At 59.5% G+C, this 57,671-nt stretch carries 46 protein-coding genes and 1 pseudogene (2 of these 47 cut by a window edge); 22 read left to right on the top strand and 25 right to left on the bottom strand.

From position 1 onward, the window contains the following. The 5 genes from CAF73_RS13940 to CAF73_RS13960 form a co-directional block, all read right to left on the bottom strand. Nucleotides 1–613: the 5' end (the start) of a serralysin family metalloprotease gene (locus CAF73_RS13940; protein ID WP_085703003.1), read on the bottom strand. 854 nt of this gene lie to the left of the window's left edge; the window shows 613 of its 1,467 coding nt (coding positions 1–613); its start codon is at nucleotides 611–613; its stop codon lies off the left edge, out of view. A 380-nt stretch (nucleotides 614–993) separates the two neighbouring features. Further along, nucleotides 994–2,079, bottom strand: coding sequence for a polyamine ABC transporter substrate-binding protein (locus CAF73_RS13945; protein ID WP_085703004.1), 1,086 nt, complete (start codon nucleotides 2,077–2,079; stop codon nucleotides 994–996). A 56-nt stretch (nucleotides 2,080–2,135) separates the two neighbouring features. After that, nucleotides 2,136–2,480: a cupin domain-containing protein gene (locus CAF73_RS13950; RefSeq protein ID WP_011334089.1), complete on the bottom strand. Its 345-nt coding sequence runs from the start codon at nucleotides 2,478–2,480 to the stop codon at nucleotides 2,136–2,138. Between the two features lie 29 nt (nucleotides 2,481–2,509). Continuing rightward, complete coding sequence (locus CAF73_RS13955; protein ID WP_085703005.1) at nucleotides 2,510–3,916, bottom strand: FAD-binding oxidoreductase; 1,407 nt, start codon at nucleotides 3,914–3,916, stop codon at nucleotides 2,510–2,512. Nucleotides 3,917–3,967: 51 nt separating this feature from the next. After that, the gene (locus CAF73_RS13960; protein WP_085696208.1) at nucleotides 3,968–4,783 is read right to left on the bottom strand and encodes an AraC family transcriptional regulator; all 816 of its coding nucleotides are present in this window, start codon (nucleotides 4,781–4,783) and stop codon (nucleotides 3,968–3,970) included. A 264-nt stretch (nucleotides 4,784–5,047) separates the two neighbouring features. On the opposite strand from CAF73_RS13960, the gene CAF73_RS13965 reads away from it, so the two are divergent. Further along, complete coding sequence (locus CAF73_RS13965; protein WP_011334086.1) at nucleotides 5,048–5,320, top strand: DUF1652 domain-containing protein; 273 nt, start codon at nucleotides 5,048–5,050, stop codon at nucleotides 5,318–5,320. A gap of 57 nt (nucleotides 5,321–5,377) precedes the next feature. Here CAF73_RS13965 and CAF73_RS13970 read toward each other — a convergent pair whose 3' ends face one another. Beyond that, the gene (locus tag CAF73_RS13970; protein WP_085703006.1) at nucleotides 5,378–7,852 is read right to left on the bottom strand and encodes a UvrD-helicase domain-containing protein; all 2,475 of its coding nucleotides are present in this window, start codon (nucleotides 7,850–7,852) and stop codon (nucleotides 5,378–5,380) included. Between the two features lie 278 nt (nucleotides 7,853–8,130). On the opposite strand from CAF73_RS13970, the gene CAF73_RS13975 reads away from it, so the two are divergent. Then, on the top strand, nucleotides 8,131–8,826 hold the full coding sequence (locus CAF73_RS13975; protein ID WP_085696210.1) for a pirin family protein: 696 nt from the start codon (nucleotides 8,131–8,133) through the stop codon (nucleotides 8,824–8,826). 61 nt (nucleotides 8,827–8,887) lie between these two features. Here CAF73_RS13975 and pgm read toward each other — a convergent pair whose 3' ends face one another. The 4 genes from pgm to CAF73_RS13995 all read right to left on the bottom strand — a co-directional run bounded on the left by pgm (nucleotide 8,888) and on the right by CAF73_RS13995 (nucleotide 15,114). After that, nucleotides 8,888–10,534: a phosphoglucomutase (alpha-D-glucose-1,6-bisphosphate-dependent) gene (gene pgm, locus CAF73_RS13980; protein ID WP_085696211.1), complete on the bottom strand. Its 1,647-nt coding sequence runs from the start codon at nucleotides 10,532–10,534 to the stop codon at nucleotides 8,888–8,890. A 76-nt stretch (nucleotides 10,535–10,610) separates the two neighbouring features. Further along, nucleotides 10,611–12,041, bottom strand: coding sequence for a PLP-dependent aminotransferase family protein (locus CAF73_RS13985; RefSeq protein WP_085703007.1), 1,431 nt, complete (start codon nucleotides 12,039–12,041; stop codon nucleotides 10,611–10,613). A gap of 49 nt (nucleotides 12,042–12,090) precedes the next feature. After that, complete coding sequence (locus CAF73_RS13990; RefSeq protein ID WP_085703008.1) at nucleotides 12,091–13,545, bottom strand: hypothetical protein; 1,455 nt, start codon at nucleotides 13,543–13,545, stop codon at nucleotides 12,091–12,093. Nucleotides 13,546–14,091: 546 nt separating this feature from the next. Beyond that, nucleotides 14,092–15,114, bottom strand: a complete 1,023-nt coding sequence (locus CAF73_RS13995; protein WP_011334080.1) for a zinc-dependent alcohol dehydrogenase family protein — start codon at nucleotides 15,112–15,114, stop codon at nucleotides 14,092–14,094. 270 nt (nucleotides 15,115–15,384) lie between these two features. Between CAF73_RS13995 and CAF73_RS14000 the strand changes: the two genes are divergently transcribed. Beyond that, nucleotides 15,385–16,299, top strand: coding sequence for a LysR family transcriptional regulator (locus tag CAF73_RS14000; protein ID WP_074690647.1), 915 nt, complete (start codon nucleotides 15,385–15,387; stop codon nucleotides 16,297–16,299). Between the two features lie 64 nt (nucleotides 16,300–16,363). Here CAF73_RS14000 and CAF73_RS14005 read toward each other — a convergent pair whose 3' ends face one another. The 6 genes from CAF73_RS14005 to CAF73_RS14030 form a co-directional block, all read right to left on the bottom strand. Then, a complete protein-coding gene (locus CAF73_RS14005; RefSeq protein ID WP_085703009.1) occupies nucleotides 16,364–17,125 on the bottom strand; it encodes an SDR family oxidoreductase in 762 nt (253 codons plus the stop codon). Nucleotides 17,126–17,154: 29 nt separating this feature from the next. Beyond that, entirely contained in the window at nucleotides 17,155–17,982 is an 828-nt protein-coding gene (locus tag CAF73_RS14010) for an EamA family transporter (protein ID WP_085696215.1), read from the bottom strand. A gap of 64 nt (nucleotides 17,983–18,046) precedes the next feature. Beyond that, complete coding sequence (gene gcvA / locus CAF73_RS14015) at nucleotides 18,047–18,964, bottom strand: transcriptional regulator GcvA (RefSeq protein ID WP_085696216.1); 918 nt, start codon at nucleotides 18,962–18,964, stop codon at nucleotides 18,047–18,049. 42 nt (nucleotides 18,965–19,006) lie between these two features. Continuing rightward, complete coding sequence (locus CAF73_RS14020; protein WP_085703010.1) at nucleotides 19,007–20,989, bottom strand: FUSC family protein; 1,983 nt, start codon at nucleotides 20,987–20,989, stop codon at nucleotides 19,007–19,009. After that, nucleotides 20,989–21,897, bottom strand: a complete 909-nt coding sequence (locus CAF73_RS14025) for an HlyD family secretion protein (protein WP_085703011.1) — start codon at nucleotides 21,895–21,897, stop codon at nucleotides 20,989–20,991. Before CAF73_RS14025 ends, CAF73_RS14020 begins: the two co-directional genes overlap by 1 nt. Nucleotides 21,898–21,909: 12 nt before the next feature. Then, a complete protein-coding gene (locus CAF73_RS14030) occupies nucleotides 21,910–22,098 on the bottom strand; it encodes a DUF1656 domain-containing protein (protein ID WP_085703012.1) in 189 nt (62 codons plus the stop codon). 137 nt (nucleotides 22,099–22,235) lie between these two features. Here CAF73_RS14030 and CAF73_RS14035 point away from each other — a divergent pair, with 137 nt between their 5' ends. The 4 genes from CAF73_RS14035 (at nucleotide 22,236) to CAF73_RS14050 (ending at nucleotide 29,196) form a co-directional block, all read left to right on the top strand. Further along, a complete protein-coding gene (locus tag CAF73_RS14035) occupies nucleotides 22,236–23,045 on the top strand; it encodes a helix-turn-helix domain-containing protein (RefSeq protein ID WP_085703013.1) in 810 nt (269 codons plus the stop codon). A 272-nt stretch (nucleotides 23,046–23,317) separates the two neighbouring features. Continuing rightward, nucleotides 23,318–24,571 carry a multidrug efflux RND transporter periplasmic adaptor subunit MexE gene (gene mexE / locus CAF73_RS14040; RefSeq protein WP_085703014.1) on the top strand — a complete coding sequence of 418 codons (1,254 nt, stop codon included), beginning with the start codon at nucleotides 23,318–23,320 and terminating at the stop codon, nucleotides 24,569–24,571. Nucleotides 24,572–24,586: 15 nt separating this feature from the next. Next, complete coding sequence (locus CAF73_RS14045; RefSeq protein ID WP_085696220.1) at nucleotides 24,587–27,778, top strand: efflux RND transporter permease subunit; 3,192 nt, start codon at nucleotides 24,587–24,589, stop codon at nucleotides 27,776–27,778. Continuing rightward, nucleotides 27,775–29,196: an efflux transporter outer membrane subunit gene (locus tag CAF73_RS14050; RefSeq protein WP_085703015.1), complete on the top strand. Its 1,422-nt coding sequence runs from the start codon at nucleotides 27,775–27,777 to the stop codon at nucleotides 29,194–29,196. The genes CAF73_RS14045 and CAF73_RS14050 overlap by 4 nt, the downstream gene beginning before the upstream one ends. Nucleotides 29,197–29,254: 58 nt before the next feature. On the opposite strand, the gene CAF73_RS14055 is transcribed toward CAF73_RS14050, so the two are convergent. The 3 genes from CAF73_RS14055 to CAF73_RS14065 are packed head-to-tail and all read right to left on the bottom strand — an operon-like array spanning nucleotide 29,255 to nucleotide 32,565. Continuing rightward, a complete protein-coding gene (locus CAF73_RS14055; RefSeq protein WP_085696222.1) occupies nucleotides 29,255–30,235 on the bottom strand; it encodes an HlyD family secretion protein in 981 nt (326 codons plus the stop codon). 4 nt (nucleotides 30,236–30,239) lie between these two features. After that, nucleotides 30,240–30,440, bottom strand: coding sequence for a DUF1656 domain-containing protein (locus CAF73_RS14060; protein WP_085696223.1), 201 nt, complete (start codon nucleotides 30,438–30,440; stop codon nucleotides 30,240–30,242). Then, nucleotides 30,430–32,565 carry an FUSC family protein gene (locus CAF73_RS14065; RefSeq protein WP_085703016.1) on the bottom strand — a complete coding sequence of 712 codons (2,136 nt, stop codon included), beginning with the start codon at nucleotides 32,563–32,565 and terminating at the stop codon, nucleotides 30,430–30,432. Before CAF73_RS14065 ends, CAF73_RS14060 begins: the two co-directional genes overlap by 11 nt. Nucleotides 32,566–32,757: 192 nt before the next feature. Here CAF73_RS14065 and CAF73_RS14070 point away from each other — a divergent pair, with 192 nt between their 5' ends. The 3 genes from CAF73_RS14070 to CAF73_RS14080 all read left to right on the top strand — a co-directional run bounded on the left by CAF73_RS14070 (nucleotide 32,758) and on the right by CAF73_RS14080 (nucleotide 37,112). Continuing rightward, nucleotides 32,758–33,813 carry a tetratricopeptide repeat protein gene (locus CAF73_RS14070; RefSeq protein ID WP_085696225.1) on the top strand — a complete coding sequence of 352 codons (1,056 nt, stop codon included), beginning with the start codon at nucleotides 32,758–32,760 and terminating at the stop codon, nucleotides 33,811–33,813. A 129-nt stretch (nucleotides 33,814–33,942) separates the two neighbouring features. Then, nucleotides 33,943–35,445: an ATPase domain-containing protein gene (locus tag CAF73_RS14075; protein WP_085696226.1), complete on the top strand. Its 1,503-nt coding sequence runs from the start codon at nucleotides 33,943–33,945 to the stop codon at nucleotides 35,443–35,445. Then, entirely contained in the window at nucleotides 35,442–37,112 is a 1,671-nt protein-coding gene (locus CAF73_RS14080; protein ID WP_085703017.1) for an ATP-binding protein, read from the top strand. Before CAF73_RS14075 ends, CAF73_RS14080 begins: the two co-directional genes overlap by 4 nt. A gap of 13 nt (nucleotides 37,113–37,125) precedes the next feature. On the opposite strand, the gene CAF73_RS14085 is transcribed toward CAF73_RS14080, so the two are convergent. The 5 genes from CAF73_RS14085 to CAF73_RS14105 are packed head-to-tail and all read right to left on the bottom strand — an operon-like array spanning nucleotide 37,126 to nucleotide 43,679. Next, a complete protein-coding gene (locus CAF73_RS14085) occupies nucleotides 37,126–37,503 on the bottom strand; it encodes a response regulator (protein ID WP_085683718.1) in 378 nt (125 codons plus the stop codon). Nucleotides 37,504–37,547: 44 nt separating this feature from the next. Beyond that, complete coding sequence (locus CAF73_RS14090; protein WP_085696228.1) at nucleotides 37,548–38,762, bottom strand: hybrid sensor histidine kinase/response regulator; 1,215 nt, start codon at nucleotides 38,760–38,762, stop codon at nucleotides 37,548–37,550. Then, on the bottom strand, nucleotides 38,756–39,349 hold the full coding sequence (locus CAF73_RS14095; RefSeq protein WP_085703018.1) for a chemotaxis protein CheB: 594 nt from the start codon (nucleotides 39,347–39,349) through the stop codon (nucleotides 38,756–38,758). The genes CAF73_RS14090 and CAF73_RS14095 overlap by 7 nt, the downstream gene beginning before the upstream one ends. After that, entirely contained in the window at nucleotides 39,346–40,179 is an 834-nt protein-coding gene (locus CAF73_RS14100; protein WP_085696230.1) for a protein-glutamate O-methyltransferase CheR, read from the bottom strand. Before CAF73_RS14100 ends, CAF73_RS14095 begins: the two co-directional genes overlap by 4 nt. Then, complete coding sequence (locus tag CAF73_RS14105) at nucleotides 40,179–43,679, bottom strand: response regulator (RefSeq protein WP_085703019.1); 3,501 nt, start codon at nucleotides 43,677–43,679, stop codon at nucleotides 40,179–40,181. Before CAF73_RS14105 ends, CAF73_RS14100 begins: the two co-directional genes overlap by 1 nt. Before the next feature lie 263 nt (nucleotides 43,680–43,942). On the opposite strand from CAF73_RS14105, the gene CAF73_RS14110 reads away from it, so the two are divergent. The 12 genes and pseudogenes from CAF73_RS14110 (at nucleotide 43,943) to CAF73_RS14165 (ending at nucleotide 56,924) form a co-directional block, all read left to right on the top strand. Further along, on the top strand, nucleotides 43,943–44,308 hold the full coding sequence (locus CAF73_RS14110; protein WP_085696232.1) for a response regulator: 366 nt from the start codon (nucleotides 43,943–43,945) through the stop codon (nucleotides 44,306–44,308). 95 nt (nucleotides 44,309–44,403) lie between these two features. Beyond that, a complete protein-coding gene (locus tag CAF73_RS14115; protein ID WP_085703020.1) occupies nucleotides 44,404–45,693 on the top strand; it encodes a glycosyltransferase in 1,290 nt (429 codons plus the stop codon). A gap of 150 nt (nucleotides 45,694–45,843) precedes the next feature. After that, entirely contained in the window at nucleotides 45,844–46,689 is an 846-nt protein-coding gene (locus CAF73_RS14120) for a phospholipase (protein ID WP_085703021.1), read from the top strand. A gap of 75 nt (nucleotides 46,690–46,764) precedes the next feature. Further along, nucleotides 46,765–47,670 (top strand): AraC family transcriptional regulator, encoded by a 906-nt coding sequence (locus tag CAF73_RS14125; protein ID WP_085703022.1) that lies wholly within the window; start codon nucleotides 46,765–46,767, stop codon nucleotides 47,668–47,670. 226 nt (nucleotides 47,671–47,896) lie between these two features. Beyond that, complete coding sequence (locus CAF73_RS14130) at nucleotides 47,897–49,207, top strand: sugar ABC transporter substrate-binding protein (RefSeq protein WP_085703023.1); 1,311 nt, start codon at nucleotides 47,897–47,899, stop codon at nucleotides 49,205–49,207. A 153-nt stretch (nucleotides 49,208–49,360) separates the two neighbouring features. Then, nucleotides 49,361–50,287, top strand: coding sequence for a carbohydrate ABC transporter permease (locus CAF73_RS14135; protein ID WP_085696464.1), 927 nt, complete (start codon nucleotides 49,361–49,363; stop codon nucleotides 50,285–50,287). 8 nt (nucleotides 50,288–50,295) lie between these two features. Beyond that, the gene (locus tag CAF73_RS14140) at nucleotides 50,296–51,126 is read left to right on the top strand and encodes a carbohydrate ABC transporter permease (RefSeq protein ID WP_085703024.1); all 831 of its coding nucleotides are present in this window, start codon (nucleotides 50,296–50,298) and stop codon (nucleotides 51,124–51,126) included. A 23-nt stretch (nucleotides 51,127–51,149) separates the two neighbouring features. Continuing rightward, complete coding sequence (locus CAF73_RS14145; RefSeq protein WP_085696238.1) at nucleotides 51,150–52,253, top strand: ABC transporter ATP-binding protein; 1,104 nt, start codon at nucleotides 51,150–51,152, stop codon at nucleotides 52,251–52,253. A gap of 16 nt (nucleotides 52,254–52,269) precedes the next feature. Continuing rightward, a complete protein-coding gene (locus CAF73_RS14150; RefSeq protein ID WP_085696239.1) occupies nucleotides 52,270–53,742 on the top strand; it encodes a mannitol dehydrogenase family protein in 1,473 nt (490 codons plus the stop codon). A gap of 69 nt (nucleotides 53,743–53,811) precedes the next feature. Continuing rightward, complete coding sequence (gene xylB / locus CAF73_RS14155) at nucleotides 53,812–55,308, top strand: xylulokinase (RefSeq protein WP_085703025.1); 1,497 nt, start codon at nucleotides 53,812–53,814, stop codon at nucleotides 55,306–55,308. A gap of 13 nt (nucleotides 55,309–55,321) precedes the next feature. Further along, nucleotides 55,322–56,260, top strand: a complete 939-nt coding sequence (locus tag CAF73_RS14160; RefSeq protein WP_085703026.1) for a carbohydrate kinase — start codon at nucleotides 55,322–55,324, stop codon at nucleotides 56,258–56,260. 44 nt (nucleotides 56,261–56,304) lie between these two features. Continuing rightward, nucleotides 56,305–56,924, top strand: a pseudogene (locus CAF73_RS14165) (hypothetical protein). Between the two features lie 140 nt (nucleotides 56,925–57,064). Here the strand turns inward: CAF73_RS14165 and CAF73_RS14170 are convergent. Continuing rightward, on the bottom strand, nucleotides 57,065–57,671 hold the 3' end of the coding sequence (locus CAF73_RS14170) for an OprD family porin (protein ID WP_085703027.1). Its footprint extends 695 nt past the window's final position; the window shows 607 of its 1,302 coding nt (coding positions 696–1,302); its start codon lies beyond the right edge, outside the window; it ends in the stop codon at nucleotides 57,065–57,067.

Consider the following 57,671-nt stretch of genomic DNA (forward strand, 5'->3'; position numbering starts at 1 on the left):
CCAGGCCAAGGGTATGGCCGATTTCGTGAGTCAGGGTCTGACGACCGTAGTTGTTCAGATCCGGGTTTTTGTTTTGCGTATAGCCACTGTTGATCAGGTACCACGACGTGCCGTCGTAACCGGCGCCGGTGCCTGGCAGATAAGCGAACGCTGCAGCGCCATCCTGGCCGCTGCTGTAGTTACCGAAGGTCATGTGGCCGTCGCCGCCCGAGGCTTTCTCGGTGAAGGTCACGTTGGCCACATCGGCCCAGGATTGCATGGCGAGCACGGCCTGGGCTTTTTGTTGAGCGCTGAACTGACTGAACCCGCTGATCCCGTGCTTGTTCATCGTGCTGGACGATGCCGAAGTCAGGAACGTGTAGGTGAGTTCGATTTTGCCGCTGCCGTCCTTGTCCTGGTAGGCAGCGCCGTCGCGCAGCAACTGGGTTGCGGCCTGGTCGACGGAAAAGGAGGGTTTGCCATTGACCGTGAGGTTGCCGCCACGATCGTACTGATGGCTGAAGCTATTGATCTGGTTATACGCCGTGCTGGTCGCTGCCAGAGGTTGCGGCGCCGCGCCCAGCTGGAAAGCCTGTTCGGCGGTATCAATAGCGTTAGCTTTTACTTTCGACATAAACACACTTCCTTGTATAGCAATGGAACAGTTTTTGTCCGATAGCGACAACCTCTGGCGAGATTGTCCTATCACTCGCCCAATGAAGGCGTAAGAAACCTGACACAATTTGAAATCTAACGTCTAGCGTTTTTTTGAGATCAAATTGAACTGTTCCGGGAAACTCCCGTAAACAAAGCGCGTGCGCCAGAAAGAAGTTTGCAAGTGCAGTGAGCCTGCCTAATTGTCTGACGATTTATTATTTAAATATTAAATATCGGTAAGTTGTTTTTTGTTAGCAGCGTCTCACTTTGCTGCACTTTATCAGTGCAACGCCAGTGTATTGATATCAAGTTGTCCACCTATTCAGGCGAGGGCGGTACCGCCCTCGCCTGTTTTCTTCAGCTGCCGGTGCGAATCTTGTTCCACACCCGCGTGCGGATCCGGTCGATGTTCAGCGGCATCGCCTCCAGTGCGAACAGTTTGCCCATCATTTCCGGGCTCGGATAAATCTTGGTGTCATTTTTGATCGCCGGATCGATCAGGCTGTCAGCCTGTTCGTTGCCATTAGCGTAATGCACGTAGTTGCTGATGCCGGCCATCACGTCGGGCTGCAGCAGGTAGTTCATGAACGCGTAGCCGGCCTTCTCGTCCGGCGCATCGGCGGGCATGGCGACCATGTCGAACCAGATCGCGGCGCCTTCCTTGGGAGTCTCGTAGCCGATTTCGATGCCGTTCTTCGCCTCTTTGGCACGATTTTCCGCTTGCAGGATGTCGCCGGAGAAACCGACGGCCACGCAAATGTCGCCATTGGCCAGGTCGCTGGTGTACTTCGAAGAATGGAAATAGCTGACGTACGGCCGCACTTTCATCAGCAGCGCTTCAGCTTTCTTGTAGTCCTCGGGGTTCTTGCTGTGATGCGGCAAACCCAAGTAGTTGAGCGCTGCCGGCAGCAGCTCCGGGCCGTTGTCGAGGATCGCGACACCACACTTCTGCAGCTTTTCCATGTATTCGGGTTTGAAGATCAAGTCCCAGGAGTCCACTGGCGCGTTATCACCCAGCACGGCCTTGACCTTGGCGATGTTGTAGCCGATGCCGGTGCTGCCCCACAGGTACGGAAAGCCGTGTTCGTTGCCCGGATCGTTGGTCTGCAACGCCTTGAGCAACACCGGGTTGAGGTTCTTCCAGTTCGGCAACTGGCTCTTGTCGAGCTTCTTCAGCGCCCCGCCCTCGATCTGCCGCGCCATGAAGTGGTTGGACGGAAACACCACGTCGTAACCGGATTTGCCGGTCATCAGCTTGCCATCGAGGGTTTCGTTGCTGTCGTAGACGTCATAGGTAACGCCAATGCCGCTGGTCTTTTCGAAGTTCTTGGCGGTGTCCGGCGCGATGTAGTCGGACCAGTTGTAAACCTTGACCGTCTCCGCCGCCTGAGCGAGGGAGACGGCGAGCATCAAGGGTGCGAGTGCGAGGGTCTTTCGGATCATGGATCGATTCCTGTGTTGGCTATTGTTGTTGGCAGGCAATCAAAAGGATCAAAGCGTCAGAAAATCAGGACATAGGTCTTGCGTACGGTTTCCTCGATGTCCCAGATCCCGAGCGTATTGGCCGGCAACATCAGCGCGTCGCCACCTTGTATGTGCAGGGTTTCGCCGCCGTCGTCCGGGGTGAACGTGCAGCGACCGGAAATGAAATGGCAGAACTCCTGAGCGGTGATCTGCCGCCGCCAGCGACCGGGCGTGCATTCCCAGACGCCGGTTTCGACGCCGTCATCGCGCTCGACGCTGGTGGTGGAGGCGATCGCCACCGGCGTGCCGAGCGGCACGGCCACCGGGTTGGACTCATCCAGTTGCAACGTGGCGGTGTTCTTGAATTGGGTGATGCTCATGGCGCTACCTGTCTCTTAGTAAACAACGTTCAATGCATGAAACCTTCCATGAACCCGGCCACCCGGCTGGCAAGCTTGCGCCGCCAGGGCGCGGTCGCCGGGTTGGCCAGGGTCTGATCTTCGTGGACAAAGCTTTTGATGATCGCGTTGTAGCCGAGCCAGCGGCACGGCTCCGGCTCCCAGGCTCGCAGTGCGTGGATCCCGCCGTGGGGCAGCACCCACGGTTGATGTGTCAGCTCGGTGTCGCGCTCGAGAATCAGATCCGCAAGCGTCCGCCCGCCCAGGTTGGAAGCGCCGACACCCTCCCCGCCATAGCCGCCAGACAGCGCGATGCCGTTGGCCCGATCACAGAGCATGTGCGGTTTGAAATGCCGGGACATGCCGAGATTGCCGCCCCAGGCGTGGGTGATCTGCACGTTTTTCAGTTGAGGGAACAGCTCGCCGAACAGATAGCGGCGCAGCTCGACTTCATCGCGGGTCAGGTCGAAGTTGTGGCGCAGCTTGCCGGCGAATTGATAGCCGCCACGGGCGCCGAAGATCAGCCGGTTATCAGCGCTGCGCTGGCCGTAAGTGACCTGACGGCTGAACTCGCTGAAAGCCTGGCCCCGACTGAGGCCGATCGCGTCCCAGGTCGCGGCGGACAACGGCTCGGTGGCGACGATCAGGCTCTGTACCGGTAATTGATAACGGCCCAGCGGTGGCAGCGTGACCGAATACCCTTCGATCGCCGGGACAATCCAGCGGCTGCGCACGCTGGCCTTGTCGGTGCGCAGGCTGCCGGCCTGCCAATGGGTCACCGGGCTGTTTTCGTAAATCTTCACCCCCATGCTTTCGACGGCTCGCGCCAGGCCCCGCACCAGTTTTGCCGGGTGAATGGTCGCCACATGTGGCGCGAAGATGCCGCCGTAAGGTTTGGCGAGGCGCAGCTGCTGCGCCAGCTGTTCGGGGCTGAGCCAGCGGTAATCGTCGTCGGTCAGTCCCTGGGCGTGGAGTTTTTTCAGGTAATCGCGAAGACTGACTTCCTGCTCGGGATAGCGCGCGGCGCAGTACAGCACCCCGCCTTTGCGGTAATCGCAGTCGATGCCTTCGCGTTCGAGGACAGTCGCCACCTCATCCGGAATGCCGTGCAGCAAGTCGTAAGAAGCGCGGCGTTGTTGCGGCGACAGCCCTGCCAGCAGGCGATCTTCCCCCAGCAGATTGCCCATCAACCAGCCGCCATTGCGGCCGGACGCACCGAAGCCTGCGGTTTGCGCCTCGATGATGGCGATGTTCAGGCTCGGCGCCTGTTGTTTCAGGTAGTACGCAGTCCACAACCCGGTGTAACCGGCGCCGATGATCGCCACGTCGACGTGCAGGTCCTGCGCAAGCGACGCACGCGCGGTCAGCGGCTCGTCGAGTTGGTCCATCCACAAACTGATAGTGCGCCACGCCGGCATGCAAGACTCCGCCAATCCAGGTTTCGATGGCGTCGATCCTAGAGGCAGAACTCAGGAATTGTCTTGCGCGCGTGTCCGCAAAGAAATTTGCTTCGCGTAGGCCTTGGGCGACTGGCCGGTGTGCTGGCGAAAGCAGCTATAGAACGCCGACAGCGAATTGAAACCGGCGGCGAAGGCCAGTTCGTCGATGCGCAGCGGCGCAGCAGCGTTGTCCAGCGACCGCAATAGATGTTGCAGCCGCGCCTGATTGACGTAGCGGTAGAAGCTTTGCCCCAGCACCTGATTCAGCAAATAGGAAATCTGGTTGCGGCTGTACCCGCACTCCTTCGCCACCCGTTGCAGGTCGAGTTCGGGGTCGAGATAAGGCTGCTGACTTTGAAAATACTGCTGCAAGTCATCGGCCATGAAGCTCAACTGGCGCGGCGACAAACCCAGCCGACTCACGGCCGGGCGCTGGCTGCTTGCCGTCGGGCTGTCGGCCTGTTCGCGCACCAGCGAGGCATATTCGTTGACCCGCCAGATCTGCCCGTCCTTGACCGTGATCGCTTCGCTGGACCGAAACGACACCAGCCCGTTACCGCCGCGCAACGTCACTTCGTATTGAATGAACGCGGTATTGCCGTCGATGCGGATGCGGTCGCAATGCTCCAGCGCTTCGTCGGATTCACGCGGCATGCTGACCCGGACGTACTCGCGCAACTCGTCGAGGCCAAGCACGCGGTTCTGGAAGAAATCGTTGTACTGGATGTCCGGGTGGTACAGCGCCATCACCCCATCCAGGTCCCGGTGTTTCCAGCACAAGTGATAGCGCATGACCGTTTCGGCCGTGGCCCGGGTCTGTTCCGGGCCGTCATCATCGGCGTGCATAAGGGACTCTTGGAAAAAGAACCGAGCTTGCCCAACTTCTGGCGCTGCATCAATAACCCGACCGTGATGGCATTTTGGCGACGATTGGAGTGAACCGTGACTTACATCAAAAAAGTCCGCGCAATCGCTAAATGAACTGAAAATTCTCACAGGAAATTCACATTCAGATGCTACTTTTAAAGGCAATCACCGGTTGGGCCAATGAAGGCTCTTCCCACCTAACATGAGCAAACGGAAGCGCTCGATGAAGAAGGCGGGCAACACATGAATAAAGGGTCAAGCAAGGTCACGTTCCCCAATGCGTGCCAGCTGATGCGCTGGCATTTTCATCCAATGGGTTTCGAGGCGACCATGGATGCGCCCGGCAGCCTGGTCGCCCGCCTGTTCGATCGGGCCAGCGGCGAAACCCTGATCGCGATCGCCGGCATTCCCTGTGCCACGGTGATGAATGCGGCGGATGTGGAGCGAATAATCGAAGCTGTGGAGGATGAGCTGGAGGCTTTCATTCCTCCTGAATCTCTCAAGAGTTACGCATAACTTGCTGATTTAAAATAAAAAAGCCCGCTTATGCGGGCTTTTTTATGGGCGCCAAATTCAGGCCGTTTTCTTCTCTGGCCGATGATCGATGAAGAACGGTTTGCCCTTGGTTACCCGGTCCGAAGCCCGAGGCATATTCACCGCCTGACTGTCCTGAGGCTCGACATACCAGTAGCAATGGCTGACTGCGCGGGTGATGCCGACATAGGCCAGGCGCAGGATTTCGTCTTTTTGCGCGCTGTCGTACGGCTCGCTGTCACCAGCCTTGCCGAGTCCGGCCATGCGATAGACCTGATTCTTGTAGGGGGAACTGGTCAGGTGCTGGCAATCACCCAACAGGAAGACCGCGTCGGCCTGCAGGCCTTTGGCGCTGTGATAGGTCAATTGTTTCAGGCGTCGCGCTTCGTAAGGCAAGCTCGAATCCACATTAACTACAGATTGAATATGCTGCTCTATCAATGACTTATCGCTACTTTTTCGATAGAGCATCAGGATTGAATCGCCGTTTCGATAGTGTTCTGCCAGACGCTGGCCGAGTGCCTGATCGTCGCGCTCCAGCACGTTGACGGGCTGCAACGGCTTCTCCTCGCCGCTGGCTTTTGCCTTCTTGCCCGGGATCGCGGGCGCGGCACGAACGATGTGTTCTGCCGCGTCGATGATGTGCTGATGACTGCGATAGTTGTCACTGAGCATTACACGGGTCGTGCTCGGCGACGGGAACTCCTTGTTGAATTCCATGAAGTAACTCGGCGAACTGCCGCGCCAGCCGTAGATCGATTGCCAGTCGTCGCCCACGCAAAGCAGAGACGATCGCTGCGCGCCTCGCCCGACGTGCATGGCCGGGCCGCGGCTGCGGATTTCCAAGAGGCTGGCACGAATCCACGAAACGATCTGCGGCGAAACGTCCTGGAACTCATCAATCATCAGGTGCGACATCGGGCGCAGCAGCTCATCGCTGAGCAGTTTGAGGTTTTCCGGTGAGTGCTCGCTGAACAGCGCGAACATCCGGTTATAGGTCATGATCGGCGGCTTCTGATCCAGAAGGTGATCTTCCAGAGCGCGCCAAAACAGACTCAGGGCCTCGAAGAAAAACCTGTCCGGATCGTCCTTGGCGAAACTCATGCGGCCGACGGCGTCCGGTACGTCGAGCCCCAGGTTCTCGATGAAACCTGCGGCGGCGACAAAACAGTCGAGCAACGGCGCGGACGCCAGCTCGCCCTTGACCTTGTAGTCGAAGCCCGGACCGGCGCTGACATCACCTGCAAGCGTGGCCAACAAGCGCTTTGAGGATTCATAACTATCCATCCAAATCAATGGCTTGCGACAGAAAGCTTGAAACAGGGTGCGCTTGACTGCCCACTCTGCACGAACCGTCAGCTTGGCGTTGGGACGGCAGACCTGCGGGTTTTCCCGAGGATCGAAACCCAGCACAACCCAAGCATCCAGACTCGGAATATAGCCGTGGCAATGGAACGACGCGCCGTTGATGTCGAATGTCTGGCGGCTCGGCTCGATACCCTTGATCGGCCAGGCGCCAGCGCGAAGCCACATGTCCTCGATCATGTCGCACAACTCTTCATCCCGTCGGGCCGCGAGTTCCGTTACAGCGATGCGCTTTTGCACGTCCGGGTGATCGCGCTCCAGTTCCTTGAGTTGCAAGGCGTGGCGGGACAACGGTTGGATCAATTGCGCGAAGCGCGGGTCTTCGTTGTAGAGGCGGTGGTAGCAGGCGTTCAGCTGCTGGCGTTGCGTGTCGTTGATGCGCAGATCGAATGGATTGCTGTCGACGTCTTCGTCACCCGGCTGCGCGCGGTGGCTGAGGTTTTCGAATGCCTGCAAGCGCTCGAATCCCGGCAGACTGCGGACCATCGGCAGGATTCGCGAGTGGAAGGTGCGCACCAGGTCTTTCGCAGCTTTTTGACTGAGTGCCCGGCCCCATAACGCGAACAGTTCGATCATCTTGTTGATGAAGTCCTTGCGCGACTCGCGAGTGAAAGTCACCACGGTCATTGAATCGAGCTCAAAGCCGAGGTAATGGGTCAGCAGCAGGATCCGCAGGACCAGCGTGGTCGACTTGCCGGCTCCAGCGCCGGCAATCACCGAAGTTGACGGGGTATCGCTGAAAATCATCTTCCATTGCGCAACGCTTGGCTGGGCGTGGGCTGGCAGCAGGCGCGCGACGTCGGCTTTCATGCGCTTTTTCAGTTCTGCGCTGAGCGGCAGGCGCCAGTCGTCGAACAGGTGATTGTCGATACCCGGCGGGCGATGCTCGGGGTTGCGGCTGTCGCGGATCAACAAAACCTGCCGGCCCTCTTCCATCCCGTCAGCCTTGCCTTCCTTGTACCCGTATTCCACGCCGGCAGTATGCCCGCTGCGAAAGCCGTCGGCCTGGCCGTGCAACCACGAAGCCCGGTGCTGGGCACGCAGTTGCGTCAGGCCGTGCCCAAGGAAACGCGCAGCCAGGCGCTTGAACCAAGGCATCTCGGCCAGGGGACGAAGTTCGGGAGGAAGATCGGGGGTGTGTTGCGCCACGCTGACGGACTCCGGATGTGAGGCTGTTGGGAGCTATGGTGTCTGCATTTGCTTTTTTGTTCTAGCGAAATGCTTAGAGGTCATTGGTTTAGGCGATGAATTGAAAGTCGGATGAGACGGTTTCGAGCCTTATTAATATCTATCGATTCGATTGGAATGCCGCACTTTTTACGCTTTTTATCGATGTTTGGCTGATAGATGATGCCTGTCATCAATCACCGGTCTCGCTTCGTGGCTCAGGCATCGCGCCCCATGACGAACCTTTTGAGGAGACGATCATGCTTGAACTCAGACCTTTCAGCTCGCTGGGCGGCGCCCATCACGGCTGGTTGGATGCCCATCACCATTTTTCGTTCGCCGAGTACTACGATCCGCAACGCATGAACTGGGGCAACCTGCGCGTGTGGAACGACGACATCATTGCCGCCGGCACGGGCTTCCCGACTCACCCGCACCGCGACATGGAAATCATCACCTACGTGCGTGAAGGTGCGATCAGCCATCAGGACAACCTGGGCAACAAGGGCCGCACCGAGGCTGGCGACGTACAAGTGATGAGCGCCGGCACCGGGATCGCCCACAGCGAATACAACCTGGAAGCCACGGACACCAAGATCTTCCAGATCTGGATTCTGCCAACTGAAACCGGCGCACCGCCGTCCTGGGGCGCCAAGCCGTTCCCGAAAGGCGATCGCGAAGGTTTCGTGACCCTCGCCAGCGGCAAGGACGGTGACGATCAAAGCCTGCGCATCCGCGCCGACGCGCGTTTGGTGGCGGCCACTGTCAAGGCCGGGGAAACGGCTGAATACCGCCTCGATGCCGGACGTCGGGCGTATCTGGTTCCGGCGACGGGTGTCATTGAAGTCAACGGCCTGCGCGCACAAGCTCGAGACGGTGTGGCGGTGGCTGATGAACAGGTGCTGACCGTCACGGCGCTGGAAGACAGCGAGATCGTGTTGGTGGACCTGGCCTGACCGGCGAATCGCGGGCACAAAAAAGGGCGACCTCAGGGTCGCCCTTTTCCGTTGTCTGGCGTTATTTAGCGCTGATCGCACCGTCTACCAGGGTTTGCGCTTCAGCCACCAGTTGCTTGAGGTGGGCGTCGCCGATGAAACTTTCGGCGTAGATTTTGTAGATGTCTTCGGTGCCCGAAGGACGCGCAGCGAACCAGCCGTTTTCGGTCATCACTTTCAGGCCGCCAATGGCCTGATCGTTGCCTGGAGCCTTGCTGAGAATGCTCTGGATCTTCTCGCCCGCCAGTTCGGTCGAGGTGACCTGCTCTGGCGACAGCTTGCTCAGCAGCGCTTTCTGTTCCGGATTGGCCTTGGCGTCGACACGCACCGAGAACGGTTCGCCCAGTTCATCAGTCAGTGCACGGTAGGCCTGACTTGGGTCGCGACCGGTACGGGCTGTCATTTCAGCGGCCAACAGGGCCGGAATCAGACCGTCCTTGTCGGTGCTCCAGACACCGCCATCCTTGCGCAGGAACGAGGCGCCGGCGCTTTCTTCGCCGCCAAAACCCAGCGAGCCGTCGAACAGGCCATCGGCGAACCATTTGAAACCTACCGGCACTTCGTACAGACGACGGCCCAGACGCTTGGCCACGCGATCGATCAGACCGCTGCTGACCACGGTTTTGCCCACGGCTGCGTCGGCACGCCATTGCGGACGGTTCTGGAACAGGTAGTCGATCGACACCGCCAGGTAGTTGTTCGGTGCCAGCAGACCGCCGGATGGCGTGACGATGCCGTGACGGTCGTGATCCGGGTCGCAGGCGAAAGCCACGTCAAAACGCTCCTTCAGACCGATCAGGCCTTGCATGGCATGGCTGGACGATGGGTCCATGCGGATCTGCCCGTCCCAGTCGACGGTCATAAAGCGGAACGTCGAATCGACTTCCTTGTTCACCACGTCCAGGTCCAGGCGATAGTGCTCGGCAATCGCCGACCAGTAACGCACCCCAGCTCCGCCCAGAGGATCGACGCCCAGACGCAGCTTGGCACCGCGAATGGCATCGAAATCGATGACGTTGATCAGGTCGGCCACGTAGGTGTTGACGTAGTCGTGACGATGGGTGGTTTGGGCCTTGAGCGCTTGTTCGTAGCTGATGCGTTTGACGCCGGCCAGTTTGTTGGCCAGCAGTTCGTTGGCCTTGGCTTCGATCCACTTGGTGATGTGGGTGTCGGCCGGGCCGCCGTTGGTTGGGTTGTACTTGTAGCCACCGCTTTGTGGCGGGTTGTGCGACGGGGTGATGACGATACCGTCGGCCAGGCCGGTGGTGCGACCACGGTTGTAGCAAAGAATGGCGTGGGAGACTGCCGGGGTCGGCGTGTAGTCATCACCTTCGGCAATCATCACGGTCACGCCATTGGCCGCCAGCACTTCCAGCGCGCTGGCCCCGGCTGGAGTCGACAGCGCATGCGTGTCGATACCGACAAACAGCGGCCCGGTGATGCCCTGGGCTTCGCGATACAGGCAGATCGCCTGGCTGATGGCCAAAACGTGCCACTCGTTGAAACTCAAATCAAAGGAACTACCCCGGTGCCCGGAGGTGCCAAACGCCACGCGCTGGGTGGAAACCGAGGCGTCGGGTTGACCGGTGTAATACGCCGTAACCAGTCGCGGGATGTCGACCAACAGTTCTGCCGGTGCCGGTTTGCCCGCAAAAGGACTGAGTGTCATGCAAAACCTCTGAAATAGAGTGGTTCAGGAAATTACACCGGAGTTTACTGGCAGTTTGGCCGAAGCGCGATGGGGTCTATTGCACACAGGCCGGGTGTTTACGCGCATCTGTCCGCGGAGCCAGTCGCAACGCATCCCCGAGCAGTCCGACAAGTCTTAACAACTCGTGCTCGGCGCTGCCTGTCACGCTCAAACGCATGTGTTGCGTGTGCAGGCCCTGTAGGCTGAACAACTCCCCCGGTGCAATCAGCACGTGCTGTTTGAGTAACCGATGAAACACTGCATCCATCGCGATCGGGCGTGCAGAGCGCAGCCAGATCGTTGCGCCGCCAGCGGGTTCCACAACCTGCAGAAAGTCGCCCAGACGTTCACGTATCAAATCGATCCATTGCGTTCGACGCTCTCTGAGCAAGCACTTGAGCATCGGCAAATGCTGGTCCACTCGCCCACTCGCGTAGAGTCGGGCGATGGCCTTCTGGCGGATCGGTGACAGGCGGAACGAACGCAGCAGGAAGTGACGCTGAAGGTCCGTACGCCATTGTCGCGCCAGTACAAAACCATAGGGCGCTTCGACCCCGATGACGTTTTCGAACATGGAAAACACCAACAGGCGGTCGGGATCCACCAGCTCGCGCAGCGGCGTTTCTTCGGCGTCGTCCAGCAACTCGCCGTGACAATCATTTTCCAGCAGCCAGGTGCCATGCTTCACAAGCAACCGCGCAATCGCCTGACGGCTGGACAGAGGAATGCGGCTGCCATGGGGCATATTCAATCTGGAGGACAGCAGGATCAGTCGCACCCGCTCGTTTGCGAGTAGCCTCTGCAGTTTCTGCGGGTCGAATGCGCCATCTGGCTGTAGCGGCAGCTCGATCACCCGAACCTCGGCGGACTGGAACAGACGCAGAATCATCCAGTCACACGGCGACTCGATCACCACGGTTGCGTGGCGCAGCTCAAGGGCGGCGATCAGGATTTCCAGCACCCCTCGCAGATCGGCACCGATATAGACGTCTTCGGCGTGCCAGCAATGGGCGGCCGATGTGGTGTAGCGGGCAGCCAGCAACGTGCGCAGTTCCAGTTCGCCGCAAGGCTGGGCCAGCGTCTGCAAGTGCCGGGGATACTGGCGCAACAACTCGCGTTCAAGCATCAGCAAGGGACGATCCAGGGGTTGGATCGACGCGGGCTCATCGGCACTCAATACTTGCATGCCGAAGCGTCTGGCATTCACGTAAACCGTTTCCAGCAAATCACTGCCGCACCCGGGTGGCATGACTGTCGATGTCGGCCGCGCGAAATATCCGGATTTGGCCACGGAATAGACCCGGCCTTCTTTTTCCAGCAACGCATAGGCGTATTGAATGGTCGAAATCGACACATTCAGCCGTTCCGCCAGTTGCCGTAGCGACGGCAGTCGAATGGCTTCCTGATTGCCCGGTTCGCTGATCAGCTGTGTCAGGTAACGATAGACCGCCTGATAGGCAAAGTCGGATTCTCTTGGCTCACTCATGAGCGTACGTCCGCAGACTTGTCCCCGTGGCCGGACAACAAAACCCCACTCAACCTTCCGCCGAACGGTCGTCCAGAGTGGCCTCGTGCTCGAGTAACTCCTGCGCTTTGGGAACATGTCCGTCCATCTGGATCGCTTCCATTGCGTACAACCGGCAGATCAGTCGCAGTGGCAGGCCGCTGACATCGGTCATCCATTGCAAGACCTGCTCCGGAGCGTGCAAGCCTTGCATGGCACGGTGCAGATCCGGCATGGCAACCAGCATGCCCGGATGACAGGTGCGCAGGAATCGCTCGAGGCCGGCGCCAGCGTTGATGAAAGGTGCGAACAGCAGGCAAACCAGTTGCTGTTCATTGAGGCCGAAATTCTTTTGCAGGGAAGCCGCGGCCAGCGATTGGTGCTCCGCGAGATCGAACAGATTGCCGAACGCCGATTTAAAGCGTTCGCAAACCTGCTCAGGTGTGTTCCTGCGGCGCATCGTTGCCAGACATTGCTGCTGATACTCCGAGACCCCGGCCCCATAGGTGCGTCCTTCGGTATAGCTGGCCTGCAAACCTTGCAGGTAGGCGCCGACCAGGGGATCGGCACACTCGCCGGTTCGCGCCTCAAGCATCAGATCGTCGGCCTGAAAGCCGAGGAAATCGCTGAGCAAGGGCCAGCGTTCCTCCATTTTGCCGACCACCATGTCGTCGATGCCGATATAGCTGGTACGACGGCAGGCTTCGAACTCACCGAGCGGTCGCCACGGTACCCGATCCTCCTGGGCATAGAGCTCGCGATAACAATCGCTGCCGAGGCTGTCGAGCAAACTGAACAGTTCATCGAACCCGCCGCCCTTGCGCGACAACCCGCCCATGCCGACCTTGCGCACGGCCCGGTCGAGGCCATCGAGAAACTGCTCCTGACGACGCGCGTTGTCGCTGTTGATCAAGGCGTCGACACCGTTGCTCCAGCGGGCGACCTGACCGTAGAACTCGGCGGTGGTCAGGTACAGGTCATCCCAAAGCGTCAACGGCTCATCCCGGTCGCGGCGATGTCCTACCATCAGCAGGTTGAGCCTGCCGGCTTCGCGCCCCTCGTCGCAGACAGGCGCCAGATGGTTGAATGGCAGGATCTCGCGATGATCCACCATCAAAAGTTCTACGCGTGGATCGTCATACAGGAACAGCGCACTGAAGCTGCGGTGCATGTTGTGCAATGCCGAAGCCGGTACGCCATTGCAACGCAAGGTGGCAACACGCAACTGAAACGTGGCAGGCGCGCGCCCGGCGATGCTCAACTGGGCTGCACGCAAAAGGGCCAGGCTGTAGCAGCAGTCGCGTGTGCCGGACTGGATGGCAAATATCTTGAATTCACCGATGCGATCCATGCCCCCGGCAGCAACTGCCAGGCGCTGGATCAACAGCTGCAATGCCGTGCGCTCGGCACGGGAAAAGAAACTCAGCAGTCGCTGCAATACTTGCTGGTAGACATAATTCATTGCCTGATCATGGATCGCGCTCATCAGTACTTCACCCGGTCTCAAAGGTTTTATATCGCACGGCCACGAATGGCGGACGCACAATCATTCTTCATTAATTAATAGTCGCTGAAATGCTAACACTTAAGCTTTTGTAGTTATTTGAAACAGTTGAGCCAGCGACATTTAGGAATCACGGCCGACACCGCCGAAAGCCCCGTCACTACTGGGCGCCTTCCGGGATAAAGTTTTCCTAGGAAACTTCTTACAACTCCCTGCATATAATTAGCACAAGAAAAAAAGAAGGGATTACATTGCACCCCTACAAACTTTAAACAAAAGTTTGAGGCGCAATGATAAACAGCCGATTGATGCTGTACGACACAAACAGAATGCACAGACATAGCTCATTCCTTGAGATGAAAGTAGTCATTCAATTATCAGCGTCTGGAGGGCAATTAGAAGATACAGATCGAGAGTAAAAACCAGTTCAGTTGCTGAACATCCCCAGGCTTCTGGCCCAGGGTTTCTCGATGTCTGAAGGATAAAACGCACAAGAGTCCGTGGGGCCACGGACTCTGACAGGGAAGATCAGGCAGGTTCGATTTGCAGGGCAACCCGCTCGCGGCATGGGCACTCGTCCATGTAGCGATGTGCTTCGACAAACTCGTTGAACGGGAACACACGAGTCTTGAGCGGCAGCAGCACACGGTCGGCAGTGAGCTGGTTGATATCACGCAAGGCGCGCTGCAAGGCGACATGGTCCTGAATGATGCCGAGCTCCGGCTTGCCGGTGAAGTTGCCGATGCAATGCACGAAGAACTGAATGTTCTTCTGAAACGCGGCACAGGCCGGGAACGGCGTCTGGTTGCCGCCCTGCAGGCCGTAAAGCACCAGGCTGCCACGGGGAGCCAGCACATCGCCAAGCAGCGACATCTGCGGTCCGCCGAGACCATCGAACACAACGTCGACGCCACGGTTGTCGGTGATCTTGTTGATTCGCATCAACAGGTCTTCTTCTTCGGTGACGATTACTTTCTCGGCACCGAGAGACAGCAGGTACTCACGCTCTTCCGCCGTTTTGGTGGCAGCAATCACCCGCACACCCAGCGCCTTGCCCAACTGTACGAAGGACGGCCCGGCGCAGTGGCTGGCGTCAGTCACCAGGGCGAACTGCCCGGGTTTGACCCGTGCCAGATCAACGTAACCGAAATAGGCGATCAACAGCGGCGTGTAATGCACGCTGGCCTCAATCGGGCTGAGCACGTCCGGATAACGGGTCAGCGCGGTGCGCGGCAGAACGATCAGTTCGCCGTAGACCGGGTAATCATTGGGGCTTTCGGCCGGGAAACTGGCCACCTTGTCGCCCACGGCCAGATCTTCGACGCCATCGCCGATGGCTGTGACTACGCCGGCCATTTCATGACCGAGGCCCGAAGGCAGACGCGCCTGGGACGACGCCAGATTCTGGCGCCACAGCGTGTCATACCAGCTGATGCCGATCGCCTCGACACGCACCTGCACTTCGCCAGGACCTGGCTGAGCAGCCGCATGCTCTTCGCATTTGAGCACCTCGGCTGGACCAAACTTGTGAAAACGGATCGTGCGGGACATCGCAAACCTCGTCAAAGTAACCTCTAATGCCCTGAACTCTATCTGGGCTTTCCAGCCAAGACTATCAGTGGCTATTAATAGTCGACATGCCTGTCATTGATTCCGCAGCATGGTCAGCATTGAGAAAATCCATGAAAAAACTGCTGCCAGCTTCTCAGTAAAGCTGAATTACCCGGTGCAGACTACCAGCCTTTCCCCGTAAGATTCATGCCGGCCATTGTTCTCATATGGTCGCTCTCGTCAAGCTTGATGACTCTGCCAGGACTCCAGATGAATCGTAATGACCTGCGTCGTGTCGACCTCAACCTGTTGATCGTGTTCGAAACGCTGATGCATGAGCGCAGCGTGACCCGTGCGGCGGAAAAGCTGTTTCTCGGCCAGCCGGCGATCAGCGCGGCACTTTCTCGCCTGCGCGGCCTGTTCGACGACCCTTTGTTCGTGCGCACCGGACGCAGCATGGAGCCTTCCGCCCGCGCGGTGGAAATCTTCGCCCTGCTCTCTCCGGCCCTCGACTCCATTTCAACCGCAGTCAGCCGAGCGGCAGAGTTCGACCCGGCCACCAGCACCTCTGTATTTCGCATCGGCCTGTCTGATGACGTCGAGTTCGCGCTGCTGCCGATGCTGCTCAAGCGCCTGCGCGCCGAGGCGCCCGGCATCGTGCTGGTGGTGCGCCGCGTCAACTACATCCTGATGCCCGGCCTGCTTGCCTCCGGTGAAATCTCCATCGGCGTCAGCTACACCACCGACCTGCCGGCCAACGCCAAACGCAAGGTCTTGCGCCGCAGCGCACCCAAACTACTGCGCGCCGATACTGTGCCGGGACCACTGAGCCTGGACGATTACTGCGCCCGTCCGCATGCGCTGGTGTCGTTTGCCGGCGACCTCAGTGGTTTCGTCGATGAAGAGCTGGAAAAACTCGAGCGTAAACGGCATGTGGTACTGGCGGTGCCGCAGTTCAATGGACTCGGTACGCTGCTGGCGGGCACCGACATCGTAGCGACCGTTCCCGATTACACGGCGGAAGCACTGACAGCGGCTGGCGGTCTGCGCGCGGAAGATCCACCGTTGCCTACTCGTACGTTTGAACTGCACATGGCTTGGCGTGGGTCGCAGGATAACGATCCGGGGGAAAGGTGGTTGCGGTCGCGGATTCAGATGTTCTTCGGCGACCCTGACAGTCTCTAGATTTCGCCGGGCGTTTGTTCATCTGATCACTTCAGGCGCACCTCGCTATTACAGCCCGCCCGACTCATTTACCGCCCGTTACGTCCAGGAATGTACCGGTAACAAACGAGGCCTGCGCGCTGGCCAACCACAAGATGGCCCGCGCCACTTCCTCCGGCTGGCCGCCCCGGCCCATCGGGATCGAGTCCTTGACCCGATCAACCCGTCCCGGCTCGCCGCCACTGGCGTGCATGTCGGTATAGATGTGACCCGGGCGGATACAGTTGACGCGAATACCCTCGCGGGCCACCTCTTTGGCGAACCCGATGGTGAATGTTTCCAGCGCGCCTTTCGAGGCCGCGTAGTCGACATATTCATTCGGACTGCCCAAGCGCGCCGAAGCCGACGAGACATTGATCACCACGCCGCCCGCACCGCCATGCCGCCGGGACATGCGTTTCACAGCCTGCTGGGCGCACAGTATCGGCCCGAGAGCATTGACCGCAAAGATGCGCTGCATGCGCTCGAAGCCAAGGTCCTCAAGGCGTGACTGTTGCGCCAGCACGCCAGCGTTATTGACCAGGACATCGATGCGCCCGAACGTGTGGTCGATTGCTGTGAAAAGCCCTGCGACCTGCTCGGGGTCGGCACTGTCGGCGCGCATCGCCAACGCCTTGCGTCCCATCGCTTCGACATCTGCCGCAACCTTCAGCGCGGCGGCGTCATTGGCAACGTAACTTATCGCGACGTCGTAGCCTTGTTCAGCGGCGAGTCGGGCGGTGGCGGCGCCCACTCCCCGACTGCCACCTGTGATCAGAATCAGCGGAGTCTGCGAGACGTTAACCATGAAATTACTCCTTGGCAGATGAAGCCGAGTCAGCCGATGATGATCGCGCCGCTGGCGATCACCACACAGGCCAGCATCCGGCGGACGGTAAGTGTTTCACCGAGGAACAGGTACCCAAGCAACGCCGCGAACAGCACGCTGGTTTCACGCAAGGCTGACACCGCGCCCAGCGGGGCTTCGTTCATCGCGTAAATTACGATTGCATAAGCAAGCAGAGAGACCAGCCCACCCATTGCCGCAGCGAACATTCCGGGCCGGATCGAAAACAGGCTGCGGGCATCGCGCAGACCGATGTAGACCGCCGGCATCAGCACGCCCCACAAGGCACTCATCCACACCGTGTAGGCAAGCGGCGCACCGGAAAGCCGCGCGCCAATGCCGTCGATCACGCTATAAGCCGCGATAAAGCAACCGGTTCCCAGTGCATAAGGCAGGCTTGGCACCGACAGGCTGCGTCCCCGGAAGGCCAGCGAAATGATTCCGCCTGACACCAGCGCAATGCCGAGCAACTGGCCGGGGGTGATGGTTTCGCCGGCAAACAACACGGCGCCGAGCGTAATCAACGCAGGTGATGAGCCGCGCGAAATCGGATAAATCTGTCCCAGATCGCCGACCCGGTAACTGCGCACCAGAAACAGGTTGTAGCCGACATGCAGCAAGGCCGACAGCAGCGCGTATCCCCAGCTCTGAGGTGCAGGCGCTGCCATGAACATCGCGGCAACTGCGCAAACCGTGGCAATTGCAACGCACATCACCGTCATCGACCAGAGCCGATCGACACCGCCGCGCAACAGTGCATTCCAGCCGGCGTGCAGCAGCGCGGCGAACAGGACAAGGAGGACGAGATGAGTAGGCATTGGCCATTTTAGGCAGCCCGAACGGCAGGATTACAGAGAAGACTCCTCATTGCACCATGAGTGATTATTCATGTCTTGAAACTTGCCCGCCCTGCACTATCAGCGCCTCACCGAGTAACCATTCGCGAAAACACTCAATGTGCGGCTGCGTCTCAACGCCCTTGGGACAAACGAAGTAATAAGCGAGCGGCGACTGAAACGGCACATCGAACAGCCGCACCAGACGGCCATCGCCGATTTCGTTCTCGACATGCCCACTGCGCACCAGAGCAATACCCTGGCCGAGCAAAGCCGCCTCCACCGTCATATTGGTGTCGCCAAACCTGACGCTTTCCCGCAGTGGCGAAAACGCCAGCCCGACGGACTGGAACCACACTTCCCATTTCGGCGCGAGCTCAGCGCCGTCACGAGCCAGCAGCGGCAACTGCAACAAGTCGGCAGGACTGCCCGGCATTCCGACACGCTGCAGCAGTTCGGGACTGGCCACCGGGAAAACCTGCTCACCGAACAAAAACTGCGAATACAGACCAGGATAATTGCCCTTGCCCAAGCGAATCGCGACATCGGCTTCGCTGCTGGCGAAATGGATCACCTCGTCCGTGGTGTCCAGCGACACCAACAGTTCCGGGTGCTGGCGGGCCAGGTTCGGCAAGCGTGGCAGCAGCCATTTCAGCGCGAAGGAATAGGTTGTGCTGACGCTGAGCCGGACCCTGCCCTTTTGCTCCCGCAAATCAGCCAGCGTCGCCTCAAGGCTCATGAAGAACTCGCGCACAATCGGCGCCAAGGTAGCGCCCGCAGGCGTAAGCCGTAACGACTTGCCGCGTTCAAACAGCTGCAGGCCCCAAAGTTCCTCCAAATGCCGGAGCTGATGGCTGACCGCGCTTTGGGTCACATGCAATTCCTGCGCGGCGGCGGTGAAAGTCGGGTGCCGGGTAGACACTTCGAAAGCACGCAAGGTTGCGGTCGGGGGCAGATCTCTCATAAACACAGGGTCCGGGATTGGCCAAACGTCGAAGTATGAATATCAAGTCATGTTAGAGCGAAGGTTCGCTGGTTGCTTCTTGCGTGTAACGGGACTCGCGATGATTGCGTATTGCTCCAGCAGCCAGGCGAGTTCTTTGTAAACAATCGCCAGATGTTCCGCACCGAGCCGGCTCATCGCTTTTGCTGTGCGCCGTGCCTGTACTGCAGTGATCCCCGGCTCACCCGAACATCGAGCCATTCGCCGAATGCTGGCTCGCGCACATTGGGCGACGGCAGAATCAGGGTCCATTTCGTCCGTGCACTGTTGAATTCGGTTCAATTGCTTACTCAATTGCAGCGACAGCCATCCAGCTCGGTCATCAAGCTTGATATCGGTGCCAAGCAGATTCTTCAATGTAACGATTCGATGCTGCTGTTTCGATTGCCATTGCGGGTGATTGATAGTGTCTGCACGACGCAGCAGTGACCGGATGCCCCTTTGAATAGAGCGCTTCAGTGCTTGAACATCCCGTGCTCTGTCTCTCGGCATCATCTGGAACGCCAACAGGCAGACGGCCATGGCCACGAACCAGGCGAGCGACTGATTGGCAAAATCAGCGAAATCATAGACCGCCGTACCGCCAGTACTCACCAAGGTGTTGAAGCCGATCAGGTAAGCAACCCCTTGCAGCGCGTGGCGAGGCTGACTCGTCGCATGAATCCCGAACGACCAGAATGCCGCCAGCATCAGCAGCAACAGGGGGAAATCGTTGATCTGCGGCAACAGCAGAAACTTGCACAGCGCAGCGGCGACCACGGCATAAAATGTACCCCGGATAAAACCGGCCATGCCTTGTTCCGGCGCGGGAGCGGTCGCCAGCAGTGTGCAGCAGGGCCCAACGACAGCTAGCAGCGTGGGGCCCTGACCCCAACCGCTGAGATACCAGATGGCGCCGGCGGCCAGTAAGGCGAGCAGTGCCCTGCAGCCGTTGCGTGCGGCATCGGCGTAGTTGCGGTGGAAACGCACGACCCTTACCGGTTGCCGGCGAGGGTGATCGAGGCTGGAAAAGTGTTGCAAGGCTTCGCTCAGGTCGGTCAATTGTTCGCAGAATGGTCGTACGCCGGGGGTTGCCCCCGCGCAAGCCTCCACCTGAACACGCAGTTGCCTCACGGTCTGGGCACAGGCGTGATAGTCGTCGCTTATCCGGTTACTCAGCGCGAGCAGCGCCGCACTTGTTTGGGCGAGCAACGGCGGCTCGGTTTCCATGCCGCAACGGTCGTAGTGCATATCGAGCACCACGGCGTGTAAATGCGCCAGCCCTGCCTGAATCGCCGATTGCCGCGCGCGAAGCAGCGCTGACTCACCGCGTCCCAGCCCCAACAAATCGTCCACTTTGCCGATATCGATAGCGAGCTGATGAGCCTGTGTAAACCGCTCGGCGCGCTGTTCGCCCGAGAGGTGCATCGCAAGCAGCCTGGCACTGCGGGCACATACTTCGGCGAGCGTGCGTCTGATTTTGTACTCCATGGTCCTCGAGCTGAACAGCGTGACCACCAGACTCAGGCAAAGCACGCCGATTGCCACCGCTGTGCCACGGGTCACGATGTGCTCAAAAGCCTTTTGTGGCGCGACGATGGCGGGACCCAATGCGAGGCAAACGGTATATCCGGCCACGACGGCAGCGGTGGCCTGGTAATGACGCAACACGGTCATCGCCGCCACACACAAGCCCAGCCACAGGCCGATGCCGAGCAAGAACAGCAACATCTGTTGGGCGAACAGCCCGGTCAGGACGCAAGCTGCGAACAAACCTGCCAAAGTCCCCAGCATCCGGTAGAAGCCCTTGCCGCGAACCGCGCCTTGTACCGGCTGCACCAGCAACAACACCGTGGAGGCGCCCGAGAACGGCGAGTCCAGATGCAGCTGAAAGCCGAGCCACAGCGCCAATCCTGCCGCCAGGACGCTGCGCGATACGTAGGCGAAAGTGCCAGCCGCCCAGGGCCGAGGGATTGCCGCAAACAGCCGTATTAACAGACGGGTCATCACATGAATGCCTGCAACCAATGGATGAGGCGCCAGCGCTTCACCGCGTCGGGCTGCGTGACTTCGACGCTGGCGGTCATGCCCGCTGCCAACTCCACGCCCTCCGGTACGTTGTCCAGCTCAATCCGCACCGGCACACGCTGGGCCAGGCGAATCCAGCTGAAGGTCGGGCTCACCTCGGGCAAACCGCTGTCGTTGCGCACCTCATTGGTGTCCGCAATTCCCCTGCCCATACTCGCGACGTGGCCTTGGAGCAACGGCGCGAAACCCATCAGTTTGATTGACACCGGCGCGCCGATACGCACACCCGGTAACTTGGTCTCTTCGAAATAACCGGTGATCCAGAAACTGTAACCGTCGACCACAAACAGGTTGGTATGCCCAGCATCTGCGTAATCGCCTGGGTGCAGTCGCAGTTGCGTGACGTAGCCATCGACCGGCGAACGGATCGTGGTGCGCTCAAGGTCGAGTTGCGCCTGGGCAAGATGGCTGCGTGCCGCGTCCAGCCGCGATTGGGCCACCGCCAGTTCACGCGCGGCGTTGTCGACCTCTTCCCGGGCGATGGCTCCGGCCAGTTGTGTACGACGCTTGAATTGAGCGTTGCGCTGGTCGAACACACTGCGTGATTCAGTCAACTCCGCCATGCGCTGCTGCAGTGCCAGTCGATAAGAGCGCGCATCGATGCGATACAGCAAATCGCCCTTGGCCACCCATTGGTTTTCGCTGACCGCCAATTGATTGATTTGCCCGGACACCTCCGGTGCAATCCGCACAACCTGCGCACTCACGCGACCGTCCCGCGTCCAGGGCGCCAGTACATAGGCGCGCCAGAGTTGCAGGCAGAACATCAGCGCTAATGAACCCAGTACGAGAGTAACGGCAGGTTTGAGAATTTTGACGATAGACATGGTGACCCTCGCTCAGTAATGGACGACCAGCGCCGAGAGAACGATGAGCGAGACGAAGAAACGTGCGAGCGCGGGGTGCCACGCGCTGTCCAGCCAATGACGGGTTACACGTTCAATGACTCTGTAGGCCAGAAATGTCGTGCCGAGGTATATGAACAAAGGAGGAAAGTAGAGGTTGGCAATTGAGACTTCATTAAGCATGACAAGCACCCGAATCCAGATTTTCAGCGTTCGCCCGGCCGTGTCGGGCGTGTTGAAAATGCTAAGGAATCACCACGCTTGCCGATATTGAGTAGACTGCCAAAATATAATCAAATCCAGACAAGCGGCGCCCCTCCATGGCCGAAGCTCAGCCCTTGCAAGTCGATCAATTCGAATACGACAACCTCGCGCAACCTGCCGTCGCGTTGATGCTCGCACCCCAGCGCAACGACAGTGAGTCCGCCGAACACAAGCACCGCAAAGGCCAGTTGGTCGTGGCGTATCGCGGCGGCATTGTCTGTACGGGAGAAGATGGTGTGTGGATGGTCCCGTCAGGTTTCGGCGTCTGGATCCCCGGTGGCATTGCGCACAGCAACCGCGTTACTGCCAATGGTCAGGTGTGTTTCCTGTTCATCGAACCCGGCGCCGCATCAATGCCTCATCACTGCTGCACCCTGGCGCTGTCGCCGCTGATTCTGCAGTTGATCCTGCACCTGAGCGATCAGGCGCAGGATTACCCTGCTGAGTCGCGCACCTCACGGCTGGCCGGTGTGCTGCTGGAAGAGCTTGAACAGGCGCCGACCGAACAGCTTTATCTGCCACTGCCCGCCTCCAAACCGCTACGCACGATCGCTCGGGCCTTGGCCCAGAACCCCGCCCACCGCGCCACCATGGCCAATTGGGCACAACAGGTGGCGATGAGCGAACGCTCGCTGGCCCGACTTATAAAAGCCGAAACCGGGCTCACTTTTGGCCAGTGGCGCAAGCAATGGCAGATCATCGTCGCGCTGCAAAGCCTGGCCGAGGGGAAATCCGTACAAAGGACGGCTGAAGCGTTGGGCTACGAATCCGTCAGTTCCTTCATCAGCATGTTTCGCAAAACCTTGGGCAGCCCACCCGCGCGCTATCTGCGCAGTACGCATACATCAGCGCTGGCTGAGCGTTGAGCGTGAGGGGCGCCAGGGCCTGGTCACTTCTGCCGGACATTTAATCGTCGCGTAATCCTCACCGCGCAGGTTCAATCGCGACAGTTGCAGATCGCGCAACACAGAATTGTCATCAGCCAAATTGATAGCCACCTAACGAAAGGTGCATGCTAGAGGGCTTCGCTCGGGCTTATATCATTCCGAATGATAGTTACCTTCGTGTCATTCGATTCGTTTGCTTCCTACCCGCCGAGCATCATCCGCCCATCTTCAATACATTGGCGGATGCATCCATGGAACAATCACTCAAACATTTGCGCTTTCCGTTGGCTATGTTGGCCGTGCTGGTGATGAGCGCCTGCGGCAAGACACCGGAAACCGCCGCCACCATGCCTGCTGCCAAAGTCAGCGTGGCCAAGGTGCTGGAACAACCGGTCAACGAGTGGGACGAATTCACCGGGCGCCTCGAAGCGCCGGAAACCGTTGAAATCCGTCCGCGGGTCTCCGGCCAGATCGACGAAGTCGCCTTTACCGAAGGTGCGCTGGTCAAGAAAGGCGACCTGCTGTTCCAGATCGACCCGCGTCCGTTCCAGGCCGAGGTCCGCCGCCTCGAAGCGCTGGTTGCCCAGGCCCGCGCCAACGCCACCCGTAGTGAAAACGAAGCTGGTCGTGGCGAACGACTGCGTGCCAGCAACGCGATCTCCGCCGAACTGGCCGACTCGCGCACCAGCGCTGCACAAGAAGCACGCGCTGCAGTCGGTGCCCTGCAAGCGCAGCTGGATCTGGCCAAACTGAACCTGAGTTTCACCCGCGTCACCGCCCCGATCAGCGGTCGCGTCAGCCGTGCCGAGATCACTGCCGGCAACCTGGTGACCGCCGACACCACTCCGCTGACCAGTGTGGTGTCCACCGACAAGGTCTACGCCTACTTCGACGCCGACGAGCGTGTGTTCCTCAAATACACCCAACTCGCCCGTCAAGGTCAGCGCGGCGCCACCACTCCGGTGTACATGGGCCTGTCCAATGAAGACGGCAACCCGCATCTGGGCCAGATGAACTTTATCGATAACCAGGTCAACCCGAAGACCGGCACCATCCGTGGTCGCGCGGTGTTCGACAACAGCGACGGCAGCTACACCCCGGGTCTGTATGCACGCTTGAAACTGGTCGGCAGCGGCACCTACAACGCCATGCTGATCAACGACGAAGCGGTCGGTACCGACCTCGGCAAGAAGTTCGTGCTGGTGATGGATGGCGACAACAAGACTGCCTACCGCGCCGTCGAACTCGGTCCGAAGATCGAAGGCCTGCGTATCGTGCGCAGCGGCCTGAACAAGGACGACACGATCGTCGTCAAGGGTCTGCAACGGGTTCGCCCGGGCTCCCCGGTTTCGCCTGAAGTGATTCCCATGGCCAGCGAGCAAACCATTGCCGCTCTCGCTCAACAACGACAAGCGCTGGAAGCCAGCAACCTGCCTAAAGTCGCACCTGCCAAAGGCGCGCCGGGTTCGGTTGTGAAACTGGCTGCTGCGACCCCACGCGGTTAAGGGACGACAACTTCGATGAATTTTTCCCAATTCTTCATTTCACGGCCGATCTTCGCAGCGGTACTGTCGCTGTTGATTCTGATCGCCGGTGCGATTTCGCTGTTCCAGTTGCCGATCAGTGAATACCCGGAAGTCGTGCCACCGACCGTGGTCGTGCGTGCCAACTTCCCGGGCGCCAACCCGAAAGTCATCGGTGAAACCGTGGCGGCTCCGCTGGAGCAGGCCATCACCGGCGTCGAGAACATGCTGTACATGTCCTCGCAATCCACCGCTGACGGCAAGATCACCCTGACCATCACCTTCGCTCTGGGCACCGACCTGGACAACGCACAGGTGCAAGTTCAGAACCGCGTGACCCGGACCGAGCCGAAGCTTCCAGAAGAAGTGACGCGCATCGGTATCACCGTCGACAAGGCTTCGCCCGACCTGACCATGGTTGTGCACTTGACCTCGCCAGACAAACGCTACGACATGCTGTACCTGTCCAACTACGCAATCCTCAACATCAAGGACGAGCTCGCTCGCCTCGGTGGCGTGGGTGACGTGCAGCTGTTCGGTATGGGCGACTACTCGCTGCGTGTATGGCTGGACCCGAACAAGACCGCTTCGCGCAATCTGACCGCCACTGATGTGGTGACCGCGATTCGTGAGCAGAACCGTCAGGTGGCCGCTGGTCAACTGGGCGCGCCTCCTGCCCCGAATGCCCAGAGCTTCCAGCTGTCGGTCAACACTCAGGGCCGTCTGGTCTCCGAGGAAGAATTCGAGAACATCATCATTCGCGCAGGCGACAACGGTGAAATCACTCGTCTGAAGGACATTGCCCGCGTCGAGCTGGGTTCCAGTCAATACGCCCTGCGTTCGTTGCTGAACAACCAGCCGGCCGTGGCAATCCCGATCTTCCAGCGTCCTGGTTCCAACGCCATCGAAATCTCGAACGAAGTTCGCGGCAAGATGGAAGAACTGAAGAAAAGCTTCCCGCAAGGCATGGACTACAGCATCGTCTATGACCCGACGATCTTCGTGCGCGGCTCCATCGAGGCGGTGGTTCACACCCTCTTCGAAGCACTGATTCTCGTGGTTCTGGTGGTGATCCTGTTCCTGCAGACCTGGCGCGCGTCGATCATTCCGTTGGTGGCGGTGCCGGTATCGTTGATCGGTACGTTTGCGGTGATGCACCTGTTCGGCTTCTCGCTCAACGCCCTGTCGCTGTTCGGCCTGGTACTGGCGATCGGTATCGTGGTGGACGACGCCATCGTGGTGGTGGAGAACGTCGAGCGGAACATTGAACTGGGGCTCAACCCCTTCGATGCGACCAAAAAGGCCATGGGTGAAGTTACGGGCCCGATCATTGCCACGGCGCTGGTGCTGTGTGCGGTGTTCGTACCGGCGGCATTCATCTCGGGTCTCACCGGTCAGTTCTACAAGCAGTTCGCACTGACCATTGCTATCTCGACCGTAATCTCGGCTTTCAACTCGCTGACCCTGTCGCCAGCGCTGGCCGCTGTTTTGCTGAAAAGTCATGACGCACCGAAAGACCGTTTCTCGCGAGTGCTGGACAAGATCTTCGGTGGCTGGCTGTTCCGTCCGTTCAACCGGTTCTTCGACCGTGCCAGTCATGGCTACGTCGGCACCGTGCGCCGGGTCATCCGTGGCAGCGGCATCGCCCTCTTCCTGTACGCAGGCCTGATGGTGCTGACCTTCTTCGGTTTTTCCAGCACACCGACCGGTTTCGTACCTGGCCAGGACAAGCAATATCTGGTGGCCTTCGCGCAACTTCCGGACGCCGCAAGCCTGGATCGTACCGAAGACGTGATCAAGCGCATGTCCGACCTGGCATTGAAACAGCCGGGCGTGGAAAGCGCCGTAGCGTTCCCGGGCCTGTCGATCAACGGCTTCACCAACAGCCCGAACGCCGGCATCGTGTTCGTGACCCTGAAACCGTTCGAAGAGCGTAAAGACCCGAGCATGTCCGCCGGTGCGATTGCCGGTGCCTTGAACGGCCAGTACGCCGGGATTCAGGAAGCCTACATGGCGATTTTTCCACCGCCGCCGGTACAAGGTCTGGGCACCATTGGTGGTTTCCGACTGCAAATCGAAGACCGGGGCAACCTGGGCTACGAAGAGCTGTACAAAGAGACCATGAACATTATTGCCAAGAGCCATAACGTTCCGGAACTGGCCAACCTGTTCACCAGCTACACCGTGAACGTGCCGCAAGTCGATGCCGCCATCGACCGGGAAAAAGCCAAGACCCATGGCGTGGCCGTCAGCGACATCTTCGACACCCTGCAGATCTACCTGGGTTCGCTGTATGCCAACGACTTCAACCGCTTCGGTCGTACCTATCAGGTCAACGTTCAGGCTGAACAGCAGTTCCGCCTCGAATCTGACCAGATCGGCCAGCTGAAAGTACGCAACAACAAAGGCGAAATGATCCCGCTGGCGACCTTCATCAAGGTCAGCGACACGTCGGGCCCGGATCGCGTGATGCACTACAACGGCTTCATCACCGCTGAAATCAATGGTGCGGCAGCCCCGGGCTACAGCTCCGGACAGGCCGAAAAAGCCATCGAGAAACTGCTCAAGGATGAACTTCCGAACGGCATGACCTACGAGTGGACCGACCTGACCTACCAGCAGATTCTGTCCGGCAACACCGCGCTGTTCGTGTTCCCGCTCTGCGTATTGCTGGCGTTCCTGGTGCTCGCGGCTCAATACGAAAGCTGGAGCCTGCCACTGGCGGTGATCCTGATCGTACCGATGACCCTGCTGTCGGCCATCACCGGTGTGATCATCTCTGGCGGCGACAACAACATCTTCACCCAGATCGGTTTGATCGTACTGGTGGGCCTGGCCTGTAAGAACGCGATTCTGATCGTCGAGTTCGCCAAGGACAAACAGCAGGAAGGTCTTGATCCGCTGGCCGCTGTACTGGAAGCCTGCCGTCTGCGTCTGCGGCCAATCCTGATGACCTCGTTCGCGTTCATCATGGGTGTGGTGCCACTGGTGTTCTCCAGCGGTGCCGGTGCCGAGATGCGTCATGCCATGGGTGTGGCGGTGTTCTCCGGGATGCTGGGTGTGACCTTCTTCGGTCTGCTGCTGACCCCTGTGTTCTATGTGCTGATCCGTAACTTCGTGGAGCGCAGTGAAGCTCGCAAAGCGGCCAAGGCGCAAAATCTTCAAAAGCCACTGGAGGCGCACCAATGAGTCTGAAAGTCTTCCTGCCGAGCCTGCTGGTGCTGGCCCTGAGTGCCTGCGCCGTCGGCCCTGACTACAAGACCCCGACGACGGAGGCGGCGAACATCACGTCCGCCACCGACGGCGCTGCCGGCCAGAAGAACTTCGACCGTTCGAAATTCGAAGGCATCTGGTGGCAGCAGTTCGACGATCCGACCCTCAACCAGTTGGTGACTCAATCGCTGCAAGGCAACCGTGAACTGCGCGTGGCGTTCGCCCGCTGGAAAGCTGCCCGGGCGATCCGCGACGACGTCAGCAACGATGCGATGCCGACCATCACCAGCCGCGCCAGCAGCGATCTGGCCAAAGGTCAGATCCCGGGCCAGACCACCAAACGGGTCAACAGCGAACGCTATGATCTGGGGCTGGACATGGCTTGGGAGCTGGACCTGTTCGGACGCATCCAGCGCAATCTGGAGGCCAGCGACGCCGACCAGCAGGCGGCCGAAGCCGATCTGTACCAACTGCAAGTCACCATGATTGCCGAACTGGTGGATGCTTATGGTCAACTGCGCGGTGCCCAGCTGCGGGAAAAGATCGCCCTGGCCAACCTGAACAACCAGCAGGAGTCGCGCAAGATCACCATCAGCCTGCGTGACGCCGGCGTTGGCGATCAGCTCGATGTGGAACGGGCCGATGCACGGCTGGCGTCAGTCGAGGCCAGCGTGCCGCAACTGCAGGCAGAACAGGTACGGCAGAAAAACCGCATCGCCACCCTGTTGGGTGAGCGTCCGGACAAACTGACCGTCGACCTGAGTCCGAAAGACCTGCCGGCGATTGCCAAGGCCTTGCCGATCGGTGATCCGGGCGAACTGCTGCAACGTCGCCCGGACATCCTCAGCGCCGAACGCAAACTGGCTTCGGCCACTGCGCGTATCGGTGTGGCCAAGGCCGACCTGTTCCCTCGGGTCAGCCTCAGCGGTTTCCTCGGCTGGACAGCCGGGCGTGGTTCGCAGATCGGTTCTTCGGCGGCCAACGCCTGGGCACTGGGTCCGAGCATCACCTGGGCGGCGTTTGACCTTGGCAGCGTGCGGGCCCGCCTGCGCGGCGCCGATGCCGATGCCGAAGGCGCGCTGGCCACCTACGAGCAGCAAGTGCTACTGGCCCTGGAAGAGTCGGAAAACGCCTTCAGCGATTACGGCAAACGTCAGCAACGTCTTATTTCGCTGATCCGTCAGAGCGAATCGAGCCGCAAGGCTGCCGACCTCGCCGAGATTCGCTACCGCGAAGGCACCACCGATTTCCTCGTATTGCTCGACGCCCAGCGTGAACGTCTGAATGCCGAAGACAGCCAGGCCCAGGCCGAAGTGGACCTGTATCGCGGCATCGTTGCGATCTACAAGGCCCTCGGTGGCGGCTGGCAGCCAGAGACGGTCGCGAGCAAGTAATCGTTTTTTAAAGAGCTCCTTTGGTTGGCCGCAACCAACCAATTTTTTGCCCCGCGTATCATTCGGTCGCGGGGCTTTTTTGCGCCTGTCCTTCAGTGTTCTCCAGAACGGTGACCGTCGCGGTGGTGCCGGCTCTCAGTCGGTTCTTGCCTGCGTAATCGGGATCGATGCCGATCCGCACCGGCACCCGTTGCGCCAGTTTCACCCAGGTGTAGCTGGGGTTGATGTTGGCCAGCAATCGACTGCCCGGCGCGTTTTCCCGGTCAGCAATGGCGAAGGCAATGCTTTGCACGGTGCCGCCGAATTTTTCCCCGCTCATCAATTCGATCCGCACCCGGTCGCCCTCCTCGATGCGTGGCAGCTTGGTTTCCTCGAAATAGCCGCTGACATAAAACGAGCCGCTGTCCACCAGCGCCAGCAAGGCGCCGCCGGCCACCGCGTAATCCCCCTGACGGGTCAGCAGGTTGGTGACATAACCGCTGACCGGCGCTTCGACACGGGTGCGTTGCAAATCCAGTTCAGCCTGGGTCAATGCCGCAATCGCCAGTTGCACGTTGGCTTCGGCCAGACCGAGATTCGCCTGATTGCGTAACAGATCCGCTTGGGCCACCGCTACGTCAGTGCTCGACTTCTCCCACTCCTCCCCTGAAATCGCAAACCCTTGCTTGAGCGTACGTCGCCGGCGCTCTTCGCTCTGGCGCTGTTTGAGCAACGCTTCGCTGGCAACAATGGCCGCTTGCGACTGCCCGAGCGTGGCCCTGGCAACCTCCACCGAGCGCTTCGCATGCTCGACGGCGAGGCTGTAGCGAGCCGGGTCGATCTCCAGCAACAACTGCCCCTTGTCGACATGCTGGTTGTCCTGCACCGCCAGCGTGACGATGCGGCCCGAAACATCGGCCGATAGCGTCACCACATCCGCCCTCACCCGCGCATCCCGCGTCCACGGGGCCCGGGTGTAATGCTCCCAGGCAAACCAGCCGAGCACGATCGCCAGCAGTACCACCGCCAATGTCGTCAATCGAGTGAGCAAGGTCTTCAAGGTTTCAGGCTCCCATCAGCAGAATCAGTGTGGCGCACACACAGGCATACAGAGCGCCTTCGAACAGCGCCTCGTGCCAGACAAAACGCAGGACGCCGAGCCGGCGCAAACCCCAGTCGAGAAATAAAAAAACCGGTATGGCCAGCAACAGGGCCTGGGCGATGGGAGGCAGGTAAACGCCGCCAATCTCGAAATCAATGGGCAAGGACGGGCTCTCCTTCAGAACGATGGGGCTGCAAATGCTCGCCGTGTCGCTCCAGAAACGACACCACGATCAACAGGGCCACACGCATGCGAAACACCGACCACAAGTGTTCATGGGTGGCGACATGCAAGGCATCCAGCTCATCGCCAAGCGTATGCAGCGTAGTCAGCAACGGCGTCAGGGGCACATCGGGTCGGCCCGCGACAAAACGACCGGTCTGACGCAACGCCGTCGCCAGCTGTCGACCAAAAGCGTCGGTGAGCAATGTGTTGTTTTGCGCCTGTTGCCTGAGCTGGTGTATGGCCACACCCAGCGCCACACAGCCGAGACTGATTTCATACAGACGCTGCAGGTCCCGATCATTGGCGGCCGGCAACACGCCCAGCATCGAGGTCAGGCGATCGACCATACGGCTTTCGAAAGCAAATTGCTGTTCGTCGGTGGCCGGACTCTTGATCAGTTCGTAGACCTGCTCCCTTGCCTCGTTGTAGAAGCGCCGGATGCGCAGGGCCGGACGGAACGGGAAAATCCAGGCATAGACAATCAATGCCAACATCGCCGCACTGACGTAGGCCCCGGCAAATTCGAACCATTGAATGGCGGTGTTCTGCCCGGTACCGACGTTCTGCGGACCGAGCATCAAAAAACTCGACAGTCCCAGCCCCATGCCGATACCGGCGGTGGCCGGGCTGGACAGTCCGACCGCGATCACATACAGCAACGGCGCGAGCATCAAGGCCAACATTTCAAAATCACTGATCGTCGGGACCAGCATGAACTGATAGAACGCCGACACCACCAGTGCCAGTCCCAGCCCTCGGGCGTAGCTCTGCGCGGCGATCAGAGGTCGCGGGAACGTCGCCATCAACGAACACAGGATTCCCACCAGGATCATCCCGCCCCGCGCGCCGTCCCAGGCGGTTTCGATCCAGATCAGCCCGGCCACCAGCAATGCGCTGAAGGCGCGGATGGCGTTCATCGTCGCGAGCGTGAAATCCAGATGCAAGGGATTGGATTGGCCACGGAACATGCAGCTGGCTTCCCGCCCTTCCTGTATCGCATCGCTCAATTCGAGAATCTGCTCCAGTTGCTGCAACAGCCGCGCCTGTTCCCAACGCAATGCCCAGGCCAGCGAGCGCAGGGTTGCACTCATGTCTTCCGTCAGCTGTTCGGCCTTGTAGGCGAGCGCTTCGAATTGCTGTTGCAGCGCGACGAACTGATGACGAACCTCGGCCGGTAAGGAGCGCCCTTGTTCTGCGAGCTGATCAAGCAATGCCAGCTCCTCGGCGCGCAATTGCTGGATGTCCAGCGGCAGATCGCCCTCCCAGCGTTCGGTGAGCAATTCCCGCTGGTGACGCAACGCGGTCAGGCGCGAGGTCAGCAACATCAGTTGATTGCCCAGCAACAGCACCAGATTGTTGGCACTGCGCAGGCGCGGGGCATCGAAGTACAAATGCCGGCGCAGCCCTTCAAGCGCACTGATCTCCCCCAGCAACTGCATTTGCCGGCGCTGAAAGTCCGCTTCGCTTTCTTCTGTCCTAAGGACGGCAGCCGAATGACTGGCGACCAACCTGATCACCTGATCGACCTTCGCGAAATAGTTGCGTGATACCGCCTCTGGCCGCGCCGTCAGCAGGCTGACCACGCACACGCACGCCACCGCCAGCAAGGTTTCGGTAACCCGGGTCACCGCCAGCAGGAAAGTGCCGTCCTGATCCGGAAGCGCCAGCAGCGCCACCACCACGGCGGTATACCCACTGAGCACGAACGCCTGCGAGCTGGTGTAGCGCAACAACGTGCCGCCGGCCGTGCACAGGGCCAGCCACAGCGCCAGGGTCGTGATGAACGGCAACGGCGCCTGGGGAAAAATCGCCATCAGCAGCACTGCCACTGCCGCGCCGAGGGTCGTCCCGATGATTTGTCCGAAGCTGCGTGCCAGCGCCATCCCGGCCAGGGGCTGGCTGATGATCACCACGGCCATGATCGACCATTTCGGCTGGTCCAGATCGAACAGGAACGCCAGGTACAAGGTCAGCAATCCGGCGGCAATGGTGCGCAAACCAAACAGCAGCACTGCCTGGCTGGGGTGGATCACCGCCTTGAAATAAACAAGCAGGGATTGCATGGGTAGCCTCTTCGAAACAACTTCTGCAAGCGTAGACACTGCATGGAGGGCATGACGACTAACAGGGTCGACAAAAGCTGTAGGGCGATTCAACGCCTGTAGCAGGCCATATCCGGCAGAGAGTTTGACTCACGGCGCGAGCTGACAGAAGCTTGCGACCTCCGCTACAAAACGAAAGTTTCGGAAATCCGCATGCCTCAGTCTCGCCGCTATTTGCTCGTCAGCCTCGGCCTCGTGCTGGTCTTCATCGTGGCCTGGCTGTCATTGCGCAGTACCGCGCCCGTGGTGCCGGAAGCGATCAGGCATGGGTACAGCGAAGCGCTGGCTGCCGCTCGTGCCGGGCAGCCGGGTGCCGCGCGAGTTTTGTATCAGCAACTGGGGCGTCCGGATCTGTCGGTCAAGCGGCGTGTGTGGCTGCATGCCGAACTACCCAATTACCCGAGCCCGCAGGCCTTGAAGCTGGCGGATGCCGATCTGCAAAACGCATCGCCGGACGTTCGGCTGGCAGCGATAAAAAGCGTGACCGGTCTGGTGCCGGGCGGACAGCGCAGCCTTCTGCTGGGGCCATTGCTTGAGGATGAAGACCAAACTGTCCGCTTCGCGGCGATCAACGCCCTGCTCGGCTTGTCTCCGGATCAACTGGGCCTGTATTTCGCCCCGCTCCAGCAAGGCATCGACGTGTGGGAGCAGGCGCTCAAGAGCCAGCCGCAAAGCGCGGCCAACTACGTGCAACTGGCGCGCCTGTATCTGCACAACGCCGAGCTGAAACAGGCACAGGAAGCGTTGGAGCAGACCTTGCGCCTGGACCCCGGGAACTTGCCGGCGCTGGTGATGCAGATTGAAGTGCTCGACCGCCAGGGCCAGAGCGACGCCGCGCGGCAATTGCTCGCTCGACAATTGAAGGCCCAACCCGACTCGGCTTATCTGCAACATGCGCTGGGCCTCTGGCTGCTGCACCACGATCAGCGCGAGTACGCCCTGCTCGGTCTGTCCAAAGCCGTGGAGCTGGAGCCTGACAACAAGGACTACCGCTACGACCTCGCCACCACCCTGCACAGCGCCGAAGAACTGGAAGCGGCGCAAAAGCAGTTGCAGGAAATCGTCCAGCGCCACCCGGCTGATCGCAAGGCGCGGGTGCTGCTGATCAGTTACTGGAAAGAGAGCGGCCAGTTACAGAACGTACAGATTCTGCTGGCCCAGCTTGAGCAGATGAACCCGGACGACCCTTCGTTGCAGCAAGGACTCTAGCGGTCTTCTCGACACATCCTGCAAGAAACTTGGAACCGCCGTCTCGGCATAAGGTCATGTAAATCAGGCAGTGCCAAACGGCGTCCGGCGCCCGCTGCCTGGTTTCTCCTAGTCATGAGAGGGCATTTTTTGTCTACATCGAACGCGTTGATCAGTGCCAAAGCCGCCACCGGCATCGAGGGCCTCGACGATATCCTGGCCGGTGGTTTGTCTCGCAGTCATGTTTTCTTGCTGGAGGGCGAGCCTGGAACCGGTAAAACCACCGTCGCGTTGCATTTTCTGCTGGCCGGTGCCCGTGCCGGCGAACGTTCGTTGTACATCACGCTGTCCGAAACCGAGCACGAATTGCGCCAGGGTGCGGCGTCCCACGGCTGGGAACTGGACGAAAACATCGAGATTTTCGAGCTGACGCCTCCGGAAAGCCTGCTCAACGCCGAGCATCAGCAAAGCCTGTTGTACTCCTCGGACCTTGAGCTGGGCGAAGCGACCAAACAGATTTTCGAAGTGGTCGAGCGCTTCAAGCCCACCCGGGTCGTACTCGACAGCCTCTCGGAAATCCGCCTGCTGGCGCAAAGCTCCCTGCGCTACCGCCGTCAGATCCTGGCGATCAAGCATTACTTCGTGCGCTACGACGCCACGGTTTTGCTGCTGGATGACTTGACCACCGAATCCCTCGACAAAACCGTTCACAGTGTCGCTCACGGTGTGATCCGCCTCGAAGAACTGACCCCCAACTACGGCGCCGAACGCCGTCGCGTGCGGGTGATCAAGTATCGCGGCCAGAAATACCGTGGCGGCTTCCATGACTTCACCATCACGGGCGATGGCGTGCACGTTTTCCCGCGTCTGGTGGCGGCGGAGCACCGCAGCGACTACCCGCGGCTGCAGCTGTCCAGCGGCATCAGGGAAATGGACGCTCTGTTGGGCGGCGGTATCGAGACCGGCTCCAGCACGCTGATTCTGGGCCCGGCAGGGACAGGCAAATCCTTGATCAGCATGATTTTCGCGGCGGCTGCCGTGGCGCGCGGTGAAAAGGCTGCCCTGTTCATTTTTGACGAAGAATTGGGCCTGCTGTTCGAGCGCATGAAAAACATCGGTATCGACCTGAAGGCCCTGCAGGCCACCGGCAACCTGCTGATCGAACAGGTCGACGCCGCCGAGCTGTCCCCCGGCGAGTTTTCCCACCGCGTACGCCGCTGTGTCGATGAAGGTGACATCAAGACCGTGGTGATCGACAGCATCAACGGCTATCAGGCCGCGATGCCCGAAGAAAACGCGCTGGTACTGCACATGCACGAACTGTTGCTGTACCTGAACCGCAAGGGCGCCGCGACGTTCATGACCGTCGCCCAGCATGGACTGGTCGGCGACATGCATGCTCCGGTCGATATCACTTACCTGGCCGACACGGTAATTCTGCTGCGTTACTTCGAAGCCGCGGGCAAGGTCCGTCGGGCCATCTCGATCATCAAGAAACGCACCGGCAGCCATGAATCGACCATCCGCGAATACCGCATTTCCACTCAAGGCATGACCATCGGTGAGCCTTTGGAGGCCTTTCAGGGTGTATTGCGCGGCGTGCCCACCTATCTCGGTGCAAGCAACCCGCTGCTCAAGGATGACAACTTGTGACCGTCACCGTACCGCTATCGGAACGGGCGCTGATCCTTGCGCCGCTGGGACGCGACAGCCAGGTAGCGCTGATGATTCTCAACGAGGCCGGATACGGTGGGCTGATCACGCCCGACCTGGCCACTCTTTGTACCGAGCTCGAGCCCGGCGCCGGTCTGCTGCTGATCGCTGCCGAGGCCCTTAATGGTCCGGAACTCGAGTGCCTGCTGGCGTATCTGGAACAACAACCGGCGTGGTCTGATTTGCCAATCGTCCTGCTCACCCATCACGGCGGATCCGAACAAGGCCCTTCGTCGCAGCTCAGCAAGTTGTTGGGCAACGTCACTTTTCTTGAGCGCCCTTTCCATCCGGCCACCCTGGTCAGCCTGATCTCCACCGCCCTGCGCGGGCGACGACGACAATACGAGGCCCGCGACCGCCTGATCGATCTGAGCAATAGCGAACGTCGCCTGCAATCGACGCTGGAAACCCTTGAGCAACAAGTGGAGGAACGCACCGCGCAACTGCGGCACAACGAGGAAGCCCTGCGCCAGTCGCAGAAGATGGAAGCGGTCGGCCAGCTCACTGGCGGTATCGCCCACGACTTCAACAACATGCTGACCGGAATCATCGGCAGTCTTGAATTGCTGCGCCGGCGGCTGGCCCGTGGCCGCCTGGATGATCTTGACAGCCTGATCGACCTCGGTGTGACCTCGGCCAACCGCGCCGCTGGCCTGACTCACCGCTTGCTGGCGTTCTCCCGTCGCCAGTCGCTGGATTCCAAAGCCGTTCATATGAACGATCTGGTGCAATCGATGGGTGAGTTGCTGCAACGCAGCCTCAACGAAAGCATTCACCTTGACATGCGCCTGCACCAACAATTGTGGTTGGCCGAGGCCGACCCCAATCAACTGGAAAGCGCCCTGCTTAATCTGGTGATCAACGCACGCGACGCGATGCCCGACGGCGGCAATCTGGTGGTCGAGACGGGTAATCAGGTGCTGGATCCAGACTACACCGCGGCCTACAGCAATCTTGAACCTGGTGATTACGTTGTATTGAGCGTCACAGACAATGGCTGCGGCATGCCGGAAAGTGTCATCAATCGCGCGTTCGATCCGTTCTTCACCACAAAGCCGATCGGCCAGGGCACCGGTTTGGGTCTGTCGATGATCTACGGTTTCAGCAAACAGTCCGGTGGTCATGTGTCGATCGACAGCAAGATCGATAAGGGCACCACGGTCAAACTCTACCTGCCGCGATTCCAGGGCGAATCACTGCCTCACGCACCAACGGATATGGAACAGGCGCCCGACGCCGTGGAAGGCGAAACCGTATTGATCGTCGAAGACGACCCGGCCGTGCGCGTGCTGGTCAGTGCAGTATTGAGTGAACTGGGTTATGGATTTGTCGAGGCCAGCGATGCCGACGGTGCCGTGCCGATTCTGGATTCGGAGCAGCGCATCGATCTGCTGATCAGCGACGTCGGCCTGCCGGGCATGAACGGTCGGCAACTGGCGGAAATCGGCCGGCAATACCGGCCAGACCTGAAGGTCCTGTTCATCACAGGTTATGCCGAGCACGCCGCTGTGCGCGGCGGGTTTCTCGATCCTGGCATGCAGATGATCACCAAACCGTTCACCTTCGATCTGCTGACGGCAAAGGTTCGGGAAATGATCAAGAGCTGAGGCGGTTGACGCCTCAGGCCAGCAGTTCCTGAATCTTCTCCTGCAATACATCCAGATCGAATGGTTTTTCCAGGATCGGCGCCCGGCGGGTAATCGGGCTGCCGGTCTCGCGGATTTCCTGCGGATAGCCGCTGATGAAGATCACCTTCAGATCAGGGCGCAATTTGACGGCGGGCTCGGCGATCTGCACGCCGGAGATCCCGCCAGGCAGGCGAAAATCAGTAATCAACATGTCCAGATGCGGCTTGCTCGCCAGAATCTCGAACGCCTGCTCGCCGTTTTCGGCCTGCAATACGCGATAGCCCTGGCTTGACAGATAGTCTGTCAGGACCATCAGGATCACCGGTTCGTCCTCGACGACGAGTACTACATCTTGTGCATCTACGCTCATGGGAAGCCTTTGTTCGTTCAATAGCTGCTGATACGACCGTGTGGTCACTCAGAGGTTGCGTTTGTTTTGCCGTTTTCCTGGAGCGGCAGACAGACGCGAAACAGGGCGCCCTCGTTGATCTTGCTTTCGACGACGATGGAGCCGCCATGGGCGGCGACGATCTGTTCGGAAATGAACAACCCCAGCCCGAGGCCGGCCACCACCGTCTTGGCGGAGACCCGTTCGAACTGTTGAAAAATGCGCTTCTGATTCTCTTCGCTGATGCCGATGCCCTGATCCTGAACTTCGATCCGGGCTTCATCGTCTTCGCGATAAACCCGAACCTGGATCGGACTTTTACCGCCATAACGCAAGGCATTGGTCAGCAGGTTCGACACCACCTGCTCGATACGGAATTCGTCCCACTGCCCTTCCACCGGTTCGGTCGCGGTGAAACTGACCTCAGTCTCGGCGGCTTCGATCTGCTGGGCGAAATTCTCCAGCAGAGTGCCCACCAACTGCACGAGGTCAAAGCGACTCGGTCGGATCGACAACTTGCCGGTGCGGATCCGCGAAACGTCGAGCATGTCTTCGATCAGTCGGATCAGGCTTTTGATCTGGCGCTCGTCGCGGTCGACCATGGCGTGCATCTTGTCGAGGGTGAACGCGGCGGCGTTGTCCCGGGCCAAGTGCATCTTGCGCAGTTGGGTTTCGAGAATAAGGCCGTTGAGCGGCGTACGTACTTCATGGGCGACGATCGACATGAAATCGTCGCGCATGCGCACCGCCTGCTCCAGTTCGCCCTGAGTGCTTTGCAGTTGCTGCAACAGCGCTTCCTGCTCACGCCGGCTCTGCTCGAGCGCTTCGACCTGTTGCTTCATCGCCTTGCTCTGGCGGTACAGGTCGACGAAGACGTTGACCTTGCTCTTCACCGCATGGATATCCAGCGGCTTGTGCAGAAAGTCCACCGCCCCGCTTTCATAGCCCTTGAACGCATAATTGAGTTCACGGCCGGCGGCGCTGACAAAGATGATCGGGATGTTCTTGGTTTTCTCGGTGCCGCGCATCAGTTCGGCCAGCTCGAAGCCGTTCATGCCGGGCATCTGCACGTCGAGGATGGCCATGGCGAATTCGTGTTGCAGCAGCAGCGACAGCGCTTCGTCCGCCGACAGCGCTTTATAGACGGTGCGGTCTTCGCGTTTGATCAGCGCTTCGAGGGCCAGCAGGTTCTCGGGCAGATCGTCGACGATCAGCAGTTTTGCCTGGATATTACTCAGCATGCGATTCGTTCCAGCTCGACAAGCAGACGGCCGATGCCGTGGATGGGAAGAATGTAATCCGGTTGATGTGTCTTCAGCGCCGCGCGTGGCATTGTCGCGACCTGCGCCTCGTCCGGGTCTTGCACGATGGTCAGCCCGCCCTGGCGTTTGACTTGCGCCAGGCCCCGCGCGCCATCGTGGTTGGCACCCGTCAGCAACACTGCAGCCAGCGTCGGCCCGTAGGCATCGGCGGCGGATTCGAACAGGAAGTCGATCGAAGGCCGCGAGTGATGCAGACGGTCTTCAAGACTCAGCGACAGGGAGAAATCCTGCTCTACCGACAAGTGATAGCCCGGCGTCGCGAAATACACGGTGCCGGGGGTGATGTCCTGTTTGTCGATGGCTTCTGCCACCGGCAACGCCAGCCGTCGGGCGAACACATCGGCGAGCTGGCTGCGGCGCTCTTCAGGCAGATGCAACACGACGATGATCGGCAGCCCGAATCCGGCCTTTAATGAACCGAGCAAGTTCAGCAACGCCTCGACGCCACCGGCAGAAGCTCCGATCACAATCGCCTCGATCCGAGGCAAATCCGCTGCACTGTTCATGTTTTTCGGTAGATCCGTTCTTGTTTCACCAGCGGTTCGAACTGGTTGGAATAGCCGGAAAAATCCAGGGTTTCCTTGCTGCCCAACACCAGAAAACCACGGTGGCACAACGATTCGTGAAACAACCCAAACGCTCGATCCTGAAGTTTTTTGTTGAAATAAATCAACACGTTACGACATGAAATTAATTGGGTTTCGGAGAATACGCTATCGGTCGCCAGGCTGTGATCGGCGAAGGTCACGTTCTCGCACAGGCTCTTGTCGAAAATCGCGTAGCCATAGGCAGCAGTGTAGTAGTCGGCGAACGAGCGCTGGCCACCGGCCTGCTGATAGTTGGCGGTGTAGGCGCGCACGTTCTCCATCGAAAAGATCCCCTGCTTGGCCTTTTCCAGCGAGCGCGGGTTGATGTCGGTGGCGTAGATGATCGTGCGATCAAGCAGGCCCTCTTCGCGCAGCAGGATCGCCATCGAGTAGACCTCCTCGCCGGTGCTGCACCCCGCGATCCAGATCTTGATCGACGGATAGGTCCTGAGCAGCGGCACCACTTCCTGACGGATCGCCAGGAAGTGCGACGGATCGCGGAACATCTCGCTGACCGGGATTGTCAGCAATTGCAGCAACTGCATGAACGCCGTCGGGTCGTGCAGGACTTTCTCCTGCAAGGCCGAGATGGTCGCGCATTCGAACTGGCTCAGCGCATGTTGCACCCGGCGCTTGATCGAAGCGCCAGAGTAATCGCGAAAGTCATAGCTGTATTTGAGATAAATCGCCTCGATCAGCAGCCGCAGTTCGATTTCACTGTTTCGTTCAACGTGATGACTACGTTCCACTAAATGCGTTCCATCTTCGGTAACCACACGCGAATCAGCGAGAACAGGCGATCCAGGTCGATGGGCTTGGCCAGGTAATCATTGGCGCCCGCCTGCAGGCAACGCTCCTGATCATCCTTCATGGCCTTTGCCGTCACCGCGATGATCGGCAGCTTGCGCCAGCGCGGATCCTTGCGGATTTCCATGGTGGCTTCAAACCCATCCATTTCCGGCATCATCACGTCCATCAGCACCAGGTCGATGTCCTCGACTTCATTCAGTTTTTCAATCGCTTCACGGCCGTTACGGCCGATGACCACGACTGCACCCTTGGTTTCCAGCGCGCTGGTCAGGGCGAAGATGTTGCGCACATCGTCGTCTACCAGCAACACTTTCCGACCTTCGAAGACCTTGTCGCGGCTGCGGGCGGTCTTGAGCATCTTCTGCCGTTCATGGGACAACTGCGATTCGACTTTGTGCAAAAAGAGTGTGACCTCGTCCAGCAAACGCTCCGGCGAGCGCGCACCCTTGATGATGATCGAGCGCGAATACTTGCGCAGGTCGGACTCTTCGTCGCGGGTCAGGTTGCGTCCGGTATAAACGATGACCGGCGGGAACGAGCAGATGTCCTCGGTGGACATTCGCTTGAGCAATTCGTTGCCGAGCATGTCCGGCAGCTTCAGGTCGATGACCATGCAATCGAATATCGTCGTGCGCAATAACTCCAGCGCGTCCTGTGCCAGGCCGACGGCGGTGATCTCGATGTCGTCGTCGCCGATCAGTCGGGCGATGCTTTCCCGTTGCAGATCGTCGTCCTCGACCAGCAGTACGCGTTTGACCTTCTGGGTCAGCTTGGCTTCCAGACGGGCGAACACATCCTTGAGTTCTTCGCGAGTGGTCGGTTTGACCGCATAACCGATGGCGCCCATGTGCATCGCTGCTTCGACACGGTCTTCCACGGAAATCACATGCACCGGAATGTGCCGGGTTTCGGCGTGTTCTTTCAGGCGTTGCAGGACGGTCAGACCCGAGTGGTCCGGCAGGCGCATGTCCAGCAGGATCGCGTCCGGCACGAACTCTTTCGCCAGGTCGTAACCTTCGTCGGCGCCGTGGGCAACCAGGCACTGATAGCCCAGTTCGTGGGCCAGATCGTAGAGGATGTGCGCAAAATTCGGCTCGTCTTCCACCACCAGGATGCAACGAGTATTGAACGGCGCCTTGTTGCGATCATCGTCGAAGCGCGGGATGTGGACCGGCGCCAGAGGCGAAACCGCCGCCACGGACGCCACGGGCGCGATGACCGGCGTAGAGGCCGGTGGGGTGAAGGTCAACGGCGTTATCGGCGTGTCACCCGGCTCGCGGTATTGCTGCGGCAACACCAGAGTGAAAGCACTGCCCTGCCCCGGCGCACTGCTGACGCTGATCGAACCGCCCAACAGCGTTGCCAGATCCCGGGAAATCGACAGACCCAACCCGGTGCCGCCGTATTTGCGGTTGGTGGTGCCGTCGGCCTGGCGGAAGGCTTCGAAAATACTTTCCTGTTGATCCTGCGCAATCCCGATTCCCGAATCGCGCACAATGAAGGCAATGCGATCGTCCGACTGGCCGGCGATGGTCAGGCTGACAGTCCCGTGCTCGGTGAATTTCACCGCATTGGACAGCAGGTTCTTGATCACCTGTTCCAGACGCTGACGGTCGGTAAACAGGGTGATCGGTGCATCAGGCTGCAATTCGACGTTGAACGTCAGTTTCTTTTCCGCCGCCAGCGGTTCGAACAGGCTGCGCAGGCTGTCGGCCAGACGCGCGACGCTGGTGTTTTCCGGCATCACTTCGAGTTTGCCGGCTTCCACTTTGGAAATGTCGAGAATGTCGTTGATCAGGTTGAGTAGATCGTTGCCGGCGGAATAGATCGACTCGGCAAACTTGACCTGCTCGGCACTGAGGTTTTCCTGCGGGTTTTCCGCCAACAGCTTGGCCAGGATCAGCGAGCTGTTCAGCGGCGTGCGCAGTTCGTGGGACATGTTGGCCAGGAATTCGGACTTGTACTTGCTTGAACGCTGCAACTCTTCGGCGCGTTCTTCGAGCTGGATCTGGGCCTGATTGAGCTCGGTGTTCTTCTGGTCCATGGCATCGCGCTGCTCGGCCAGAGTCTGGGCCTGTTCGGCCAGTTGCTCGTTGGTCTGTTCCAGTTCGATTTGCTGGGTTTCCAGATGCGCCTGGGATTCCTTGAGAATCCGCGACTGTTCTTCCAGCTCTTCGTTGGCGGTCTTCAGCTCCTCCTGTTGCACCTGCAGCTCTTCGTTGAGTTGCTGGGTTTCGGCGAGCACTTCCTGCAAGCGTTGGCGATAGCGCGCCGCTTCGATGGAGGTGCCGATGTTGCCGGCGATCAGTTCCAGCAACGCCACATCACGATCGGTGAGCGGACGCAGGAAACCCAGTTCGATCACGCCGTTGACCCGTTCGTCATCGCTGGTCGGCACCACCAGCACGCTGTGCGGCAGGCCTTCGCCCAGGCCGGAGCTGACCTTGAAATAGTCGGACGGCACCGAATCGAGTCGAATCAGCCGGGCCTGCTGCGCAACCTGACCGACAAGGCCTTCGTCGCTGTAGATCGATTGATCCTGTTGTTCCTGCTCGCGGGAGAAACCGTAGGTCGCCACGCGTTTGAGGCCACCATGTTCTTCGCGCACATACAAAGCAGCGACAGCGCTGCCAAGGTACTGGGCACAGAATTGCAAAATGTTGCGCCCCAGCAGATTGAGCGTCAGTTGCCCCAATACCTGCTCTGCAAGCTGAGTCTGGCCATTGCGCAGCCAGGCTTGCTGCTCCAGACGAAGCGCGCTGGCCTCTTGCGCCGCCAGGGTTGCGCCATAGCTTTGGGACAGGTTGAGCAGATCGCGCCGGCCTACATAGGCCAGCAGGCCGCTGATGCCGGCCACGAACAGCAGGTAGAGGCTGATGCTCCAGATCGTGGTGCGGCGCACGTCTTCGTTGCGTGAAGCACGCAGAAGCTGTTCGGTTTCAATCACGTCTTCGAACTGTTTACGTATTTCGTCGGTCAGGCGCTTGCCCTTGCCCGCTTTGACTGCTGCCTTGTAGTCACCGCTCGCGCGTTGCAGATCGATCATCGACTGCGCATACGTCGCCCATTCGGTTTGCAGCGCCTGAAGACGACGCAGGCGATCGGTCTGCGCCGGATTGTCGGCAGTCAGTTCAAGCAAGGTGCTCAGCGCCACGGCGATGCGCGGCTTGGCCGTCTCGTACGGGTCGAGGAAATGCTCGTCGCCGCTGAGCAGAAAACCGCGCATGCCGGTTTCCAGGTCCACGGTGAGTTTCACCGCTTCGTTGGCGTTATTGATCACCCGGTCGGTGTGCTCCACCCACTGAATCACGGACAACAGATAAGTGATCAGCGAAACGAAGAACACGGCACTGATGAAGCCGACGCCCAACGGCAAACTGACGTTGCGGCTCAGAAGTTTGCGAAACCGTTGCTCATCAACCGAAGACGGAGAGGACATGTGGCAGCCTTGTCGAACTGGTGAAAACCAGGGAGTTTGCCCCAAAACAGCGGCATGGATCCATTTTTCTCACAGTTTTAGTATCGTTTTCCTACATTTGCCTGCGCCGAATAGCAGGCCAGCGGTTATCCTTGCCCACCCGTTTGCGCCTATTCTTTTTTGTATCCATCCGGGAACTTGTGGCTATGCGCCACTTACTCATGCAAGAGCCCGGCATTTTTGATCGACCGGCGCCCCGTCCCCCATTCTTGAGAGCCGCCATTATGTCCAGCACCACGTCCACCATCCTTGTAGTAGAAGACGACGCCATCGTGCGCATGCTGATCGTCGATGTACTGGAGGAGTTGGAGTTCAAGGTTCTGGAAGCCGATGGCAGCGAACAGGCGCTGGAAATCCTCAAGGATGTGAATCAGCACATTGATCTGATGATGACCGACGTCGGTCTGCCGATCATGGATGGCCGTCAGCTTGCCACTGAAGCCCGCACAATTCGCCCTTCACTGCCGATTCTGTTTGCCAGCGGTTATGCCGAGACCATTGAAGTGCCGGCAGATATGCATGTGATCGGCAAACCGTTTTCGATCGATCAACTGCGCGACAAGGTGAAGAGCGTTCTGGGTCAACACTGACACAAACGGCTTTGCAGCGCGGATTCAACCTCAGGATATGTTCTAATCCGCGCGTTTTTTCTTCTTCTCTTTCGTTCTTCAGGAAATACCTTTTCATGAGTCAGCCCGCAACCAAAGTCCTCGTCATTGGTTACGTCTGGCCGGAACCCCGTTCCTCCGCAGCGAGCGGGCATGTGATGCAGATTCTCGAGACCTTCCTGCAACAGGGCTGGGACATTACTTTTGCCAGCCCCGCAGGCGTTGGCGAACATCCGGCCGATCTTGCCGAATTGGGCATTCGCACTGTTCCGATCGAATTGAACAACAGCAGCTTCGATGTCTTCGTCAGCGAGCTGGCGCCGGATATCGTGCTGTTCGACCAGTTCATGATCGAGGAACAATTCGGCTGGCGCGTGGAAAAACACTGCCCCAATGCTCTGCGCGTACTGGAAACATCGGACTTGCAGAGTTTGCGGCACGCTCGTCATCAACGTTTGAAGGATCGGCTGAAGAGCAGCGATGACGCTGACGACTTCCATGCACTGTTCGCACCTGCGCTGCGCGAAGAGTTCGAATTGATGGCTGACACCGATCTGGCCAAGCGCGAGATTGCCGCGCTCTACCGCTGTGATCTGAACCTTATGATCTCGCCGGTAGAAATCGAGTTGCTGGTGCAGCAGTTCAAATTGCCGACCGAGCTGTTGCACTGGTGCCCGTTGATGGTCGAACCGGCCCGCGTTCCAGCAAAAGCATTTGAAGAGCGCGCGAACTTCCTCAGTATCGGCAACTTCCGCCACGCGCCGAACTGGGACGCGGTTTTATGGATGAAATCAACCATCTGGCCGCTGATCCGCGCGCAACTCCCGAAAGCACAATTACACATCTACGGCGCCTACACGCCGCCCAAGGCAGCCGCTATGCACAACGCGGCGCAGGGTTTTCACATCATGAACTGGGCGGAAGATGCGTTGCAGGTCATGTCCGAAGCGCGCATCTGCCTGGCACCCTTGCGTTTCGGCGCCGGCATCAAAGGCAAACTGATCGATGCCATGCTCTGCGGAACGCCGAGCGTCACTACGCCGATCGGCGCCGAAGGCATGCGCACCGACCAACCCTGGCCGGGTGCCATTTGTCGTACGGCGCAGGATCTGGCCAATGCCGCCGTTGAGCTCTATCGCGACGAGGTCCGTTGGCAAGCCGCTCAGTCTCAGGGGCAAGCACTGCTCAACGACGTTTACCCGCAAGCGATACATGGACCGGCATTGATCGAAAGGTTGCAGGAATGTCGCAAGAACCTTGTTCAACTAAGACGTCAAAACTTTATGGGCAGCATGTTGCGCCACCATTCGCACAAGAGCACGCAATATATGTCGCAGTGGATTGAAGCCAAAAACCAGAATAAATAATTCTCCGGACAACTAAAAAAACATTCGCCAACACGTTGAATCAAACTCCAAATGGTCAACTAAAAAGCCAGACATTATAAAGACCCTGCAAATGCTGCCTTGACTGTCTCGCAACGCAGCACACTACTTCAATACATGCAGGATGCATTCATGAGTACTCATAACTGGATGGGATCGACTCCCGCCATTGATTCACTGTCGATATTTGAACTGTCATTACCGGGCACCCATAACGCCGGCAGTGACTGGAAAGCTTCCTATCCGGTTTTCGGCCCTCCGCGCCACTGGCTCGCCTGCCAGCATGACAGTTTTCTTGCCCAGCTGAATAACGGTTCCAGGGTACTCGACATTCGTCTGACTTATGACGCGAAGGCCAAAGAACTGGAAAAGTTCATCGCTCACCACAATGGATATCGGAATTCTCGAACCCTGAAAAATCTGGTAGTGGATGTCAAAGCGTTTCTTGAGAACAATCCGGATGAGTTCATTATTCTGGACTTTCACAGCCTCGATGGCGCCGATTTTGATTACGACTACTTCAATAAAATAATCATCCAATTTCTGGGGCAACGTCTTGTTCCCCGCCAGAATGCAACTCTGAGTCTTCGTGAACTCAAGCGAATCAGCCCCCAACAGCGCGTGTTTGCAGCGGCCAAGTCTCATTGGCAGCTGGAACACAATGCATTTCATGACGTCGTCAATCATCAATGGTCCGGTAGCGGCATTACCAATCCTGAAGAACTGAGGCAGTTCATTGACAGAGTTTTGCAAAGCCCTCCTGGTAGCTGGCGGCTCTGGTCTTTATCCGCCACCAGCTACACCGCCCTCGGCGGCCCCGTCGATATCCATGACAAGCTGAACGAATGGTTTGATCTGGATAAGAGCGACTGGGCGTTGAAGTGCAACATCATCAATGTCGACTTCATGGAAGAGTCGGACCTGGTGGAGTTCTGCCGGATCGCCAGCCTGAAGAAAGCCCGGCAACGGGGGCTTTGAGCTGCACTGGAAACTGGCGCATCCCGTGCACAAAGAGGCATGATCGCCAGGCGATAACAAAAAAAGCGCCCGATCATGACCCGAACAGCCCGCGTCACCGACCCCTCGTATGAATTGATGGATGACCACAACGGGTTGTCCATCATTTACCGCCAGCACGGCTTCCCTTGCCCGCTGGTGCGCTGGCACTTCCACAAGGAATACGAGTTGCATTTGATCGTCGCCAGTTCGGGCAAGGTGTTCATCGGCGACTACATCGGCAACTTCTACCCGCAGACGCTGTTCCTGACCGGCCCCAACCTGCCGCACAACTGGATCAGCCAGGTGGCCGAAGACGAAGTGGTCGAGAAGCGCGACATGCTGGTCAACTTCACCGATGAATTGTTCGAGAGCGGCCATCAAGTGTTCGCCGAACTCAAGACCTTGGCACCGTTGCTGGAACGTGCGCAGTACGGCATCGAATTCCGCTCACCACAGACAATTCGTCAGGCCATGATCCTGATGCAACGCATCGCCGATTCAAACGGCATTACCCGTCTCGGGCACTTTTTCATCCTGATGGAGTTGCTCGCGGCCTGCGATGACTACCAGTTGTTGTCCGGCGCAACCACCCCGCAACTGGCCGACGAGCACAACATCGACCGCACCAACCGCGCGGTGGACTACATCTTCGCCCACTACGCCCGTGAACTGCCGCTGGAGGAAGTCGCCGAGCACCTGGGCATGAAACCCACCTACTTCAGTCGCGTGTTCAAGCAGGCGACCGGGCGCAATTTCATCGAATTCGTCAATCGCCTGCGCATCAGTAAATCCTGCGAGCTGCTGGCGGACGGCGACAAACCGGTGACCGAGGTGTGTTTCGAATCGGGCTTCAACAATATTTCCAACTTCAACCGGCGCTTTCAGCAGCTCAAAGGCATGACGCCTTCGCATTATCGCCGGCTGGTCGTACAGCGCCTGACCGAGCAAAACCACGGCTGACGCAGGAAAACCTGTACGGATTCATGGCTGCCGCCCTTCTGAAACGCCCTTCCCTGCGTTTATCGCGTCAATCCCGAGTGCAAAAAAGTATCGATTCAAGTGCTAGGGATGATTTGTCAGCCCTGCGTTAGAAGGCTGTAATCAGTGCACATTCTTCCCCTGCCGGAAGAACACAAAAACAATAACTGTCCTTCTGCCCCCGCCGGGCGCAGAAAAGGAGTGCACGATGCAACCCACTGCAAAAGCTCTGCTGGCTCTCACCTGCATGACCCTCAGCAGCGTCAGCCTTGGCGCCCAGACCCTGACCATCGCCACCGTCAACAACAGCGACATGATCCGCATGCAAAAGCTCTCGAAAACCTTCGAGACCGAGCATCCGGACATCAAGCTCAATTGGGTCGTGCTGGAAGAAAACGTCCTGCGCCAGCGCCTGACCACCGACATTGCCACCCAGGGCGGTCAGTTCGATGTGTTGACCATCGGCATGTACGAAGCTGCACTCTGGGGCGCCAAGGGCTGGCTGGAACCGATGAAGGATCTGCCGGCCAGCTACGCACTCGACGACGTGTTTCCGTCGGTGCGTGAAGGCCTGTCGGTCAAGGGTTCGCTGTACGCCTTGCCGTTCTACGCCGAAAGCTCGATCACCTATTACCGCACCGACCTGTTCAAGGACGCCGGCCTGACCATGCCGGAGCGTCCGACCTGGGAGCAGATCGCCGGCTTCGCCGAGAAACTCACTAAAAAGGACAAGGAACAATACGGCATCTGCCTGCGCGGCAAGGCCGGCTGGGGCGAGAACATGGCGCTGATCACCACCGTGGCCAACGCCTACGGCGCGCGCTGGTTCGATGAGCAGTGGAAACCGGAATTCAGCGGCCCGGAATGGAAGAACGCGCTGAACTTCTACGTCGACACCATGAAGAAGTCCGGCCCGCCGGGCGCCTCCAGCAACGGTTTCAACGAAAACCTCGCCCTGTTCAACAGCGGCAAGTGCGCGATCTGGGTCGATGCCAGCGTCGCCGGATCGTTTGTCACCGACAAGACCCAGAGCAAGGTCGCCGATCACGTCGGCTTCACCTACGCGCCGCATCAGGTCACCGACAAAGGCTCGGCGTGGCTGTACTCGTGGGCGCTGGCGATTCCGACCAGCTCCAAGGCCAAGGACGCCGCCAAGGAATTCAGCGCCTGGGCTACCTCCAGGGAGTACGGCGAACTGGTCGCCAAGACCGACGGCATCGCCAACGTACCGCCGGGCACTCGCGCCTCGACCTACAGCGAGGCCTACATGAGCGCCGCACCGTTTGCCAAGGTCACGCTGGAATCGCTGAAAGCCGCTGATCCGAGCAAACCGACCCTCAAGCCCGTGCCGTATATCGGCATTCAACTGGTGACCATCCCTGAATTCCAGGGCATCGGCACCCAGGTTGGCAAGCTGTTCTCGGCCGCGCTGATCGGCCAGACCACGGTCGACCAGGCGCTGACCGCTGCGCAACAAACCACCGAACGCGAGATGAAGCGCGCGGGTTATCCGAAGTAACCCGTAAAGCTCGCTCCTGCCTCCTGTGGGAGCGGGCTTGCTCGCGAAAGCGGTGTTTCAGTGAAACATTTGTTGTCTGACACGACGCCTTAGCGAGCCAGCTCGCGCTCACCGGGGATCTCCATAGGTCTGTATGACTCGGTTGTGATCACCATGAATACTTCAACTGCCAAAGCCCACATCGACCTGTCGCAGCCCCGGCGCAAAAGCCGCGTGGCCAATCCCGGCTGGTTCCTGGTCAGCCCTTCGGTGGCCCTGTTGCTGCTGTGGATGATCGTGCCGCTGGGCATGACCGTCTATTTTTCGATGATCCGCTACAACCTGCTCGACCCCGGCGTAAACGAGTTCGTCGGGCTGGAAAACTTCACCTACTTCCTGACTGACTCAGGCTTCATGCCCGGCGCCACCAACACCCTGCTGCTGGTAGGCAGCGTGCTGCTGATCAGCGTGGTGTTCGGCGTGTTGATCAGTGCGTTGCTGGAGGCCAGTGAGTTCTTCGGTCGAGGCATCGTGCGGGTGATGCTGATTTCGCCGTTCTTCATCATGCCCACGGTCGGTGCGCTGATCTGGAAGAACCTGATTTTCCATCCGGTGTCCGGGATCCTCGCCTACATCTGGAAGCTGTTCGGCGCGCAACCGGTGGACTGGCTGGCCCACTACCCGCTGCTGTCGATCATCATCATTGTCTCGTGGCAATGGCTGCCCTTCGCGATCCTGATCCTGATGACCGCCATGCAGTCCCTCGACCAGGAACAGAAGGAAGCCGCCCGCCTCGACGGCGCCGGCCCGATCGCAATCTTCTGGCACCTGACGCTGCCGCACCTGGCACGTCCGATTGCCGTGGTGGTGATGATCGAAACCATCTTCCTGCTGTCGGTGTTCGCCGAAATCTTCACCACCACCAACGGCGGCCCCGGTTACGCGTCGACCAACCTCGCCTACCTGATCTACAACCAGGCGCTGGTGCAGTTCGACGTCGGCATGGCCTCGGCCGGCGGCCTGATCGCCGTGGTCATCGCCAACATCGCCGCGATCATTCTGGTGCGGATGATCGGCAAAAACCTGACTGACAAAGCCTGAGGCCTGCCATGACTCTTCAACAATCCCGCCGGCTGCAAAGCCTGCTGCTCGGCACGCTGGCCTGGGCCATCGCGATCATCATTTTCTTCCCGATCTTCTGGATGGTGCTGACCAGTTTCAAGACCGAAATCGACGCCTTCGCCACACCGCCGCAGTTCATCTTCACGCCGACGCTGGAGAACTACCTGCACATCAATGAGCGCAGCGACTACTTCAGCTTCGCCTTGAACTCGGTGGTGATTTCCTTCAGTGCCACGGCACTTTGCCTGCTGATCGCGGTGCCGGCAGCGTACTCGATGGCGTTCTACGAAACCCAGCGCACCAAGGGCACGCTGCTGTGGATGCTCTCCACCAAGATGTTGCCGCCGGTGGGCGTGCTGATGCCGATCTACCTGCTGGCCAAGAGTTTCGGCCTGCTCGACACGCGCATCGCGCTGATCGTGATCTACACGCTGATCAACCTGCCGATCGTGGTCTGGATGGTTTACACCTACTTCAAGGACATTCCCAAAGACATCCTCGAAGCCGCCCGCCTCGACGGCGCCACCCTCGCACAGGAAATGCTCCGCGTGCTGTTGCCGATCGCCAAGGGCGGCCTCGCGTCGACCGTGCTGCTGTCGCTGATCCTGTGCTGGAACGAGGCGTTCTGGTCGCTGAACCTGACCTCGTCCAAAGCCGCGCCGCTGACCGCGCTGATCGCTTCCTACTCAAGCCCCGAAGGATTGTTCTGGGCCAAGTTGTCGGCCGTCTCGACCCTGGCCTGCGCGCCGATCCTGATCTTCGGCTGGATCAGCCAGAAACAACTGGTGCGCGGCCTGTCGTTCGGCGCCGTCAAATAAGAATTCGCAAAAGGAGCGCCATCATGGCCAACCTGAAAATCAAGAATCTGCAAAAAGGCTTCGAAGGTTTCTCCATCATCAAGGGCATCGACCTTGAGGTGAACGACAAGGAATTCGTGGTGTTCGTCGGCCCGTCGGGCTGCGGCAAATCCACCCTGCTGCGACTGATCGCCGGCCTTGAAGAAGTCAGCGGCGGCACCATCGAACTGGATGGGCGCGACATCACCGAAGTCAGCCCGGCCAAGCGTGACCTGGCGATGGTGTTCCAGACCTACGCGCTGTATCCGCACATGACCGTGAAAAAGAACATGTCGTTTGCCCTCGATCTGGCCGGTGTGCCGAAGGCTGAGGTCGAAAAGAAAGTCGGTGAAGCGGCGCGGATTCTCGAACTGGGCCCGATGCTGGAACGCAAGCCGAAACAGTTGTCCGGCGGCCAGCGTCAGCGTGTGGCCATCGGTCGCGCGATCGTGCGCAACCCGAAAATCTTCCTGTTCGACGAGCCGCTGTCCAACCTCGACGCCGCCCTGCGGGTGCAAATGCGCCTTGAGCTGCTGCGCCTGCACAAGGACCTCAAAGCGACCATGATCTACGTGACCCACGATCAGGTCGAAGCCATGACCATGGCCGACAAGGTCGTGGTGCTCAACGGCGGCAAGATCGAACAGGTCGGTTCGCCGCTGGAGCTGTATCACAACCCCGCCAATCTGTTCGTCGCCGGCTTCCTCGGCACGCCGAAAATGGGCTTCCTCAAAGGCCAGATCGCGCGGATCGATGGCGCGAGCTGCGAAGTTTCGCTGGACGCCGGCACTCGCATCACCCTGCCATTCAACGCGTCGAACCTGAGCGTCGGCAGCGCCGTGACCCTGGGCATTCGCCCGGAACATCTGGAACTGGCGCAACCGGGCGACTGCACCCTGCAAGTCACTGCCGACGTCAGCGAACGGCTGGGCAGCGACACCTTCTGCCACGTCAAGACCAACGCCGGCGAAGCCCTGACCATGCGCGTGCGCGGCGATCTGGCGAGCCGTTACGGCGAACAACTGAACCTGCACCTGGACGCTGCCCACTGCCACCTGTTCGATGCCGACGGCGTGGCGCTGACCCGCCCGCTGCGCGCGGCTGCCTGATTTCGAGACTGACCCGATGAAACTGAACAAGCAAAATCTCAACCGCCTCGCCGCCGAAGTGAAACTGCCGGCCTACAGCCTCAGCGACACCCGCCAGGGCATCGCCCACATTGGCGTCGGCGGTTTCCACCGCGCACATCAGGCGTATTACACCGACGCGCTGATGAACACCGGCGAAGCGCTGGACTGGGCCATTTGCGGCGTCGGCCTGCGCGCCGAAGACCGCCGCGCCCGCGACGACCTCAAGGAACAGGATTACCTGTTCACCCTGTTCGAACTCGGCGACAGCGACGACACCGAAGTCCGCGTCATCGGTGCGATCCGCGACATGCTGCTGGCCGAGGACAGCGCTCAGGCGCTGATCGAAAAACTCGCCGACCCGCAGATCCGTATCGTCTCGCTGACCATCACCGAGGGCGGCTACTGCATTGATGACAGCAACGGCGAGTTCATGGCGCACCTGCCGCAGATTCAGCACGACCTGACTTACCCGCAACAGCCGAAAACCGTGTTCGGTTTCCTCTGTGCCGCGCTGGCCAAGCGACGTGCGGCAGGCATTCCGGCGTTCACGGTGATGTCCTGCGATAACCTGCCGCACAACGGCGCCGTCACCCGCAAGGCGCTGCTGGCCTTCACCTCGCTGCTGGATCCGGACCTGCGTGACTGGATCGACGCCAACGTCAGCTTCCCCAACGCGATGGTCGACCGCATCACCCCCATGACCAGCACTGCGCATCGCCTGCAACTGGCGGACAAACACGCCGTCGACGACGCCTGGCCGGTGGTCTGCGAACCCTTCGTGCAATGGGTGCTGGAAGACAAATTCGTCAACGGCCGCCCGGCCTGGGAAAAGGTCGGCGTGCAATTCACCGACGATGTTTCGCCCTACGAAGAAATGAAGATCAAACTGCTCAACGGCAGCCATCTTGCACTGACTTATCTGGGCTTTTTGAAGGGTTACCGCTTCGTTCACGAAACCATGAACGACCCGCTGTTCGTGCGTTATATGCGCGCCTACATGGATCTGGACGTGACCCCGCAACTGGCGCCGGTGCCGGGCATCGACCTGACCGACTACAAGAACACGCTGGTGGCACGGTTCTCCAATCAGGCGATTGCCGATCAGTTGGAGCGGGTTTGTTCGGATGGTTCGTCGAAGTTTCCCAAGTTCACCATTCCAACGATCAATCGGTTGATTGCCGACGGACAGGAGACCAAACGGGCGGCGTTGGTGGTGGCGGCCTGGGCGCTGTACTTGAAGGGCGTGGACGAGAATGGCGACACTTACTCGATTCCGGATCCTCGGGCCGCGTTCTGTCAGGGGTTGGTGGCGGAGGATGCTTTGATCACTGAGCGGTTGTTGGGGGTTGAAGAAATCTTCGGTACCGCGATACCGCGCTCGAAGGAGTTTGTGGCGGCGTTCGAGTGGTGCCTGAACAGCTTGCGCGAAGAAGGCGTGACTCGCACCCTCGAACACCTGTTGACCTGATCGTTCCCACGCTCTGCGTGGGAATGCAGCCCGGGACGCTCCGCGTCCCTCGATCTGTGTGGAGCGCACATGACAACACAGCAACTGTTCCTCGGCATCGACTGCGGCACTCAAGGCACTAAAGCCATCATCCTCGACACTGTCAGCGGTCAGGTCCTCGGCCAAGGCGCCGCCGCCCACACGATGATCAGCGGCGCCAACGGCCGTCGCGAGCAAGACACCGCGCAATGGCTGGAGGCCTTCGCCCTCGCCACTCGCCGTGCCCTGCTGGCAGCGAAAGTGGACGGCCAGTCGATCCTCGGCATCGGCGTTTCCGGTCAGCAACACGGCTTGGTGCTGCTCGACGAGCAAGGCCAGGTCCTGCGTCCGGCCAAGCTCTGGTGCGACACCGAAACCACGCCTGAAAACGATCGCCTGCTGACTCACCTGGGTGGCGAACAAGGCTCGCTGGAGCGTCTCGGCGTGGTCATCGCGCCGGGCTACACCGTCTCCAAACTGTTGTGGACCAAGGAAAAGCATCCAGAGGTGTTTTCACGCATCGCTCGGATCCTGTTGCCCCACGACTACCTGAATTTCTGGCTCACCGGCCGTGCGTGCAGCGAATACGGTGACGCATCCGGTACCGGCTATTTCAACGTGCGCACCCGCCAGTGGGATTTGCAGCTGCTGCGTGACATCGATGCCAGCGGTCGCCTGCAATCCGCGCTGCCCGAGCTGATCGACGCCCATCAAGCAGTCGGCACGATCCTGCCCGCAATCGCCGAACAGTTGGGCATCAACCCCGATGCATTGGTGTCCAGCGGTGGTGGCGACAACATGATGGGCGCCATCGGCACCGGCAATATTCAGCCGGGTGCGATCACCATGAGCCTCGGTTCTTCCGGCACGGTGTACGCCTACGCCGAAGCGCCAAAGGTCAGTCCGGACGCGTCGGTCGCGACCTTCTGCTCCTCCAGCGGTGGCTGGCTGCCGCTGATCTGCACCATGAACCTGACCAACGCCACCGGCGCGATCCGCGAACTGTTCAACCTTGATCTCGATGCCTTCAACGCTTTGGTGGCCCAGGCCCCGATCGGCGCTGACGGCGTGAGCATGTTGCCGTTCCTCAACGGCGAACGCGTGCCACCCCTTCCCCACGCCACTGGCAGTCTGCATGGGCTGACGATCGATAACCTGACGCAAGCCAATCTTTGCCGCGCGGCGGTCGAAGGCACCACCTTCGGCCTGCGTTATGGACTGGATCTGTTGCGCCAGAATGGTTTACAAAGCCGCAGCATTTGCCTGATCGGCGGCGGCTCGAAAAGTGCGGTGTGGCGCCAGATCGTCGCCGACATCATGAACACCCCGGTGATCTGCACCGAGCAGAGCGAAGCCGCTGCCCTGGGCGCGGCGATTCAGGCGGCGTGGTGCAAGTCGTGGTCGAACGGCCACGAAGACACCCTGGCCGACCTGTGCCAGCGCTGCGTGAAGCTCGACCTGAACAGTGAAACCCTGCCGGTTGCCGCGAATGTCGCGGCGTTCCAGCAGGCCTATGAACGCTATCGACTGCATGTCGCAACCTTATAAAGAGCAAACAACTATGTACCTGGTGTGTGGCGAAGCGCTGTTCGATTTCTTCAGCGATGACGATGCCGGCGGGCAGGCCTCAAAAGTCAATTTCAAGGCGATTGCCGGTGGCTCGCCGTTCAACGTGGCGGTGGGGTTGCGCCGGCTGGGCGTGGATTCGGCGCTGTTCGGCGGGTTGTCCACCGACTACCTCGGCCGGCGCTTGCAACAGGTGCTGCAGGATGAGGGCGTACGTCCGGACTATCTGGTGGATTTCGCTGCGCCGACCACATTGGCGATGGTCGCGGTGGGCGCCAATGGCTCGCCGCATTACAGCTTCCGTGGCGAAGGCTGCGCCGATCGCCAGTTGAGCCTGGCACACCTGCCAACGCTGGGCCCTGAGGTGCGCGGTTTGCACTTCGGTTCCTTCTCGCTGGTGGTGCAACCGATTGCCGATACCTTGCTTGCGCTGGTGCAGCGTGAAAGCGGCAAGCGCCTGATCAGCCTTGACCCGAACGTGCGCCTCAACCCGGAACCGAACATCGACCTGTGGCGCGAACGAATCGCTACGCTGGTGCCGTTGGCAGACTTGATCAAAGTCAGCGACGAAGACTTGAGCCTGCTGTACCCCGAGCAGGACCCGCAGCGCGTCATCGAAGGCTGGCTGCAGCATCGTTGTCAGGTGGTGTTCCTGACCCGTGGCGGTGAAGGTGCGACGGTGTTCAGCCGCGCTCACGGCTCATGGTCGGTGCCGGCGAACTCGGTGAAGATCGCCGATACCGTCGGCGCCGGCGATACCTTCCAGGCCGCGTTGATCACCTGGCTGACCGAGCATGAGCTGGATTCGGTGGAAGGCGTTCAGCACCTGAGCCGCGAACAGATCGACGGCATGCTCGGGTTTGCCGTACAGGCCGCCGCCCTTACATGCAGTAAAACGGGTCCGGATTTGCCTTATCGCCACCAGTTGAGCTGACCGCGTAGACTGGCGCCCTTTTTTGCACGACGGGATGACGGCTTTTGAATTCGGGGCGCACGGTTGGACTGTTGGTATTGGCGGCACTGCTGACCGGTTGCGGAACATCGCCACCGCGTTCGCCGGAAAACCTCTGCGAGATTTCCGCGAAAAGAGTGATTGGTACGACGCGGCGCAAGTCACGCAAAAGCGCTGGGGCGTACCGATCCAGGTGCCGTTCGCGATCATGTATCAGGAGTCCGGCTACCGCTACGACGCCAAGACACCGCGCAAATACCTGCTGTGGGTGATCCCGTGGGGCCGGGTTTCGACGGCCTCGGGCTATGCGCAGGCCAAGGATGAGGTCTGGTCCGATTACCAGAAAAGCACCGGCCGATATGGCGCCGATCGCGAAGACTTCGACGACGCCATCGACTTCGTCGGCTGGTACATGGACAAGACCACCTCGATCAACGGCGTGTACAAGTACGACGCCTACAACCAGTACCTCAACTACCACGAAGGCTGGGGCGGTTTTCGCCAGAAGACCTATGCCAGCAAGGCGTGGCTGATGCCGACTGCGCGCAAGGTGCAGAACCGCTCGGACATGTACGGTCAGCAATACGCGGCGTGCAAGGATGATCTGAATCGCGGGTTCTGGAGCCGGTTCTGGCATTGGCTATAGCGGTAGCCATGAAACCGCATTCGCGAGCAAGCTCGCTCCCACAGGGATTTAGAGTGACCACAATTTAGTGAGCACCCGGGAAACCTGTGGGAGCGAGCTTGCTCGCGATGGCGTCAGCTCAGACACCGCCGACCTATGGGTTACAACACCGAAAAGTTGTAACTCACAATCAACCGGGTCTCATCCACATCCCGGGCAAACTTCTCGTAGTTGGTACGGTAAGTCGCATTGCGCAAACGCAGGCTGACATCCTTGAACGTCCCGGTCTGAATCACATACTTCAACTCGCTGTCGCGTTCCCACTCTTTGCCTTCCTGATCGCTGCCCGGCACCTTGACGTGATCGCCGTTCACGTAACGGGTCAGGAAACTCAGGCCATTGATGCCGATGGCCTTGAAGTCATAGTCATAACGCAGCTGCCATGAACGTTCCTGCGCGGCGGCGAAGTCGTTGACCTGCACGTAGTTCACCAGATACGGGTTGCTGCCATCCAGATATGGCATCGAGTTATCGCCATTCATGCGCTGCCAGCCGGCGCTGAAGGTGTGGCCGCTGATGCCGTAGGACAGCATTGCGCTCAAGGCACGGTTGTCGATGGAGCCGGCCTTGGCATCACCGCTGTCGGCGCTCTTCAGCAAACGCAGATCGGCTTTCAGCACGCCGTCACCCAGCGGCTGATTGGCCAGCAGACCCACAAAGTGCTGGCGATAGATGTCTTCCAGCTCGGCGTAGTGATACTGCGCAGTC

It is taken from the genome of Pseudomonas sp. B15(2017) (assembly GCF_002113215.1).
Lineage (GTDB): Bacteria > Pseudomonadota > Gammaproteobacteria > Pseudomonadales > Pseudomonadaceae > Aquipseudomonas.

Bases quoted from the DNA above. Each gene is read 5' to 3' on its own strand.
- CAF73_RS14005 (WP_085703009.1), bottom strand. From the start codon at position 17,125: ATGGTTAACGTCTCGCAGACTCCGCTGATTCTGATCACAGGTGGCAGT.
- CAF73_RS14085 (WP_085683718.1), bottom strand. From the start codon at position 37,503: ATGAGCGTAGATGCACAAGATGTAGTACTCGTCGTCGAGGACGAACCG.
- CAF73_RS13975 (WP_085696210.1), top strand. From the start codon at position 8,131: ATGCTTGAACTCAGACCTTTCAGCTCGCTGGGCGGCGCCCATCACGGC.
- CAF73_RS14035 (WP_085703013.1), top strand. From the start codon at position 22,236: ATGGCCGAAGCTCAGCCCTTGCAAGTCGATCAATTCGAATACGACAAC.
- CAF73_RS13945 (WP_085703004.1), bottom strand. From the start codon at position 2,079: ATGATCCGAAAGACCCTCGCACTCGCACCCTTGATGCTCGCCGTCTCC.
- CAF73_RS13985 (WP_085703007.1), bottom strand. From the start codon at position 12,041: ATGAGTGAGCCAAGAGAATCCGACTTTGCCTATCAGGCGGTCTATCGT.
- CAF73_RS14050 (WP_085703015.1), top strand. From the start codon at position 27,775: ATGAGTCTGAAAGTCTTCCTGCCGAGCCTGCTGGTGCTGGCCCTGAGT.
- CAF73_RS14030 (WP_085703012.1), bottom strand. From the start codon at position 22,098: ATGCTTAATGAAGTCTCAATTGCCAACCTCTACTTTCCTCCTTTGTTC.
- CAF73_RS14000 (WP_074690647.1), top strand. From the start codon at position 15,385: ATGAATCGTAATGACCTGCGTCGTGTCGACCTCAACCTGTTGATCGTG.
- CAF73_RS13965 (WP_011334086.1), top strand. From the start codon at position 5,048: ATGAATAAAGGGTCAAGCAAGGTCACGTTCCCCAATGCGTGCCAGCTG.
- CAF73_RS13950 (WP_011334089.1), bottom strand. From the start codon at position 2,480: ATGAGCATCACCCAATTCAAGAACACCGCCACGTTGCAACTGGATGAG.
- CAF73_RS14130 (WP_085703023.1), top strand. From the start codon at position 47,897: ATGCAACCCACTGCAAAAGCTCTGCTGGCTCTCACCTGCATGACCCTC.
- CAF73_RS14110 (WP_085696232.1), top strand. From the start codon at position 43,943: ATGTCCAGCACCACGTCCACCATCCTTGTAGTAGAAGACGACGCCATC.
- CAF73_RS13955 (WP_085703005.1), bottom strand. From the start codon at position 3,916: ATGCCGGCGTGGCGCACTATCAGTTTGTGGATGGACCAACTCGACGAG.
- CAF73_RS14065 (WP_085703016.1), bottom strand. From the start codon at position 32,565: ATGCAATCCCTGCTTGTTTATTTCAAGGCGGTGATCCACCCCAGCCAG.
- CAF73_RS13990 (WP_085703008.1), bottom strand. From the start codon at position 13,545: ATGAGCGCGATCCATGATCAGGCAATGAATTATGTCTACCAGCAAGTA.
- CAF73_RS14010 (WP_085696215.1), bottom strand. From the start codon at position 17,982: ATGCCTACTCATCTCGTCCTCCTTGTCCTGTTCGCCGCGCTGCTGCAC.
- CAF73_RS14125 (WP_085703022.1), top strand. From the start codon at position 46,765: ATGACCCGAACAGCCCGCGTCACCGACCCCTCGTATGAATTGATGGAT.
- xylB (WP_085703025.1), top strand. From the start codon at position 53,812: ATGACAACACAGCAACTGTTCCTCGGCATCGACTGCGGCACTCAAGGC.
- CAF73_RS14070 (WP_085696225.1), top strand. From the start codon at position 32,758: ATGCCTCAGTCTCGCCGCTATTTGCTCGTCAGCCTCGGCCTCGTGCTG.
- CAF73_RS14160 (WP_085703026.1), top strand. From the start codon at position 55,322: ATGTACCTGGTGTGTGGCGAAGCGCTGTTCGATTTCTTCAGCGATGAC.
- gcvA (WP_085696216.1), bottom strand. From the start codon at position 18,964: ATGAGAGATCTGCCCCCGACCGCAACCTTGCGTGCTTTCGAAGTGTCT.
- CAF73_RS14095 (WP_085703018.1), bottom strand. From the start codon at position 39,349: ATGAACAGTGCAGCGGATTTGCCTCGGATCGAGGCGATTGTGATCGGA.
- CAF73_RS14145 (WP_085696238.1), top strand. From the start codon at position 51,150: ATGGCCAACCTGAAAATCAAGAATCTGCAAAAAGGCTTCGAAGGTTTC.
- CAF73_RS14120 (WP_085703021.1), top strand. From the start codon at position 45,844: ATGAGTACTCATAACTGGATGGGATCGACTCCCGCCATTGATTCACTG.
- CAF73_RS14090 (WP_085696228.1), bottom strand. From the start codon at position 38,762: ATGCTGAGTAATATCCAGGCAAAACTGCTGATCGTCGACGATCTGCCC.
- CAF73_RS13960 (WP_085696208.1), bottom strand. From the start codon at position 4,783: ATGCACGCCGATGATGACGGCCCGGAACAGACCCGGGCCACGGCCGAA.
- pgm (WP_085696211.1), bottom strand. From the start codon at position 10,534: ATGACACTCAGTCCTTTTGCGGGCAAACCGGCACCGGCAGAACTGTTG.
- CAF73_RS13995 (WP_011334080.1), bottom strand. From the start codon at position 15,114: ATGTCCCGCACGATCCGTTTTCACAAGTTTGGTCCAGCCGAGGTGCTC.
- CAF73_RS14020 (WP_085703010.1), bottom strand. From the start codon at position 20,989: ATGACCCGTCTGTTAATACGGCTGTTTGCGGCAATCCCTCGGCCCTGG.
- CAF73_RS14025 (WP_085703011.1), bottom strand. From the start codon at position 21,897: ATGTCTATCGTCAAAATTCTCAAACCTGCCGTTACTCTCGTACTGGGT.
- CAF73_RS14105 (WP_085703019.1), bottom strand. From the start codon at position 43,679: ATGTCCTCTCCGTCTTCGGTTGATGAGCAACGGTTTCGCAAACTTCTG.
- CAF73_RS14135 (WP_085696464.1), top strand. From the start codon at position 49,361: ATGAATACTTCAACTGCCAAAGCCCACATCGACCTGTCGCAGCCCCGG.
- CAF73_RS14140 (WP_085703024.1), top strand. From the start codon at position 50,296: ATGACTCTTCAACAATCCCGCCGGCTGCAAAGCCTGCTGCTCGGCACG.
- CAF73_RS14115 (WP_085703020.1), top strand. From the start codon at position 44,404: ATGAGTCAGCCCGCAACCAAAGTCCTCGTCATTGGTTACGTCTGGCCG.
- CAF73_RS14150 (WP_085696239.1), top strand. From the start codon at position 52,270: ATGAAACTGAACAAGCAAAATCTCAACCGCCTCGCCGCCGAAGTGAAA.
- CAF73_RS14045 (WP_085696220.1), top strand. From the start codon at position 24,587: ATGAATTTTTCCCAATTCTTCATTTCACGGCCGATCTTCGCAGCGGTA.
- mexE (WP_085703014.1), top strand. From the start codon at position 23,318: ATGGAACAATCACTCAAACATTTGCGCTTTCCGTTGGCTATGTTGGCC.